General features: G+C 45.9%; 38 protein-coding genes (1 of these 38 only partly in view). 16 read left to right on the top strand and 22 right to left on the bottom strand.

What is annotated here, in order from left to right; translation table 11 throughout:
* The 5 genes from QUB14_RS09290 to QUB14_RS09270 form a co-directional block, all read right to left on the bottom strand.
* Nucleotides 1-174 carry the beginning of a class II aldolase/adducin family protein gene (locus tag QUB14_RS09290; RefSeq protein WP_333216318.1) on the bottom strand. 600 nt of this gene lie to the left of the window's left edge, so only the first 174 of its 774 coding nucleotides appear in the window; its start codon is at nucleotides 172-174; its stop codon lies beyond the left edge, outside the window.
* Between the two features lie 132 nt (nucleotides 175-306).
* Nucleotides 307-1,041: a hypothetical protein gene (locus tag QUB14_RS09285; RefSeq protein ID WP_333216316.1), complete on the bottom strand. Its 735-nt coding sequence runs from the start codon at nucleotides 1,039-1,041 to the stop codon at nucleotides 307-309.
* 61 nt (nucleotides 1,042-1,102) lie between these two features.
* Nucleotides 1,103-2,350: an NAD(P)/FAD-dependent oxidoreductase gene (locus tag QUB14_RS09280; RefSeq protein ID WP_445251827.1), complete on the bottom strand. Its 1,248-nt coding sequence runs from the start codon at nucleotides 2,348-2,350 to the stop codon at nucleotides 1,103-1,105.
* Nucleotides 2,351-2,374: 24 nt separating this feature from the next.
* Nucleotides 2,375-2,533 carry a rubredoxin gene (rd, locus tag QUB14_RS09275; RefSeq protein WP_333106888.1) on the bottom strand — a complete coding sequence of 53 codons (159 nt, stop codon included), beginning with the start codon at nucleotides 2,531-2,533 and terminating at the stop codon, nucleotides 2,375-2,377.
* Between the two features lie 259 nt (nucleotides 2,534-2,792).
* The gene (locus tag QUB14_RS09270; RefSeq protein ID WP_190739058.1) at nucleotides 2,793-3,560 is read right to left on the bottom strand and encodes a ChaB family protein; all 768 of its coding nucleotides are present in this window, start codon (nucleotides 3,558-3,560) and stop codon (nucleotides 2,793-2,795) included.
* A gap of 592 nt (nucleotides 3,561-4,152) precedes the next feature.
* Here QUB14_RS09270 and QUB14_RS09265 point away from each other — a divergent pair.
* From QUB14_RS09265 to QUB14_RS09250, 4 genes are all read left to right on the top strand, one after another.
* Nucleotides 4,153-4,842, top strand: a complete 690-nt coding sequence (locus QUB14_RS09265; RefSeq protein WP_333216311.1) for a polysaccharide deacetylase family protein — start codon at nucleotides 4,153-4,155, stop codon at nucleotides 4,840-4,842.
* A gap of 4 nt (nucleotides 4,843-4,846) precedes the next feature.
* Nucleotides 4,847-5,833, top strand: a complete 987-nt coding sequence (locus QUB14_RS09260) for a hypothetical protein (RefSeq protein ID WP_333216309.1) — start codon at nucleotides 4,847-4,849, stop codon at nucleotides 5,831-5,833.
* Nucleotides 5,834-5,995: 162 nt separating this feature from the next.
* Nucleotides 5,996-7,477 (top strand): S-layer homology domain-containing protein, encoded by a 1,482-nt coding sequence (locus QUB14_RS09255; RefSeq protein WP_333216307.1) that lies wholly within the window; start codon nucleotides 5,996-5,998, stop codon nucleotides 7,475-7,477.
* A 629-nt stretch (nucleotides 7,478-8,106) separates the two neighbouring features.
* Complete coding sequence (locus tag QUB14_RS09250; protein WP_333216305.1) at nucleotides 8,107-8,781, top strand: acetoacetate decarboxylase family protein; 675 nt, start codon at nucleotides 8,107-8,109, stop codon at nucleotides 8,779-8,781.
* Nucleotides 8,782-9,006: 225 nt separating this feature from the next.
* On the opposite strand, the gene QUB14_RS09245 is transcribed toward QUB14_RS09250, so the two are convergent.
* Nucleotides 9,007-9,486 (bottom strand): orange carotenoid protein N-terminal domain-containing protein, encoded by a 480-nt coding sequence (locus QUB14_RS09245; protein ID WP_190663533.1) that lies wholly within the window; start codon nucleotides 9,484-9,486, stop codon nucleotides 9,007-9,009.
* A 285-nt stretch (nucleotides 9,487-9,771) separates the two neighbouring features.
* On the opposite strand from QUB14_RS09245, the gene QUB14_RS09240 reads away from it, so the two are divergent.
* Nucleotides 9,772-10,359, top strand: coding sequence for a Uma2 family endonuclease (locus QUB14_RS09240; protein WP_333216302.1), 588 nt, complete (start codon nucleotides 9,772-9,774; stop codon nucleotides 10,357-10,359).
* Nucleotides 10,360-10,445: 86 nt separating this feature from the next.
* Here the strand turns inward: QUB14_RS09240 and QUB14_RS09235 are convergent, their stop codons facing one another.
* Both QUB14_RS09235 and QUB14_RS09230 read right to left on the bottom strand, forming a co-directional pair.
* Complete coding sequence (locus QUB14_RS09235) at nucleotides 10,446-13,577, bottom strand: MFS transporter (protein ID WP_333216301.1); 3,132 nt, start codon at nucleotides 13,575-13,577, stop codon at nucleotides 10,446-10,448.
* 512 nt (nucleotides 13,578-14,089) lie between these two features.
* Complete coding sequence (locus QUB14_RS09230; protein WP_333216299.1) at nucleotides 14,090-14,395, bottom strand: hypothetical protein; 306 nt, start codon at nucleotides 14,393-14,395, stop codon at nucleotides 14,090-14,092.
* 85 nt (nucleotides 14,396-14,480) lie between these two features.
* Here QUB14_RS09230 and proS point away from each other — a divergent pair, with 85 nt between their 5' ends.
* The 3 genes from proS to QUB14_RS09215 all read left to right on the top strand — a co-directional run bounded on the left by proS (nucleotide 14,481) and on the right by QUB14_RS09215 (nucleotide 21,757).
* Nucleotides 14,481-16,286 (top strand): proline--tRNA ligase, encoded by a 1,806-nt coding sequence (gene proS, locus QUB14_RS09225; protein ID WP_333216297.1) that lies wholly within the window; start codon nucleotides 14,481-14,483, stop codon nucleotides 16,284-16,286.
* Nucleotides 16,287-16,610: 324 nt separating this feature from the next.
* The gene (locus QUB14_RS09220) at nucleotides 16,611-19,583 is read left to right on the top strand and encodes an adenylate/guanylate cyclase domain-containing protein (protein WP_333216295.1); all 2,973 of its coding nucleotides are present in this window, start codon (nucleotides 16,611-16,613) and stop codon (nucleotides 19,581-19,583) included.
* A 113-nt stretch (nucleotides 19,584-19,696) separates the two neighbouring features.
* Entirely contained in the window at nucleotides 19,697-21,757 is a 2,061-nt protein-coding gene (locus QUB14_RS09215; RefSeq protein WP_333216293.1) for an adenylate/guanylate cyclase domain-containing protein, read from the top strand.
* Nucleotides 21,758-21,841: 84 nt separating this feature from the next.
* On the opposite strand, the gene rpmB is transcribed toward QUB14_RS09215, so the two are convergent.
* From rpmB to rppA, 5 genes are all read right to left on the bottom strand, one after another.
* Nucleotides 21,842-22,078 (bottom strand): 50S ribosomal protein L28, encoded by a 237-nt coding sequence (rpmB, locus tag QUB14_RS09210; protein WP_015177569.1) that lies wholly within the window; start codon nucleotides 22,076-22,078, stop codon nucleotides 21,842-21,844.
* A 171-nt stretch (nucleotides 22,079-22,249) separates the two neighbouring features.
* Nucleotides 22,250-24,238, bottom strand: a complete 1,989-nt coding sequence (gene htpG, locus QUB14_RS09205) for a molecular chaperone HtpG (RefSeq protein ID WP_333216291.1) — start codon at nucleotides 24,236-24,238, stop codon at nucleotides 22,250-22,252.
* Between the two features lie 266 nt (nucleotides 24,239-24,504).
* Nucleotides 24,505-25,836: a two-component system sensor histidine kinase RppB gene (gene rppB, locus QUB14_RS09200; RefSeq protein WP_333216289.1), complete on the bottom strand. Its 1,332-nt coding sequence runs from the start codon at nucleotides 25,834-25,836 to the stop codon at nucleotides 24,505-24,507.
* Between the two features lie 195 nt (nucleotides 25,837-26,031).
* The gene (locus QUB14_RS09195; RefSeq protein ID WP_333216287.1) at nucleotides 26,032-26,256 is read right to left on the bottom strand and encodes a hypothetical protein; all 225 of its coding nucleotides are present in this window, start codon (nucleotides 26,254-26,256) and stop codon (nucleotides 26,032-26,034) included.
* A 147-nt stretch (nucleotides 26,257-26,403) separates the two neighbouring features.
* Entirely contained in the window at nucleotides 26,404-27,093 is a 690-nt protein-coding gene (gene rppA, locus QUB14_RS09190; RefSeq protein WP_333216285.1) for a two-component system response regulator RppA, read from the bottom strand.
* Between the two features lie 206 nt (nucleotides 27,094-27,299).
* Between rppA and QUB14_RS09185 the strand changes: the two genes are divergently transcribed.
* From QUB14_RS09185 to QUB14_RS09175, 3 genes are all read left to right on the top strand, one after another.
* Entirely contained in the window at nucleotides 27,300-28,304 is a 1,005-nt protein-coding gene (locus QUB14_RS09185) for a multicopper oxidase domain-containing protein (protein WP_333216283.1), read from the top strand.
* A 160-nt stretch (nucleotides 28,305-28,464) separates the two neighbouring features.
* A complete protein-coding gene (locus QUB14_RS09180) occupies nucleotides 28,465-29,493 on the top strand; it encodes a helix-hairpin-helix domain-containing protein (RefSeq protein ID WP_333216281.1) in 1,029 nt (342 codons plus the stop codon).
* A 77-nt stretch (nucleotides 29,494-29,570) separates the two neighbouring features.
* The gene (locus tag QUB14_RS09175; protein WP_333216279.1) at nucleotides 29,571-30,515 is read left to right on the top strand and encodes an FTR1 family protein; all 945 of its coding nucleotides are present in this window, start codon (nucleotides 29,571-29,573) and stop codon (nucleotides 30,513-30,515) included.
* Between the two features lie 329 nt (nucleotides 30,516-30,844).
* Here the strand turns inward: QUB14_RS09175 and QUB14_RS09170 are convergent, their stop codons facing one another.
* From QUB14_RS09170 to QUB14_RS09145, 6 genes are all read right to left on the bottom strand, one after another.
* Nucleotides 30,845-38,377, bottom strand: coding sequence for an amino acid adenylation domain-containing protein (locus tag QUB14_RS09170; protein ID WP_333216277.1), 7,533 nt, complete (start codon nucleotides 38,375-38,377; stop codon nucleotides 30,845-30,847).
* 421 nt (nucleotides 38,378-38,798) lie between these two features.
* On the bottom strand, nucleotides 38,799-39,278 hold the full coding sequence (locus QUB14_RS09165; RefSeq protein ID WP_333216275.1) for a hypothetical protein: 480 nt from the start codon (nucleotides 39,276-39,278) through the stop codon (nucleotides 38,799-38,801).
* A 39-nt stretch (nucleotides 39,279-39,317) separates the two neighbouring features.
* Entirely contained in the window at nucleotides 39,318-42,431 is a 3,114-nt protein-coding gene (locus QUB14_RS09160; protein ID WP_333216273.1) for an efflux RND transporter permease subunit, read from the bottom strand.
* Nucleotides 42,432-42,521: 90 nt separating this feature from the next.
* Nucleotides 42,522-44,477 carry an efflux RND transporter periplasmic adaptor subunit gene (locus tag QUB14_RS09155; protein WP_445251825.1) on the bottom strand — a complete coding sequence of 652 codons (1,956 nt, stop codon included), beginning with the start codon at nucleotides 44,475-44,477 and terminating at the stop codon, nucleotides 42,522-42,524.
* Between the two features lie 193 nt (nucleotides 44,478-44,670).
* Nucleotides 44,671-44,868 (bottom strand): hypothetical protein, encoded by a 198-nt coding sequence (locus QUB14_RS09150; RefSeq protein WP_333216271.1) that lies wholly within the window; start codon nucleotides 44,866-44,868, stop codon nucleotides 44,671-44,673.
* 348 nt (nucleotides 44,869-45,216) lie between these two features.
* Nucleotides 45,217-45,939, bottom strand: a complete 723-nt coding sequence (locus QUB14_RS09145) for a DUF305 domain-containing protein (RefSeq protein ID WP_333216269.1) — start codon at nucleotides 45,937-45,939, stop codon at nucleotides 45,217-45,219.
* A gap of 322 nt (nucleotides 45,940-46,261) precedes the next feature.
* On the opposite strand from QUB14_RS09145, the gene QUB14_RS09140 reads away from it, so the two are divergent.
* From QUB14_RS09140 to gloA, 4 genes are all read left to right on the top strand, one after another.
* A complete protein-coding gene (locus tag QUB14_RS09140) occupies nucleotides 46,262-46,456 on the top strand; it encodes a heavy-metal-associated domain-containing protein (protein ID WP_333216267.1) in 195 nt (64 codons plus the stop codon).
* A gap of 36 nt (nucleotides 46,457-46,492) precedes the next feature.
* Nucleotides 46,493-48,748, top strand: a complete 2,256-nt coding sequence (locus QUB14_RS09135; RefSeq protein ID WP_333216265.1) for a heavy metal translocating P-type ATPase — start codon at nucleotides 46,493-46,495, stop codon at nucleotides 48,746-48,748.
* A gap of 19 nt (nucleotides 48,749-48,767) precedes the next feature.
* On the top strand, nucleotides 48,768-49,280 hold the full coding sequence (locus QUB14_RS09130) for a cupredoxin domain-containing protein (protein ID WP_333216263.1): 513 nt from the start codon (nucleotides 48,768-48,770) through the stop codon (nucleotides 49,278-49,280).
* A 110-nt stretch (nucleotides 49,281-49,390) separates the two neighbouring features.
* A complete protein-coding gene (gene gloA, locus QUB14_RS09125) occupies nucleotides 49,391-49,819 on the top strand; it encodes a lactoylglutathione lyase (protein ID WP_333216261.1) in 429 nt (142 codons plus the stop codon).
* Between the two features lie 115 nt (nucleotides 49,820-49,934).
* On the opposite strand, the gene QUB14_RS09120 is transcribed toward gloA, so the two are convergent.
* The 3 genes from QUB14_RS09120 to QUB14_RS09110 all read right to left on the bottom strand — a co-directional run bounded on the left by QUB14_RS09120 (nucleotide 49,935) and on the right by QUB14_RS09110 (nucleotide 54,379).
* Nucleotides 49,935-51,710, bottom strand: a complete 1,776-nt coding sequence (locus QUB14_RS09120; protein WP_333216259.1) for a hypothetical protein — start codon at nucleotides 51,708-51,710, stop codon at nucleotides 49,935-49,937.
* A gap of 276 nt (nucleotides 51,711-51,986) precedes the next feature.
* Nucleotides 51,987-52,958: a DUF459 domain-containing protein gene (locus QUB14_RS09115; protein ID WP_333216257.1), complete on the bottom strand. Its 972-nt coding sequence runs from the start codon at nucleotides 52,956-52,958 to the stop codon at nucleotides 51,987-51,989.
* 5 nt (nucleotides 52,959-52,963) lie between these two features.
* A complete protein-coding gene (locus QUB14_RS09110) occupies nucleotides 52,964-54,379 on the bottom strand; it encodes an MBOAT family O-acyltransferase (RefSeq protein WP_333297158.1) in 1,416 nt (471 codons plus the stop codon).
* A 275-nt stretch (nucleotides 54,380-54,654) separates the two neighbouring features.
* Between QUB14_RS09110 and QUB14_RS09105 the strand changes: the two genes are divergently transcribed.
* The gene (locus QUB14_RS09105; RefSeq protein ID WP_333216253.1) at nucleotides 54,655-57,573 is read left to right on the top strand and encodes an AAA family ATPase; all 2,919 of its coding nucleotides are present in this window, start codon (nucleotides 54,655-54,657) and stop codon (nucleotides 57,571-57,573) included.
* Nucleotides 57,574-57,671 lie beyond the last annotated feature (98 nt).

Raw genomic sequence — 57,671 nt, 5'->3', positions numbered from 1 at the left:
GAGGTGTTCGGGGTCGCGGACGGTGATATGTCCGGCCACTCCTTCGCTGAATCCGAAGCGGGCAAATAATCGGAATGCGGCGGCTAAACGCTGTTTGCGGTGGCGGCGTTCTTCTTCAACTGAGTTGAATGTTGGGGGTTGAAAAGTGACTTTTGGGATTTTTAGGGCAACCATATATTTTATTAGTGAAAAGACAGGAGGCAGAGCCTCCGAATCGGCATTCCCAGTCAGAGACTGGGAACGAGATAAATTTTGAATTGGGAAATTTGAATTGGGAACTGTGGGGCCGGGATATTGCCTGCCGTACTAACCTGGGATTTCACTGAGGCGCAAACCTGCGATGTTTTTGCAGTCAAAGGTGGCGTTGTTGCCGGGGCGACGTTCTATTAATTCGATGATTTGTCCGGCGGGGTTTTCCAGAAACCACTGGGTTAATGAGCCGGAGTCTAAAGGACGCTCTGATAGCGGTTTAAAGTTTTTGTTTTGCCATATTTTAGCAGCATTCTGCACGTTTTCGACTCGAATCGCGACGTGGTGAACTGCTTCTAATCCTCTTTCTTGCTGGAAGCGGTCTGTTTGGTCGCCGGCTGCGTGGGGCGCATCTAATACTACTAAGCCGCCTGCTGGCATTAATAAGGTCATTAAATGCAGCCACAAGTCGGAGGGAACATTAATGTTTTCCGCACAAAAGTTGAGCGGGAACAAGTCGGGGCCTTCAACTGTTTTGGCGCCGAAAGGGCGGAAAGATGCGGCGTAGTTTTCGAGTTCGGTTCGGGTGGGAAATGTGATGACAAAGTGGTCGATTGAAACTGTTTCGCCGTACAGGTTTGTCTCAAAAATCCAGTTGGTTAAAAATTCAGGATTTGTAAATTTTGGGTTAAGTTTCACCAAGCCATTTTTTTTTATCAAAGGTGAGTCAATATAGCTGTCAGTGTGGTTCGGGAATTTTAGGGTTTTCAGCTTAAAGTTTTTCATGTGTTGGACCCCGATGTGGAAGGAGGCAAAACTGCGAATTTCTTCTACAGGCTCAACAGCAATCACATTTTGTGCCTCTTAATTAAAAAATAACACAAAATTTAATAATTGCCCGTCTAAATCGAGTTTATTTGCCGATCGCCAAACCGGCCAACCACGCCGTAGTCCAAGCACTTTGGAAGTTGAAACCGCCCGTCACGCCGTCGATATCCAAGATTTCGCCAGCAAAGAAAAGTCCGGGACAGCGGCGGCTTTCCATTGTCTTGAAATCGACTTCTTTGAGGTTGACACCGCCGCAGGTGACGAACTCTTCTTTAAATGCCCCTTTTCCTGCAACCTGATATTCGCCTTGAACGAGTTCTTGCAGGAGGCGATCGAGGGTTTTGTTAGATAAGTCGGCCCAGCGTTTTTGCTCATCAATGCCGATCGAACTTGTCAAGCGTTCCCAGAGGCGGCGCGGCACCGGAAACGGACAGCTAGAAACAATCAATCGGTGCGACAACTGCGACTTAACTGCTAGCAGTTGCTGCCGCAAAACTTCCGCATTGTACTGGGGAAGCCAATTAATCAGCACAGGTGTTTTATAATGGCGATCGTGCAAAAATCTCGCACCCCAAGCCGAAAGTTTGAGGACAGCAGGCCCGCTCACACCCCAGTGAGTAATTAGCAAAGGCCCGCTTTGTTCTAATTTAGCTCCCGGCAATTTCACCTTAGCATTAGGAACAGAAATTCCGGCTAAATCTTTGATTCTGCTGTCGGAAATATTAAAAGTAAATAGAGAAGGAACAGGCTGTTCTACAGTATTACCTAACTCTTTTGCCCACTTATAACCCAACGGATTGCTGCCTGTAGCGAGAAGAATGCGATCGCACTTCAATTTCTCCCCGGATTTCAACTCAATTTCAAAACTAGGGGCGGTATCCCCTTGTTCGCCCTCTGGGGTGTTGCCCGTTAATTTCTTTACTGAAACGACTGCATCGCCGGTGCGAATTTTTACGCCTGCATCCTCAGCCGCCCGGATCAAACAGTTAACAATAGTCCCCGAATCGTCTGTGATCGGAAACATTCGCCCGTCTTCTTCTGTTTTCAACTTCACGCCGTGACCTGCAAACCATTCAACAGTATCGCGGGGTTGAAATCGAGTAAAAGCACCGCGCAGAGCTTTCCCACCTCTGGGGTAATTCTGCACTAAAATACCAGGGTCAAAACAAGCGTGAGTGACGTTGCAGCGCCCGCCGCCAGAGATGCGAACTTTGGCCAGGAGTTGCCGGCCAGCTTCTAGTAAAGTGACGCGGGCTTGCGGGTAGGTTTTGGCACAGGTAATTGCACTAAAAAAACCAGCAGCACCGCCGCCAATGACTGTAATTTTGAGGATTCGATCGGACAAATTTTTTCTCGCTTATTCTGGTTCAAAATCGGATTTTGCCGCCCCGCAAGTGGGACAAACCCAATCGTCGGGGATATCTTCAAAGGCCGTACCGGGATCTATGCCTCCGTCGGGGTCGCCTACTTCGGGATCGTAGACGTAATTGCAAACTGTACAAACGTATTTTTGCATTTGCTTAACTCAAATTTATATTGTAAGCTTATAGATTGTACTTGACAACGCAACCTAGTGCAATACCAATTTCCCAACGTAATGCCACTTTCGGCCATTCCTAAATTATTAAAAATTAAATCTTGCACAATTATAAAATCTAAAATCTCATTAAGTCTTGCACAATTATAAAATCTAAAATCTAAAATCGTCAAAGCCTCCAGAACAGCCGTTCTAGAGGCTTGATTGTATTTTTTATTAGTTTACTGCGATTGCAAGACTAGACTTTCGCTAAAGGCTTAGTCCAAACGCCATTTTCATCTTCTTCGTACTGCTGGTGAATGGCGTCCCAAGCGGTGTGTTCGGCTTGTATCGAGTCGTTGCTTTCATCAAATGCGGCGTTGTATGATTCCATAAAGGTTTTTTGAGCTGCTTCCGACAGGTGCGATCGCACTTCTGGAGACAAATCTGCCGGACTATTGCAGCGACCTTTAACTGCGCGCGGCAGGGTCATCTCGCTAACTGAAACTTCTTCGCCACCTGCACTTTCTAGCAAGAGTTGAAATTCGCCCGATTTATCTGCGGGAACTTCTGCCATCACGAGAAATTCGCCTGCTTCAACGCGGGTTTGATAGATAGTTGCTTTGTCTTCGGGCATTCCCAAAGTGACTAAAGCGGAAACTAGACCAGCACCGGCCGAACCTGCGATCGCCCCGCTAGCTGCACCCAACAGTGCAGCACCCAGCGGGCCCGCCGAGACTACTGTACCGACAAAGGGAATAACCAGCAGGCCGACGCCAGTTAGCAAAGCCAAAAAAGAACCGAATAAGGAACCAAAAATCGCCCCGCTTCGCAGACCGCCTAAAATCACATCTTTTTTAGTAAGAAAGCCGGCAATTCTAGTTTTAGACTGAAAGTTTTTTCCCATTACTGAGATGTGGTCGCGGGAAACTCCGCGATCGAGCAACCGCCGAATTACACCGTCTAATTGTTCTTCTTCCTTAAATACGGCTGAAACTGTTCGTTCGGCTAAATATTCCTCGGTCATTGTTCCTCCTTGATGATTGGTCGCTTAGTTTTGATAGTGTTCAGTATAGGAAGACACGGTAGGGCAAGCGCATCGACCGCGAGATAGAGGTCGATTTATCGGATATAGTTTGAGGATCTATCAAAAGAGTTAAAGATTTTTTGAAGTGCGATTGCTCATCTATTAAATACAGTTATTCAGATATAATATAACCTTTTAACTCTTGCTTATTTATTATATTTTAACGGCGAGAATTTATCGTACATTCCGATTACAAGCGCTTTTTATCAGCGTTTTCTGCTGCTATATCTGCGTCAATTTTGTCTGGCTTCGCCTAATATTAGGCTAGTACACCATAAATTTTCGATCGAGTCAAATGCGGTTTTTAATCAATAATTTTTTATGGAGTCAGCCCAGCATTAAAATCAATAGCAATATTTTTTACGCTAATTCGGGTTTTGGCGATGGGGGGCGGCAGTCGCCAGTTCCCGGCGTGCTGACAATTAGCGTTCCAATCTCAACCGTAGTTGTCATATTTACCTAGATTGAGTTAACTTTATTCTATTGTAACGCAGCTTCATTTCTACCCGATCGCATTTATCAAGGTTAATCAATGCCACTAGCACCCCTGTTTCCTGTCGTTCATCCCATCCTTAAATCTGCTTTTCCCAGATGTCTGTGGACGGGAGATATCAACAGCCGAGAAATTGCCCTCACATTTGACGACGGGCCGCACCGTCAGCACACACCTCAACTGTTAAAAATTTTAGATAAATACGACATCAAAGCTAGTTTTTTCTGGCTAGGTTTTTGCGTGGACAGGCATCCAGAAACGGCTAAAGAAGTGTACGATCGCGGACACTGGGTCGGCCTCCACGGCTATCAGCATATATCGTTTCCCAAACTCAAAACCCACGAACTCAAACAAAGTTTAGAAGACACCCAAAAAGCAATTGCCAAAGCTTGCGATTTAGACCCAAAATTAATCCTGGACGTGCGACCGCCCAACGGCATTTTTACGCCGCGAACATTAGAGTTATTGCAACAGTGGGAATATCGCCCTGTAATGTGGAGTGTCGTCCCCGAAGATTGGGTGAGACCGGGGGTTAAGAAAGTTATTAGTCGCATCGTGCAGCAAACTGAAAACGGATCTATTATTGTACTGCACGACGGCTATTGCGGCGGCGAAGATGTTGCAGATTCGGCGGATAAAATAATTCCCTTGCTTTTGTATAAAGGTTACAAATTCGTGACAGTCGATCGACTGTGGGAACAGGCTAACATTCAGATAACAGGAAATTAAGTTAATGAAAAAAACACTGTTTATTACATCTCTTTGTTTGGCGAGCGCCGGATGGGCGATCGAGCTTTCTCCTGCTTCTCTAAGTGCAGAAACTCCCCTTGTAGTGCAGCAGCCAGCCCCTGGCGTATCCGCGCCTGTTCCCAACTCGAAAACCCCGCAAGTGGAACTGCTAAATCCGGGAGTGGAACCCCGACAGCAACTGCGTTTAAAACCCGCTATCAATGTCAAAGAAACAACTGTGATGACCGTAAAAATGGATATGGACATATCCGCATCCGGTCAGTCTTCGGCTGCGGCTAAAATTCCAGTATCGGTGATGACTTTCGAGACCAAAGTCACTAAAATCGCTCCCAACGGCGATATTTACTACGAGTTTGCTTACACTAATGCAGATATCGTCGGTGATACTGGAAATACCCAGCCCGCCGCCCTAAATGCCATGCGTTCCGCACTCAAAAACATGGTCGGAGTGAAAGGCTCTTTCATCATGGACAATCGCGGTTTTAATAAAGGAGGCGACATTATTTTGCCCGAAGGAGCTGACAATAACGTCAAACAAATGGTTCGACAAATGTCTAACTCTATAGAGCAACTTGCCTCGCCGCTGCCTGCCGAAGCCGTCGGAAAAGGAGCCAAATGGCGCGTTTCTTCTTCCTCTGATTTCAGTGGTATTAATGTGAAGGACATTGCTACCTATGAATTGGCTAGCTGGCAAGATGGAGTTGCCTCTATGAATGTAAGTATAGAGCAGCAAGCAAACCCCCAAAATATTACCTCTCCCCAACTGCCTGCTGGAACTACCTTAACCCTAAAATCTTTTGCTTCTCAGGGTCGGGGAGCAGCCACAATGCGCTTGGATAGATTAATTCCTTTTCGCTCTACTGTGTCTATTAGTTCAAATAGCGAAATGAGTGCTAAAACTGCTGGCAGTTCCCAAGAATCAACAATCAAAACAAAAATGGCGATGGAGATGACTTTAGAGTCGAAGTAAGCTTTATTATAGGAACTCTAAAAATTAGGGACACGGCAGTGCCGTGTCCTTAGTCACAGGTAAAATTTTAATAAATGGTATTAAATCCGGTTAATATACCTGATAGTATATAAATTTTCCGAAAGTTTCGATCGCCAATTTGTAAGTAGAGGAGTCTGTTCTATGATTCGATCGCACAGATGGCAAGCTATCATCGCTTTAGTGGTAGCGCTGGGGATAATCATCGGAAATTTAATGTTTCCGGGCCGAAATGTAGCGCCGGCATTTGCTCAAGCCAAATTTAAGGATGTTAACGAACATTGGGCGCAAGCTTGCATAGAGGAGTTAGCGCAGAAAAAAATCATCAGTGGCTACTACGAAGACGGCACTTTTCGCCCGAATCGCCCTGTTAGCCGCGCTGAGTTTGCGGCGATGGTTCGCATGGCTTTTCCCGATGCCAAAACCGTCCGCGCTCCGATCGACTTTGCAGATATTCCTACCAATTACTGGGGTTTTAAAGCAATTCGAGAAGCTTATCAGACGGGTTTTATGTCTGGATACAGTGGCAGTATCTTTAACCCGACTTTGAATATTACCCGCTGGCAGGCTTTGGTAGCTTTAACCAGCGGCTTGAAATATACACCTACGGGATCGGCGGCTGAGGTTTTGGAGGCGACTTTTGAGGATGCGCCGCAAATTCCCGAACTGGCAAGAAATGCGATCGCCGCCGCCACCGAAAAACAACTTGTGGTCAATTATCCGGCTGTTAAACAGCTAGAACCTACTCGGAATGTTACTCGCGCAGAAGTCGCAACTTTTTTCTGTCAGGCGCTCGCCAAACCCGGCCAAACAGCCTTAGTTCCTGCCGAATATATCGCCCAAGTTCCGGCGAATATCGGCCCGCCGAGAACAACAGAAATCTCGGAAGCGGGGAAAGTTAGGGCGGAAGTTTCTTTCGTAAAAGAAGCAGAAAATGCTAAAAATCTCCGCATCAGAATTATCCGCGACGGTAAAAGTTTATTAGAAGAACCAGTGCTGATTCCGACTCGTTCTCTAGTAGATAATCCCGACACAAGAGCCAGGGAAGAAATATCAGAAGGACGTTTTTTATCGCTGCGAATCCGTGATTTGGACGGCGACAAGGAACCGGAAGTGCTGGCAGATTTAGTGTCAATCAAAAGCGGCGTCCGCTGCTGCAATTATTCGTTTATTTACCGCTACGACTCGGCAGCTAACAAATACACTCATGTCAAGCATTTCTGGGGCAATGTGAGTTACGAAATAGTCGATTTTGGCAAAAATGAGATCCCAGAGTTTAAGAGTCAGGACGGCAGATTTTCCGAGGCTTTTACAAATTACGCTGATTCTCGCTTTCCGCTGCAAATTTGGCAGTACCGCCAAGGTAAAATGCAAGATGTTAGCAAAGAGTATCCGGTGGAAGTATACACGAATTCTGCTGAGCTTTGGCTGGAATCTAACAAGCGTTTGAGTGATAATGGAGATGTGAAGGGGGTTTTGGCGGCCTTCATGGCGAACAAGTATGTCATGGGCCAGGATGCGGAAGGTTGGCAGTTGTTGGAGAGGGTTTATCAAGGACGCGATCGCACTGAATTCTTTGGGAAATTGCGGGAGTTTTTGGTAAGTACGGGTTATGCTAGTAAGTAGATTTGCAGGTCTTTAAGCGCAGATGAACGCGGATTAACGCGGATAGTGTCTGTAGGGCGGGTTTTACGAATAATATCTAATTTTAACTAACAATATTACTAAACCCGCCCCCACACAACAGATAACCCACGTCAATTTTTACTTCGATACTCATCCAAAAAATGTACAGGATGATTTACCGCTTTGTGGGGGCGGGTTTATTTAAATCTTTAGTTACAGCTACGTATTGTGGGTAAAACCTGCTCTTACAGATAGCAGGAAAGTTGACATTTCGATTAAAATCGCCGAGTTATATATAAAAATAATTCCCCACCAGAGTTTAGTATTAAGCTAATCCGCCTTGAAATTCCCTGGTAAAATAAATTCTAACTCTTGTGGGGGGGCAGGAGATCCTGCCCTCAACATACAATTTAAATGCACAACAGCTTATACGTCCCGATAGTGCCGTAAAATACATACTTTTTAGCAGCTAAATTCCCTATTCAAATATTCATCAAATTTATGCCCACATATTAATTTGTTTAAATAAACTAAATTTACTAACAAGGTGTGAAAAAATGCAAAGGGCTGTCGCTTTTTAGACCCTAAGCTAAAATAAAGAGAAAATCTCAAATATTTAATCACTGAAAATGGTATATCCACCTGCACCTTGGAATCTGCAAGGTTATGCTGTTCAGACTTTACAATTGGTCGATGTGGCACGAGTGCGCCCCTTGGTTCCCTCTGAGTTAGAAATTGTCTCTTTATTGCCAGGAAAAACCCTAGGTGGCATTTATATATCCTCCTACGGGTTGGGTTCGGTGATGGAGTACAATGAGTTAATTGTAGTTAGCGCGATCGCCAATTATGCAGGAAAATGGGGCGCTTGGATTTCCCATATCTACGTAGACAACCCTAACTCGGTAGCCGGCGGACGGGAAATTTGGGGACTTCCTAAAGAATTAGCTCAATTTAGTTGGGAAGGCAGCGATTCGGTAAAGGCCGCACCCCTAGGCTACCGCGTCACAGTTAGCCAAGAAAACCGCCAACTGTGCAGCCTCAATTACAGCAAGCAAACTTTAGCCTTACCCCTGCCTTTTAGCGGAAATGTTTTCAGCGCTGACCGCAGCAATTTGCTGTTGTTTAAGGGAGGATTACAGTCTCGCAGCGGTTTGATTAAAGGCGAATTAGAAGTGGCAGAAGAAAGTCCTTTTGCCAGTTTAAACTTAGGTCAGCCCTTGCTAACAGTTGCCTGCGAAGATTTGCGTTTAACAGTCGGTGCGCCGGAAGTTGTGGGAAACAGATCCCTTGAATTCAGTTATTAGCTGTAAAGTGCGGAGCTTCGCCGTCAACCTAAAAAAACAGAACAGCCAGAAACCCGGTTTCTTGAAGAAGCCGGGTTTCTGGCGCGGCCTATTAGTTTGAGCTACTTACTAATCTTTTTGAGGACTTACGCCTCAAACGGCTAAAAACCGGGTTTCTTCCTAAATGCGTCGTTGCCACACCCAATATTCTCCGAGAAACCGGGTTTTTTTTCGTAAGTCCTATTTTTAAATGCCAGCGCCCGGAGCGGCTTCAGCACCCATTACTAAAACTGTACCGCGAAGGAAATCAATTTGTTGCTGAAAGTCCATCGCCTGAACCTTTCCTAATAAAGCTTTGCCTGCTTCGGGAAGTTCATAGTCGGGAGGCATGGGTATAATAGTTCCTTCGTCCATTCCTACTGCTAAGAAATACCAAAAAGCCAGCTTAGTTTCAGGGCTCATCGAGCCGTACATCCGGCTGATTTCAGTATTGGCTTTTGAGGCAATGTCGCGCATTACTTGTAGTTGTTCTTCGTGCGGCAGCGGTTTGACTTGATCGAACAAACCTTGAGCGATTTCGGAACCGGAAGCACCGGGAGCCGCTGGTGTTATTGACTTGCCCATTTCCGTGTAAACAAACCACAGCAAACCTAATTGGTCGTCTACACTCAAGCTCTGAATATCTGCTTTTCCTTGGTCGTAAGCACCGGAAGTAGTAAATGTCATTCAAGCCTCCAAAATAATATGTATTGCTCAGCTTTCTTATTTAGAAAACTTTTTTTTTGCTACTTAGTTAAAGTACCTAATAAATAGTGAGGCTAGAATCTTGCTTAAGGCAGATATGATCCCGGACATAAGTTCGTCGAGTAAACTCACCAAAATTTGGGAAATGTGCAACCAAAGGATGACGCAAATTTGACAAGATTGTTGTGAGCGGTGCTCCTGATTAGCATTGTTTAGCCGATCGACGATCGCCTATAATCGCAACAGACCTGTATAGAGGTGGCTGTTATGTCGATCGCAACTGCAAAACGCTTCACCATAGCGGAATATCACCGCCTGACAGAACTGGGGTTCTTTGGTGAGGACGATCGAGTTGAGTTAATTAATGGAGAACTTGTGAAAATGGCCGCTAAAGGTACCGCTCACGAAACCTGTCTGAGAAGATTATTGCGGGAATTAAGCGCCATAGTAGCAGAGCAGGCAACTTTACAGTGTCAATCTCCCATCGTTTTACCGACAAACAGCGAACCTGAACCTGATTTTTCGCTCGTACAAAATCGCCCTGACGACTATCTATCCTCTCACCCCTGTCCAGGGGATATACTGTTGCTGATTGAGATTGCAGATTCTTCTTTGAGTTACGACAAACAGGTTAAGCTCCCCCTTTATGCTGAAGCCGGAATCTCTAACTATTGGATATTTAATTTATCACAAACTTGCTTGGAATGTTACAGCGAGCCGTATCAGAATGCCCCTGGCCAATTTGGTTATCGCAGGACGCTGATTTTTCTGCCCAACGAGTCTGTTAATCTGCCTTATTTTCACGATTTGGCGCTCGATTTATCGAGAGTGTTTCCGCCAACTATAGAATCCTGAAGGACTCTGATATTATTCCAAAGAAAATAGGCCGGCAAACAGCCGGCCTAGAATCAGGAGAACTTTATTTCAAACTCGTTGAAAATCTAGCTAAACAAACCCGAAATCCCGCCGACTGCTATTGCTCCAGCCAAAGCCGAAACCACCACAGAAGTCAGAGCCGTACCGAACAGCCACCAAGCAGCAGTTGCTGCGGCTTCGCGCGCATCTTCTGCTTGCTGCTTGGTCTTTTTCTTGAGCTGTTTAATGCGTTTTTTGGCTTCATTTTGCAGGCGCTCCGATCGCAATAAAACGCTGTCCCGGGCTCCTTCCATTTGGTCAACAATTCGGTGAGCGTCTGTCTCGGAAATATCGGAACGAGAACTCAGCAGGGCAACTAAAGTACCGCGATCGAACTCACCTAAACGCTCTTTAATCGCGTCAAATCCGGCCTGCGGGTCGTCAAACACTTTGCGGAAGTCCCGCTTGATGCCTTCGTAGTTGAGCTCTGGTCGATCGAGCGAATTGAGGTAATCCCGGATTTTCCCGAAGATACCATCCATTGCTGACTGAAACTTGTCCTGAACCATTTGAACTTGTTCGACAATTTGGTTGCGGACAGATTCAATTTGGTCGGCAATTCTGTTAGCTTCCTCTTCCGAGATGTCTTCCCGCTGCGACAGCAATGCTACCAGAGTCGATCGATCGAAGTGCTTCACGCGATCGCCCAAACTTTGCATCCCCATTCCTGGCTCGCTAAACAGCAACTGCAAATCGCGTTTGATGCTTTCTGGATTGAGTTCTTCCTTGTCCGTATTCCGCAAGTAATTTTCCAAACTACCTTGGAAATCTCGTACAGTTTTTTGAGCGCGAGATGCCAAGCGGCGGGGCGATTTCACGATGCTGCGAATCGAATCTTGCACGCGATCGATCGTCCGATTGATCTGTTCTTCGCTCAAATTTTCCCGCTGCGACAGCAACTTGACTAAAGTTTCGCGATCGACCTGAGAAAGTCTATCCCGAAGTGCCAAAGCACCCTCTTTGGGATTTTCAAACAATTTGGTCAAATCCCGAGTGATACCTTCTGGATCGAGTTCTTCCAGGTTTGTATTCCGCAGGTACTCGCCAATTTTTGCAGTAACTTCCTCGTACTGTTGCTTAGCTCTATCTGCCACAATTTGCGGCGCGTGGATAATGTTATCGCGCACAGATTCAATCCGGTCGATCGCCTGATTTATCTGTTCTTCGCTGAGGTCTTGGCGCTGTGACAGCAACTGCACCAGCGTATCGCGGTCGAATTGAGACAAGCGTTCTTTCAGCGATTTAAATCCGGCTTCCGGGTCGCTTAACAGGGTTTGAAACTCGCGCTCGATAGCTTCAGGATTGAGTTCTTCCTTATTAGTATTGCGGAGATACTCTTCTACCTTTTGCCGCAATTCTTGCGCTTTCGATTGCGCTTGCTCTTGCAATTCTTGCGCTCTAGAAATCACGCGATCGCGCGAACTTTCGAGCCGCCCGATTAACTGATCGGCTTCCTCTGGACTGAAATCTTCTCGCTGACCCAGCAACTGCACCAAAGTATCGCGGTTAAATTGGGAAAGGCGATCGCGCAAAGCCTCAAAACCAGCATCCCGGTCTTCCAAAAGCGCTTGGAAATCGCGCTCTATACCTTCAGGATTCAGCTCATCTTTGCCAGTCGATCGCAAATAATTCTCAATCCGGCTCCGCAAATCTTGAGACTGTTCTTCACCAGCAGCAGCTTGCACAATTTCCAACACTTCTTGTCGGACACCTTCAAGCTGTTCGGCAATTTCCGTCACCTGTTCGGGAGCAAACCCCTCGCGGCGGCTCAGAATCCCTACAAAATAATCGGGATTAAACAGCTCTAACTGGCGCAAAACAGCCCCAGGAGAGGCTTCCGGGTCGTAAATCACATCCCTAAATTCTTGCTTGATTGTCTCCCGGTTGAGATGCCACGGTTGGGCATTCATCAAGTAGTTTTCCACATCAGCCTTAGCTGTATTGAAAGGCAGCGCAGGCACTTTGTCGCCCACCTTAGAAGCCAAAGATTTAGCTTGTTCCGTCCCTTTGGCTGTCAGTTGCTGCAACTGACCAGTGATTTTTTCAACATCCAAATCAGACAAATCCGTCCGCGACAAAACAGTGTTCACAAGAGAACCCACACCCAACTGCATTGCTCGCTTCATGCCGCGGCTGGATTCCGATTTGTTTTCCCTACTTTCGAGAATTTGAGACAGCTTGGCGTTGAGTTCGTCAGACTTCAGCAAATCGGGAGCCGCAAACTTGAGAAAATCAACCAACTCTAAATTTGGGTCTTTCTGCTCTTGCTGCTTGCCGAAAGTTTGCTTCCAAACGCCTTCGAGTTGGTCAGAAATTTGATTTATTTCCTCTGCCGAAAAGTCTGTGCGACTCTTAACTAAATCCACAAAAGTCTGGCGGTTAACATTCTTCAGAAGGTCGCTTCCCGCAAGAGATTTGATATCTGCATCGCCCAGCAACTTTTCAAATTGACCGCGAATTTCCTTAACATCTAGTTTCGGTAACTGCAAAGAACCCACATAATCTTGCAGTGTTTCGCGAATGCTATCCGGGTCTACCGCCGAACTCAATTCGCGGCGGACAGCGGCAACAGATGCCTCTACAGTATTGACCATTTGGTCGTTGGCCATCTTGCCGCCGATCGCAGCACCTGCAGTACCCATGACACCTTGAACCCCTGAAAAAGCAGTTTTTATCAAGGAACCGATCATGGAACCGACGGCGCTAGAACCGAGCCACACCAGCGTTAAAAAGTACGCCGACCAAATGACTACACCAATAATTGCCGCTCCGTCTACCGAGGCAATTGAAGTTAGTTTGACCGCCAGAAAACAAGCCAAAAATAAAGCCAGGTTAACGGTGACTAAAATCCAACCCCCGACTAAACCTTCGATTTTCCGAACTTTAGTGCCTAAACTTTCGGACTCATCATCATCGTCACCGTCGGGTAAAGCCTCGTCCCAATTTGAGATTTTGGCGGCGATCGAGAAATTTGTTAACAGGAATTGGAAGCCGAAAGCCATAATGACTCCGGCGATTAATGCCACGAAAAACTGAGGGCTTAAAAACATCAGCCCTCCGATATCGGGGTGGTCAAATGGCACATCTATTTCTACTGGCATTTGGGAAATACTGAGTTTTGGACTGTACAGCGACATTAATAACTCGCTTTCTAACATAAATTACCTCCTACACTTTTATGCCTAGTTAGGCATAGCAAAACTTTACCCCAACTTTCTTTATAGGGGATTTTGTAATCTTTAGATGATGGTTTGTTTTGGTCAGGCTTAATCTTACGGAAGCCCTTATTAGTGAAATTGGGATGAGCCGTAAATCACTTCTCTAGTGATCTCATCCTTACTGCTTATTATGCCTGCGGAAGGGAAAAAATAAATCCGTCTAAAGTCAGAAATTAGTTTTTATGCGACTGGTAGCAGCAGAGTTCGCATAAGAGGGGCAAGTTTGAGGCGGGGGGCGATCGCCACCCATTATCAATAGTAGTAAAGTGATCTTCGGTGCACCCAGATATCGTATAGTGCGTTACCGATTTAGGATTCAGTTTGATTTTTAGGCTCAAAACGAGCTAATAATTCCGAGCGCTCGATCTGCATAATCAGTCGGTTGCGAGCGAGGGTTTCTAAATCTAATTACAGGCAATTCAACAAACATGATATCGGGTGCGCCGCCTAGGCTACGAATTTTTGCCGCAGCATTTACCCTCACAGTTCCGAATGCTGCGAATACAGCCGTACTCCTCGAAACGTTGACTGTGTTTGCGAACAGTAGGATAGGCAAGTAAATTGAAAGGAATTCCGGTTAGTTTGTAAAGCAATCGACCAGCAGCATGAACAATATCCCAAATTTCGCTTAAATTAGGTTCTCGAACAAATTCTCCTATTTCATCTTTTAAGGCAAGCCACTGAGATTGCACCGTAGGAGAGTGACAATTATCAAATACTGCCATACCTTTTTCGTAGTTTGCCCAAATTTTATTCATATATTTAATCAAATCCGGCTCACGTCTGATAATATCAGAAGTTAATCTAAGATTACAATCATCCGGTATTTTAAGGAAATCAGCCATGCGACTCTCTCAAATGCTTTTTGTTACCCTGCGTGAAGACCCGGCAGAAGCAGAAATTCCCAGCCACAAACTATTACTCCGTGCCGGATACATCCGGCGCATCGGTAGCGGAATTTACGCTTATCTCCCATTAATGTGGCGAGTTCTCAAAAAAGTCTCTCAAATTGTGCGCGAAGAAATGGACGCTACCGGCGCTCAAGAATGCCTCCTCCCGCAATTGCAACCAGCCGATTTGTGGCGGGAATCCGGCCGCTGGGATACCTATACTCAAGCTGAAGGTATTATGTTTGCAATGACAGACAGGCAGCAGCGAGAATTGGGACTGGGCCCAACGCACGAAGAAGTAATTACTACAATTGCTAAAGATATGATTCGTTCCTATCGGCAATTGCCTGTACATCTATATCAAATTCAAACTAAGTTTCGCGATGAAATTCGCCCGCGTTTCGGGTTGATGCGCGGTCGCGAATTCATTATGAAAGATGGCTATTCTTTCCACACTAACGAAGAAAGCCTGAAAAAAACTTATCAGGATATGGCTCAAGCTTATAGCAATATGCTGCGCCGCTCTGGCTTGCAATTCCGAGCCGTAGATGCTGATTCGGGAGCAATTGGCGGTTCTGGTTCCCAAGAGTTTATGGTGCTGGCTGAAGCGGGCGAGGATGAAGTTCTTTATACTGAAGACGGTCAGTATGCAGCTAATGTGGAAAAGGCTGTATCGATGCCTGCTGATGCCGAACCGTCGCCATTTGCAACTTTTGAAAAGCGGGAAACGCCGGGAACTGAAACAATTGATAAACTTTGCAAGTTTTTGAAATGTTCTCCGACGCAAGTTGTCAAAAATGTGCTTTACCAGGCTGTTTACGATAATGGCATTACAGTCTTGGTATTGGTAAGCATTCGCGGCGACCAAGAGGTGAATCAGGTAAAGTTGCTGAATGAATTGACGAAGTTAGCGGGCAATTATCAAGCTAAAACAGTTTTATTTTTGACTGTTCCGGATGCGGAAGCTCAGCGGAAATGGGCTGCTAAATCTTTACCTCTGGGTTATATGGCTCCCGATGTTGCTGATGATTATATCGCTGGAAGCAAGGACGTAAACTCTAAGTTTTTGCGTTTAGTCGATCGCACTGCAGTGGACCTGACAAACTTTGTCACTGGTTCAAACGAATCAGGATACCACGTTGTCGGGGCCAATTGGAACAAAGAATTTCCCCTGCCAGCAACGGTTGTGGGTGTCAGAACAGCCAAAAAGGGCGATCGGGCCGTGCACAACCCCGAACAAACCTTGCAAAGCGCCAGAGGCATCGAAGTCGGCCACATCTTCCAATTAGGCACAAAATACTCCCAAGCAATGGGCGCCACCTACACCAGCGAACAAGGCGAAGAAATGCCCTTTGTGATGGGCTGCTACGGCGTCGGCGTGTCGCGGCTAGCTCAATCGGCCGTAGAACAATCCTACGACAAAGACGGGATAATTTGGCCAGTGGCGATCGCCCCGTATCACGCCATCATTAGCATCCCCAATATTTCCGACGCCCAACAAGTAGAAGTCGCCGAAAAACTCTACGCAGAACTCAACCAATCTGGCATTGAAACCTTGCTAGATGACCGCGACGAACGAGCCGGAGTTAAATTCAAAGATGCCGATCTAATCGGCATTCCCTATCGCATTGTTCCGGGTCGTTCGCTGAAAGCAGGTAAAGTTGAAGTCGTGGAAAGAGCAACTCACAAATCCCAGGAAATTCTCATTGATGAAGTAAATTCTACTTTAAAACAGTGGATTGAAGCCGCCATCAGCTAAGACTTTTTAACCAGTAAGGTGCGCGCTGCACCTATATTTAGGATCGCAATCTGCGCGGTGTACACCCTACATTAGCTCCCCTTTTGGGAGCATCTCAATGAAAGCACTCCAGCTAGAAATTGGAGTTTGGAGGCAAGAGACAGGAGGCAGGAGGCAGAAGAAGTGTTTTTACAAATATGAGATGCTCCCCCCTCTTTCCTCTTCCTTCTTCCGACTTCCATCGGACTGACATCCATTACATCCGTTACATCCGTTACATCCGTCGAGCGAATCCGTTGCCGAACTTCCTTCTGATGTGAAATTATCTAAAACTTAAAACTCGATATGAATCTGAACCTAAATCAGTTTCTTCGATTCCCTCAATCCCGAATTGGGCGGTACTTAGTTCAAGTAACTGTCGTTGCTGTCGCTTACGCCGTGGGGGCGAGGCTAGCAATGTCAATTCAAGGTGTTAGTCCCTTCGCTTCCTCGGTGTGGCCGCCCGCAGGAATTGCACAAGCTGGACTTTTATTGTTTGGAAGAAAAGTCTGGCCTGCCATAATTTTGGGTACATTTCTGCTAAATTTTGTTAACCCAAATGAACAGATATTCGCGGTTTGGCTGGGAGGAAACGCCGGGGCCATTCTGCAAGCTGTTTTTGCAGTAACTGCCCTGGGCTGGATGGGGTTTCGTCCATCCCTCGATCGCTTGAAAGATGTAGTTAATTTAATCTTGTTTGGCGGTATAATTTGTACTCAAATCAGTTGCACTATTGGCGCCTTTTCCCTATATTTAGCGGGCAAAGTAGATTGGGCAGAATATTGGTCGGTTCGATGGGATTGGTGGTTGGGAGACACAATGGGAGTTTTAATTTTAACTCCCTTAATCCTAATATTTTTTCGCCCTAAAGTAACCGCCGCTCGTTTAAAAAGAAAAACAGACCGCCAGCAAAGATATCTAATTTGGCGGGCAGTATGGTTAATATTATTAATAGGGATGAGCTGGCTGGTCTTTGTCTCGAAAAATGAAGCTTCTATTTCTCGTTATCCCCTGGAATATTTGCCGTTTCCTTTGATAATTTGGTCAGCCCTCCAATTCGGTCAACGAGCCGCTGTCCTAGCATCGTTCATTGTCTCAAGCATCGCAATTATGGGCAGTTCTCAGGGAGGGGGACCGTTCATAGCCAAAGCCGACAATATCACTCAGGCTATCTTATTTTTGCAAGCTTTTATGGCTGTAGTTACAATTACCTCGCTGTTATTGGCAGCGACAGTAGCTGAACGCGCCGAGGCAGAAAATTCCCTGCGAGAAAGCGAAATTAAATATCGAGAATTGGTGGAAAATGCTAGCAGCATTATTCTGAAATTGGATGCTAACGGCAATATTACTTTTTTTAACGAATTTGCGGAAATATTCTTTGGCTACACTCAGGAAGAAATCATTGGTAAAAATGCACTGGGAACAATTATTCCACAGACAGACCTCGAAGGGAAGAACTTAGAGTTGGTTTATAATGAAATTTTACAAAATCCCGATCGCTTTACCAGCTATGAAAATGAAAATATCCGGCGCAGTGGCGATCGCGTTTGGGTATCTTGGGCAAATAAACCGCTGGTTGGTTCAGCGGGAGAAATCCTGGGAATCCTCTGCATCGGCACAGATATCACCGAGCGCCGAAAAGCTCAAATAGCGCTGCAAAAGCTGAATGAAAAGCTGGAAATCCGAGTAGAAGAGCGGACAAATGCCCTGAAACAAAGCGAACTTCAGCTACAGAAACAGAAATCGGCATTAATTGATTTAGCCAAAAATAAAGCGCTGAATCAAGGCGACTTAACAAAAGCGCTTCAACAAATAAATGAAACTGCTAGCCGTACTCTGGAAGTTGCCCGATCGAGCGTCTGGCTGTACGATCGCACTAAATCCAAGATGGAGTGCCTGGATTTGTTCGATCGCGCTGTCAACCAGCACTCACACGGTTTGGAATTAGCAGCAGCAGACTATCCTGTCTATTTTCAAGCACTGCGAGAAGAACGCGCAATTGCTGCCTTTGACGCGCAAAACGATTTTAGAACTAGAGAATTTCGGAAATCTTACCTAATTCCGTTGGGCATCACTTCCATGCTAGATACGCCGATTCAAATAGGTGGAGAAACAGCAGGAGTCCTCTGTTTAGAACACGTAGGAATGCCCCGCCCTTGGACGATTGAAGAACAAAGTTTCGCTGTTTCTCTAGCAGACTCTGTAACTTTCGCAGTGGAAGCGCGAGAACGCCAGCGCGCTGAAGAAGCGCTGCGGCAAGCTGAGGCAAAATACCGCAGCATTTTTGAAAATGCGATCGTCGGCATCTTTCAAACTACTCCAGAGGGGGAATATCTCAGCGTCAACCCTGCTTTAATTCGTATTTACGGTTACAGTTCCTGTGAAGAGTTGAAGGAGAATTTAACTAATATTAACCGCCAGCTATATGTATGCCCCAAGCGCCGCGCCGAAGTCATTAATTTAATGCAAAAACACGGCAAAGTATCAGATTTTGAATCTCAAGTTTACCGCCAAGATGGCAGTATAATTTGGATTGCGGAGAATGCTTATACTGTCTGCGACAGACATGGAAATTTGCTTTACTACGAAGGTACTGTTCAAGATATCACAACTCGCAAACAAGCTGAGGCAGCTTTGCACTTAGAACAAGAAAAATCCGACCGTCTCCTGCTCAACGTTTTACCGCAAGCGATCGCCGACAGATTAAAACAAGACCAAAGCATCATCGCCGATACTTTTGCCGAAGTAACAGTATTGTTTGCAGATATAGTCGGTTTTACCAAAATTAGTTCCCAAATTTCTCCGCCGGAATTAGTTTCCTTGCTTAACGACATTTTTTCCACATTCGATCGCCTAGCAGAAAAGCACGGATTGGAAAAAATTAAGACGATTGGCGACGCTTACATGGTAGTAGGAGGATTGCCAATGCCCCGCAGCGATCATGCAGAGGCGATCGCCCAAATGGCCCTGGATATGCAGCAGGCAATTACTGACTTCAGCGATACCCACAAGCAAGATTTTAGCATCAGAATCGGCATCAACAGCGGCCCGGTTGTCGCCGGAGTCATCGGCATTAAAAAATTTATTTACGATTTGTGGGGAGACACCGTTAACACCGCTTCCCGCATGGAATCCCACGGCTTGCCGGGGTGCATTCACGTAACAGAGACAACTTATCAGCAATTGCGAGAAAAGTATGTATTTGAAAACCGCGGCGCGATCGAAGTCAAAGGCAAAGGCGAGATGAACACTTATTTTCTTACAGGTATCAAGTTATAGCTTAAGGAAGAATGAAGAAAGAATAAGCAATATAATAAGTCAGGTTTAAGAATTAATAATTTCTCGATCTTCGGGCGCGGTTGCTATAGTTATTTAAACATATAACACTCAGTATGAACCCCAAAAGACATCAGTTTCTGCGATTTCATCAATCTAGAAATTGGCAATACTTAGCAAAAGTAGCTGTCCTGGCTTTTGCTTACGCTTTGACAGCAAAAATAGCAGTTTCAATCCCCGGCGTAAATAAATTAGCTACCTGCGTCTGGCCGCCCGCAGGAATTGCACAAGCGGCAATTTTATTATTGGGTCGCCGCGTTTGGCCGGGAATAGCTTTAGGCGTATTTTTTTACGAAACTATTAACCTTAAGGTGTCTTTAACACTTGCAACGATTAGTGCCTTTTGCGCTTGTTTACAAGCTTTATGTGCCTTTACTTTGCTGCAACAGCTAAAGTTTCGCCCCTCACTCGATCGGCTGATCGATGTAGTCAATTTAATTTTCTGCGGGGCTGTAGTTGCCACTCAAATCAACTCCACTCTCGGCACCTTTCGCCTCTGTGTAACTGGTTTAGTGGACTGGAGCGAATATTGGCACATTCGATGGAATTGGTATCTCGGAGATACATTAGGAGTTTTAATTTTTACTCCCCTGCTGTTGATTATATACAACCGCCAACAAGCGCCAACCCCTTCACCAATTACAGGTTCTCAAACCATTCTAAATCGCATCGGTGCCGGAATATGCCTGCTGTTATTAGTAACAGTGAGTTGGCTAGTATATAACTCAAAAAGTGAAGGTAGTCTCTCCGGTTATCCCCTCGAATACTTGCCCTTTCCCTTAGTAATTTGGGCAACCATTCAATTCGGCCAGGGGGGGGCTGTTTTAGCATCTTTCATTGTATCCACTATCGCCATTTGGGGCGGTTCTCAAGGAGGCGGCCCCTTTATTTCAAAAGCCGAAAATATCAATCAGGCAATCTTATTTTTGCAGGCTTTTATGAGCGTAATTGTAGTTACATCGCTGCTGTTGGCCACCACTGTAGCCGAACGCGCATCAGCAGAGGATTCGCTGCGGCAAAGCGAAATTAAGTATCGGGAATTAGTCGAGAATGCTAACAGCATTATTTTAAAACTAGATACGGAAGGAAATATTACTTTTTTTAACGAATTTGCACAGATTTTTTTTGGTTACGATGAAAAAGAGATAATTGGCAAAAACGCAGTGGGAACCATCATTCCCCAGAGAGATACAAGAGGAAATGACTTGGCAGCAAAGTTGAGAGATATTTTGCAAAACCCAGAACAATACACGGGAAATGAAAATGAAAGTATCCGGCGCAGCGGCGATCGCGTTTGGGTATCGTGGGCAAATAAACCGCTGTTTGACGCGGCAGGAAAGTTCGCGGGAATGCTGGCAATCGGTACGGATATCACAGACCGCAGGCGGGCTGAAATGCAGCTTGTAAAGCTGAATGACGAGTTAGAGTTTAGAGTAGAAGAACGGACTAATGCTCTTAATGATACTTTAAAAGCACTGCGATATCAGCAGGAACAATCCGATCGCTTGCTGTTGAATATTTTGCCTGAAGAAATAGCAAATCGGTTGAAGCGGGGAGACAGTACGATAGCAGACACTTTTGCTGATGTTACTGTGTTATTTGCAGACATAGTAGGCTTTACTCAACTCAGTTCGCGAGTTTCTCCAACGCAATTAGTTGCCTTGCTGAATGACATCTTTTCGACATTTGACAACCTAGCAGAAAGGCACGGATTGGAAAAAATTAAGACGATTGGCGACGCTTACATGGTAGTTGGAGGCCTCCCCATTCCTCGCCCGGATCACGCAGAAGCGATCGCAGAAATGGCTTTGGATATGCAGCAAGCAATTATTGACTTCAGCAATACCCACAGCCAAGCTTTCAGCATCAGAATTGGCATCAACACTGGCCCTGTTGTTGCCGGAGTTATTGGTATTAAAAAATTTATTTACGATTTGTGGGGAGACACCGTTAACACCGCTTCCCGCATGGAATCTCACGGCTTGCCGGGGTGTATTCAGGTAACAGAGACAACTTATCAGCAGTTGCGAGAAAAGTATTCCTTTGAAAACCGCGGCGCGATCGAAGTTAAAGGCAAAGGCCAGATGACTACTTATTTACTGAAATGCCGAAAATAGCTTTAGTAAAGGTTTTTCTCTAAAAGTAAGGGCGATCGCACTTCCAAGTGTGCGATCGCCCTCATTTTAATTTAGCCAAGTTTTTTAAAGCTTGTACAGGTTAATTCCAGCTTCCTTCGCCATGATTTCCAAACCCTTGTTTTGCAAGGTTTTAATCGCTTTTGTAGAAAGGTGCAATCTTACCCAGCGCTTCTCCTGCGGCCACCAAACCCGCTTCCACTGCAAATTGGCGTCTTGCAATTTGTGAGTGCGGTGGTGCGAGTGAGAAACTGCAAAACCGTTATTCGCCTTCTTTCCCGTTAGCTGACATTTCCGTGACATATTGCGCTCCAGATTACCGTTTTTTGCGTGCAGCCTTTTATTATATAGCAACAGCGCAGAACCCCCCTAGCCCCCCTTGTTAAAGGGGGGACAAAAAACACCCGATCGCCCGCTCAGCAATAGAAATAAACTCTTGCTCCCCCCCTTAGCAAGGGGGGGTTGGGGGGGTAATTACATTGCACGTTCAGTCAATTTTGTCAAGACTTGATTCGATCGCTCGACAAAATCCTTCATCCCTTCAGCATCGAAACCCTTCTGGGCCATCAAAGCCAAGTCGTAAACGTGGTGACAAATCATACTCGCCAACTGACTTGACGGAGACTCCCCGCCGCCTTGAATAATCGCACCCTGACTCAAACTCGCCAGATTTTGAATCAGCGGGTGAGAGGTATTCACCAGCAAAACGTGTTCTTCGGGGAATTCGGCGGCTTGCTGCTGCAAAAGCGCCGTCATGTCGCGCATCCGGCGCAAAGCTTCCGGCAAAAGTACGATCGCAGGTGGCGTCGCCTCCGCAGAGTCAGACTTCAAAGCTTCTGTGCGAATGTTCACTTTCGGCTTATTGAGAGCTTTTTGGAACATTTCTTTAACTTGTTCGCTGCGAGTCTTATTCGTCGCCGGATCGACAATTTCCGCTTCTTTCTCTTTGTCAATTAGCGTTTCGTCGATGTCGGAATCAACCCGGGAGAATTTAACATCTGAGTATTCTCTTTCCAAGAAGCTGATAAAGTGCGTGTCGATGAAAGAATCCATAAACAGCACTTCTAAACCTTGGCTTTTGTGCATAGCAACGTAAGTTGCTTGAGACGCCGGATCTGTACAATAAAACACGCGATTTTCGTGGCGTTTTTGATTTCGTTCCAAATACTCTTTCAGCGTCGTGTAAGGCTGGGTGGAAGTAGAAGTTTCAGACTTCGGAGTGACATCTTGCCACAAATCTCCTTCCTCACTTTGCACCTGAACTTCGGGCGTTACAGTTTCTGGCTTCTCGGCTGTTGGTTCGTAGGTGCTGCGGTAGATTAAGATATCTTCGACTTGCTTTTTGAACTTGTCATCGTTGAGAGTTCCGAACTTGACAAAAGTGCCGATATCTTGCCAGCAGCGGATGTATTCGTCACGGTCGTCGCGGTAGAGTTCTTTCAGGCGATCGCCCACTTTTTTCGCAATATAATCAGCGATTCTCCGCACAGTGCGATTGCTTTGCAGCGAACTGCGAGAAACGTTCAGCGGAATGTCGGTACTGTCAATGACTCCCCGCAGCGGCATCAAGAATTTCGGGATAATTTCTTCGCAGTGGTCGCTGACAAAAACCTGATTGCAGAATAGCTTAATATTGCCTTGGGTAACATCGACATCCGGCCGCAGTTTCGGAAAGAAAAGAATTCCGTTAACAATGAAAGGATAATCTGTATTCAGGTGTACCCACAGCAGAGGCTCGTCTTGGAACGGGTAAAGGTAGCGGTACAGTTCTAAATAATCTTCCTTCTGCAAGTTGCTGGCTGAGTCCCGCCAAATTGCCTTGTGCTTGTTGAGTTCCTCACCCTCAAATTTGATGGGAACCGGCATGAAATCGCAGTAAGTTTTGATTAACTGCTTGATGCGAGTGGGTTCTAAATATTCTTCTTCTTCGTCTTGGAGGGTAAGAGTAATAGTAGTGCCGCGTTCCGTGCGGGAAGATTCTGATAGTTCAAAAGCGGGAGAACCGTCGCAAGACCAGTGTACTGCTTGGGAGCCTTCTTGGTAAGAAAGAGTATCAATCTGTACTTTCTTCGCCACCATGAAAGAAGAGTAGAAACCTAGGCCGAAGTGACCAATGATTGCGTCGTCGCCGCTGCCTTGGTATTTTTGAATAAATTCTTCTGCGCTGGAGAAAGCGACTTGGTTGATGTATTTTTTTACCTCATCGGCGGTCATGCCGATGCCGTTATCGGAAATTGAGAGGGTTTTGTTTTCTTTGTCGATCGCTATGTTGATTTGCGGTTCGCCCATGTCGCCGCCGTATTCGCCGGAACGGGAAACCATTTTGAGTTTGGCAATGGCATCGACGCCGTTAGAAATTAGTTCCCGCAAGAAGACTTCGTGGTCAGTGTATAGCGACTTCTTGATAATCGGGAAAATATTTTCGGTATGGATTGAGATTGTTCCCTGTTCTAAAACTGTCATAATTTTTCTCTCTGATGACTGCTAATTGCTTAGAAATAGCTATTTAATGATTTTCGGCGATCGTGTTCTCTTCTGCAAAAGGGATTACCACAAATAGATGATTCGGTTTTCCCCACATCTTGGACAATTCTCAATAAGCCTTTCACGGGCTGGCTAGAAAATCCCAACTCCTACTCCCCACAAGATAATTCACTTTTTGTGGAACAGGCCAGAAAGACCTGTTAAGCGAAGATCGTGCAAGATGTCAGTTTCCCTCACATAGTAGCTCACAAAGGCAACTGCAGGAGAAAGGTGCTGCCGGAACCCAATTCGCTGCGGGCGCTGAGGCTGCCGCGGTGGGCGCGGGCTATGGTTTGGGCGATCGCCAATCCCAGTCCCGAACCGCCGGTATGGCGCGATCGATCGCTGTTGACTCGGTAAAATCGATCGAATATTCGCTCTAAATCTGCCGCCGCCATCCCAATACCGGTATCTTGAACCTGAACGATCGCCTCTTGGTGGCTGCAATCTAAAATAACTGTTACTTTCCCGCCCGCCGGAGTGTATTGAATGGCATTAACAATTAAATTAGCAACTAACCTATAAAGTTGGTCGGAATTGCCGACAACATTTAATTGCTGCTGCACTCGCACTTCGGATGTTAACGCTACCTTAGAAGCGATCGCCATTGCTGCCAATTCCTCGACTAAATCGCTAACCAAGTCATTCAAACAACACAATTGAGGGCGATCGCGTATCGCCTGATTATCCATGCGAGCCAGCAGCAGCAAATCAGCAACTAACTGAGTCAATCGTCGGTTTTGGCGATCGATCGTCCGCAAAATTTCCCGCGCTTCTTTTTCATCTAATTGAGGCGTCAACAGCGCCGATTCTACAGTCGCCTGCGAAGCCGCTAAAGGCGTCCGCAATTCGTGGGCGGCATCCGCTGTAAACTGTTGGATTTGTCGGTAGGAAGAATAAATCGGTTTCATGGCCAATCCTGCCAACAACCAACTAGCAAAGCCTATCAAAATCAATGCTGTAGGCAATCCTAATTTCAAAACCCATTTCACTGTACTGAGATAATCATTGAAGTCTTGCAGGCTGCGCCCAACTTGAAAATATCCCCAATCTTGCTGTGTTTTGGTGTGTAGCGCTACAGAAATTTGGTGGTAAACATTGCCTTTGTTGTCAGTTATTGTTTGCCAGTATTGGGAGTTAAATTGTGGTGGTAATTCTTCGGGATAAGCGCCTGCTGTAGCAATTAATTTCCCGGAATAATCAAATAAACGAATATAGTAATAGCCTTGGTTGATCGCGCTTAAAATATGGCGGCTTGGCAACTGTTCTTTAATGCCTTTAACTCCAATTAGGCGGAGGTTGGGCAAAAGTTCGTTTACTATTGGCTCCAAGCGTCCGGGCTGCTGCAATTTGAGTTCTAGGCTGTCGTGTAGCGTCCCCGCTACCGATTCTAATTCTCGGTCTATGGCTACCCAGTGAGCGTGGGCGATCGCCTTGTATACGCCAAATCCCAACAAGCTTAAAATCAAACCCATTACAGCCGCATAGGAAATGGCTAATTGCCAGCGAGTTCGGTTAAATAGTTTATTTTGATTCATTTAAACTTAGATTTTATATAATTGTTAAGAACAGGCAAGATGCCTGTTCCACAAAGTTAAATTTTACTCCTGATTTTACTCGTTCCCAGGCTCTGCCTGGTAACTCATATCCAGATGCTCTGCCTCCAATTTTCATGGAATCTCTTCGAGGCAGAGCCTCGGTAAATCGGTTTCCAGGCAGAGCCGGGAAACCAGTTAATTTTCATGTTTTAGGAGTTCTGCATATTCGCTTATTCCGAGTTCCGCAAGTTGTCGGTCTTCTTCGGCAAATTCGCCGTAGAGTGCAGCTAAGTTAGTTTCATCGATTGCTGCAATAGTAGCTAATCTGGCACGGAATTTTAGGAATGCAATAAATTCAAATACTTGTTTTAGTTGTTCTAGATCGAGATTTTCTAACTCTTGTTGGATTAAATCTTTCATAGCAGTCATTTTTACGATCGAGTTTTCTATATTCTACGGATTCCCAGATTCGGGCTGGGAAGCCCTAGAATGCTTAAGAACAGGCAAGAGGCCTGTCCCACAAAAATTAAATTTTATTGTGGGGGCAACCGGAGAACCCCCCCTACTTTAATTTCTCATGCGGTATCCGACGCCGTGAACGGTTTCAATTAAATTCGCGCCGCCAACCGACTCAAGTTTGCGCCGCAGCAAGCGCACTTGAGCTGCTACCACATTGCTAAAGGTATCTGCACTCGCCTCCCATAGCTGATTCCGAATTTGGTCAGTGGTGATAATTTGGTTGGGATGTTTCATCAAGTATTCTAGCAGTTGAAACTCTTTGTTTGTTAAAGCAATTATCTGGCTGTTGCCACTTCGATCGAGATGCCACACAGTTCGATTCCCGCAGTCCAAAACCAGATTTCCTACTTGTAGCTGTTGCGGTTGAATTTGGGGCGATCGCCTTTGCAAAGCCCGCAATCTTGCTAACAGTTCCGCCATCCCAAACGGTTTAACTAAATAATCGTCAGCCCCTGCATCTAGTCCCGCAACTTTATCTTCCATTCGGTCTTTGGCTGTTAGCATCAAGACGGGCAGAGCGCTATTTTTAGCACGCAATCTCCGCAGCAGTTCCAACCCTGACAATCCTGGTAGCAACCAGTCAAAAATAGCCAGGTTATATTGCGTCCAGTGACTGTCTAAATATTCCCAAGCTTCATTGCCATCTAGGGCCCAATCAACTATATATTTTTCCTGCTTTAAAGTGCGGTCGATCGCTTTCCCTAAATCTGGTTCGTCTTCAACTAGCAAAACTCTCATAACTCTAATTTATAGCGCTAAATCCTTATACATTGTTAGCGATGGGCAGCATCTACCCCAACATTTAAGCTCACATACTGAGATGAAATCAGCATGAAATATTCTGAATTCGCAGAAAAAGAGAACTGTTGACAATGATTGACAACAAGCTGGTAATGTCTTATAATCAAGTACCAGTGAATTTTTGAGAAATATTTTCAATAAGTATGACAGATTTATCCGATCGTCCCGCCATTAAAAAGGCTGGGCGCTGGAGTCGCCGCCAACTGCTACAGCTAGGAATAGCTGGGGCTGGGGTAGCGGGCGGCGCGATCGCACTTCAAAATTTGACTCGCAAACCGACATCAGCCGCGAGAATACCGCCCATCCCCGCAGATGCACTCACCGTCAGCAATATCAACCCGATGCAAATTGCGCGGGATTTTGATTACGGCACAGTGACGCGCGAAAACGGGCGCACGGTACGCGAATTTCGGCTGGAAGCTAATACTTCGATCGTCCAACTTAACAGCGCCGTCACTTTCAACACCTGGAACGTCAACAATCGCGTGCCGGGGCCGACATTAAGGGCAACAGAGGGCGATCGTATCCGCGTCATTTTTTATAACAAAGCCGGAGATTCTCATTCGCTGCACTTTCACGGCGTTCATACCAGCGAAATGGATGGCGTTAAACCAGTGAAACACGGTTCGGTATTTATTTATGAATTCGATGCCAATCCCTACGGAGTGCATCTATATCACTGCCATATTGAGCCCGTAACTCGCCATATAGGTAAAGGACTCTATGGAATGTTCATCATCGATCCGCCAAAACCTCGTCCTCCCGCCGATGAAATCCTGTTAATCATGGGGGGATATGACGTAAACGACGACAAAAAAAACGAACTTTACGCTTTTAACGGGTTGCCCAATTATTACATGAACAACCCGATACCTATTTACCGAAATCAGCTAATCCGGCTGTACGTTCTTAACCTGATTGAGTACGAAGCGGCAGTGACTTTTCACCTGCACGCCAACTTTTTTGACGTATATCGCACGGGAATGACTTTAACTCCCAGTGAAAGAACCGATGTCATCACAATGGGAGTAGCTGAACGGCATATTTTAGAATTTACCTACGGCTACGCTGGAAAATTTATGTTTCATCCCCATCAAGATGCGATCGCCGAAGCAGGCTGCATGGGTGTATTTGAAGTCATCACTTAAACCACATCCTGCTACCAGGGTGCACCGATTCAAATAAAGTATGAAATTATTTGACAAGCTCGATCGCAAATAGGTAGAATGAATAGCTCGCAAATAATTGAGAATTATTCTTAATAACTTGCGAAACCAAATGCACATAACGTAAAAATTAGCAACTGCCATGTTATCCACATTTCGTTTATTACCTACAGTCACTGCTACAGCCATCCTCGTTGCTCTTGCTGGTTGCGCTTCCCCCACAACCAGCAACACCGACAGCACACCCTCACCCGCTGCCACAGCCAGTCCCGCATCCACAAGCGGTCACAGCGGGCATCACGGCGGCAAAGGCGGCATCAACATCAATACTGCCATTCTTTCAGAGTTAGATAAACTCGAAGCCAAGTTAGGAGTGCCGGCACTTTCTAACAAAATTCAAGCCAGCCGCCCTTACGGAAAAGTCGAAGAATTGGTTTCAAAAAATGTCATTACTCAAGCGCAATTCGACCAAATCAAAGACTTGGTAACTATTGAAAATGTGGTGCTGACAGGCGAACCCAAAGATGTAGATTACATGACTAAACTTGGCTTGATGAAAGGGCATCTTTTCGTAGCCCAAGAACTCTTGGATCAAGGCAAACCCGACCAGGCAGAACCGCACATCGGGCATCCAGTCGAAGAAATTTATGCCGATGTGGAAGATCAGCTAAACGAGCGTAAAATTCCTGAATTTAAGGCTACTTTAATTAAATTGCAGGATTTAGTTAAAGCGGGTGCAAAAGATCCGGCTCAAGTGAAGGCGGAATTTGACACATCTATGCAAGCAGTTGATGGAGCAATTGCCGCCCTTCCCGAAACGCAGCGAAAAGATCCGAAATTCGTGCTGCAAGTGATTAACGGCTTGCTGGATACAGCTAATTCCGAATACGGAGCGGCAGTTGCTAACGGCAAAATTTCCGCAATTATTGAATACCAAGATTCGCGGGGTTTTGTCATGTACGCGGAAAGCCTGTACAAAGATATTGCCGAGCAAGTGGCTAAAACTAGCCCCGAAACCGACAAAGCAATTGTTGCCAACATGACTGAACTGAAGGCAAATTGGCCAACTGCGATCGCGCCAGCAGCCCCCGTAAAAACCACGGAACAAGTCAACCAGCTAGTTAAAGCGATCGAGAACGACAGCCAAAAAGTTCTCAAACCAGCCTCTTAAAAAAGTTAACTGAAACCGCCAACGGTAATTGGTAAAAAAAATACCAATTACCTCCCGATATTACCTAAACTAAAAAGATGAATTTTAGCGAAGCATTGCCCACATTTGTAATTACTCTCCGCGAAGGAGTCGAAGCCGCCTTAGTTGTCGGAATCGTTCTCGCTTGCCTCAAAAAGTCGGGACAAAGCTATTTAAGCCCTTGGGTTTTTGGGGGTGTTGGGGTTGGACTTATTGCCAGCGCTTTGATAGGTGTACTGTTGGTCTGGACGATGCAAATTTTGTCCGCATCCAATCAGCCTTTTGCACCGATTATGGAATTGCTGCTAGAAGCAATCTTTGGGCTGATAGCGATCGCAATGCTGAGCTGGATGCTGATTTGGATGACCAAGCAAGCGCGATTTATGAAAGCCGAAGTTGAAGGCGCTGTGAGTGCCGCCTTAACGCAAAACTCTCATGCCGGTTGGGGCGTATTTAGTTTAGTTTTTATTGCTGTTTTGCGCGAAGGGTTTGAAACTGTTTTGTTTGTCGTCGCCAAGTTTCAACAAGGCATTATTCCAGCCCTCGGCGCTTTGGGCGGCATTCTCTCAGCCACCGGACTTGGTGTCCTGCTGTTTAAATGGGGAGTCAAAATTAATATCCGCCTGTTTTTCAAATATATGGGCATTTTATTGCTCTTCATTGTAGCAGGCTTAGTGGTATCTACTTTGGGACTTTTTGACAGCGGGATGAATATTTTATCGCAAACAAATCGCGAATCAGCAGCACTGTGTTTCTATTACGAAAGATTTACTAAAATCCACTCTTGCATTCTCGGGCCGATGGTCTGGAATACCTCGCAACTGCTTCCCGAAGACAAGTTTCCCGGTTTGTTGTTGAGTGCGCTGTTTGGCTACACGGATAAGCTATATGTCGTGCAGGCCTTGGCTTATTTCGTATTTTTAATTACCGTCGGCGGGATTTATTTTCAAAGTTTGGCGGGTCGAGTCTTTTTTCCCTTCAAAAAAACTCATGTAATGAAGTAGGAAATTAAGTGCGATCGAAATACGATCGGCTTTTTAGTCTGAACTTCCCCCTGGAAATATACTTACACAAACTCAAAAGCCTTTCATAACAAAGGTTTTAATTGTTGATAAATAAAATATGTACCCATGTAGATGATTGATATCTGTTTGTAATCGGCAATTATATTGAATCTACAACAATTGAGCGCGATCGCCTGCATCAGCTATTGCTGATAAATGGGTACAAATTGTCAGCTCAACAGTTGCATCCTTTGTTGAGTAAGAGTTTTAGGAATGTTAGTACATTTTTATGGGGGAAGTCCAGTCTATTGGTGGCCGGAGGCAAAAGTTTAATCATCGTTAATCGGCCCGACATGATAGAAATCATCCGCCTGCACACGATCTATGCACTCCCTCAATTTTTCAGCCAGCACCTGTACGTGGGGTTCTTGTAGCATACTAAAGGTATCGCCAGGAACATCATGGATATCCAATCCTCCCGGAGCCAGTTCGCTCCATCCCAAATCAGGGTCTAAGAAGCCCATGTTATCGATAGGCCGGAAGAGAGTCACTTGCTCCGGGTAAACCTGCATTGGTGCGAACGCCCACTCCGTATTTCCCTCCTCTTTTTTCTTTCGATAAGTGAAGCTTTGGAAAGCTGGAGGCAAAGGACGCCCCATACGCTCGTAAAACTCGCAGTAAATACTCATTAGCCGATTCTTGGCTTCCTCTACCCTCCTCTGCCTTAACAAGTAGGCGGGGCCAATTCGTAAAAAGTTATTCCAGTGCGCCAACACCCGCTCTTCGACTGGCATTATTTTGATGGCTTTATCATCTTTTAAAGTATCTAATAAGGCTAGCAGAGCTACCTTTTGACCTTGCGTGTGGAGCTGCTGGGCCACCTCATAGGCTATTCGCCCCCCGCAATATATACCTGCTAGAAAATAAGGACCTTCAGGTTGGATGATTCGCATTTCTTTGAGGTAGTGAGCCACAAGGTCCTCAATCTTATTCAAAGAAACTTCCTCCATAATCCCTACTGCTAGCCCATAAATGGGTTGTTCAGGATCTAGATGACCGGCCAAAGGGCGACAAAACTTTAGACCCTCGCCAAGTACATGGAAAAAGAACAAAGGCGGTTTAGAACCTCCGGGTTTAATTGTCACCACCGTTTGCCAAGAAGGTGCTGACCATCCTTTCTGGCGGAGAATGTTGGTCAGTTGCTCAATGGTTGGTGATTGGAAGAGGGTAGCCAGGGGGAGATTTTTCCCGAAGGCTTTCTCGATTTGTGCCAATAGGCGCACGGCTAGTAGAGAGTGTCCTCCCACGTCAAAGAAATTGTCCTTCACACTGATGGGCTTTTTGGGTAAAACGTTTTCCCAAATTTTTGTTAGTTGGATTTCTAAATCATCGCTGGGAGGCACAAAGGTACTTGCTGGATCTTGCCTGAGCTGGCTGGGTGCGGGCAGGAGGCGCTGGTCTATTTTCCCGTTGGGTGTTAGGGGTAGGGTGTCTAAGAAAACGAAGGCTGATGGCACCATATAGTCAGGGAGCTTTTGCTTGAGGAAGCATCGTAGTTCGTCGGTAGTGGGTTTCTGCTGTTGCTTGGAAACAATGTAGGCAACTAAACGTTTGTCGCTTTCATAGTCAACCCTTGCTGTTACTACACACTGCTGCACAGTAGGATATTGGGATAGAGTTGACTCAACCTCCCCCACTTCGATGCGGAAACCACGAATTTTGACTTGATTATCTATGCGACCGAGAAACTCAATGTTGCCGTCGGGTAGATAACGAGCTAGATCCCCACTTTTATAAAGGCGTGTCCCTGGTTCATTGCTAAAGGGGTTGGGAATAAATTTATCTTTGGTCAAATCGGGGCGGTTGAGGTAGCCTCTGGCGATGCCTGCACCACCAATGTGGATCTCGCCCGGTACACCAATGGGAACAGGATTCAAATATTTATCCAGCAGATAGATCTGCATATTGGCAATAGGGCGACCAATCGGAACCTGTGTTCTGAGTGCCGAAGACTGACAATGATATACAGTGCTCCAGACCGTTCCTTCGGTTGGACCGTATTCGTTGAACAAAGATGTCTGAGCCAGCAGCTTAGTATGGCGTTCAACCAACTCTCTGGAACACGGTTCGCCTGCCACAATAACACTACGAAGACAAGTGATCTGTTGTGGTTCCGCTTGCTCCCAAATCAGGTTATAGAGAGATGGAAGACTCAATAAATGCGATACATGATGTTGAGCAATTAACCTTGTAAGGTGTAACAGCTCTTGTTGGAAGTTTGCTGGTGGTAGTACAAGTATGCCTCCCTGGCACAATGTCCAAAAGATGCCTGCGATCGAACTGTCAAAACCAAACGACGAAAGTAAGAAGAAACTGGTGACGGGTTCGCTGTAATAAGAAATACGAGCACTGGTGGAGTGGACTAGGTTTTGATGGGTTACCAGCACTCCTTTGGGTTTCCCTGTAGAACCCGATGTGTAGATTGTGTAAGCCAGGTTATCGGCCGTCACGCGGATGACGGGTTTTTCCTCGCTCTCTTGGGCGATTACTTCCCAGTCGGTGTCCAAGCAGAAACGCTGTGCTTTGTACTCGGAAAAACCTGCAACTAGCTTCTGTTGGGTTAATAGCACCGCCACCTGGGCATCTTCGAGCATGAAGGCTAGACGATCCTGGGGATACGATGGGTCTAACGGCAAATAAGCCCCACCAGCCTTGAGAATGCCTAGGAGTCCTACGATCATCTCTAGCGATCGCTCTACACAAATTCCGACCAGCATTTCTGGTTCCACACCCAATTTTTGCAGGTGGTGTGCTAGTTGATTCGCTCGTTGATTCAACTGGAGGTAGGTTAGCTGTTCCTCTTCAAAGACCACCGCGACGGCATCGGGTGTACGCTCTACTTGGGCTTCAAATAACTGATGGATACAGGCTTGATTGGGGTAATCTGTCTGGGTATTATTCCACTCCACTAACAGTTGATGCTGTTGGGCTCCACTCAAGAGGGGCAGATTCCAGAGGCGCTGTTCTGGGTTGGCGACGATGCCTTCGAGCAAGGTCTGAAAATGGTTCGTCATCCGTGTGATAGTGAGGGGGTCGAACAAGTCTGTGTTGTATTCAAACCAGCCCCTGATGCCCTCGGCACTCTCTTCTAGTTCAAGGGTTAAATCAAACTTTGCTGTGCCGTTATGGACTTCCAGAGGGGTTAGACTTAGACCCCGAAACTCTAAAGCCGATATCGGGGCATTCTGGAGAACAAACATCACCTGAAACAGGGGGTTACGGCTCAAATCCCGTTCTAGTTGCAGTTCCTCTACCAACTTCTCGAAAGGCAAATCCTGGTGAGCATAGGCTCCCAAAGCCACTTCACGCACCCGACCTAGCAATTCCCGGAAACTTGGATCGCCTGAAAGCTCAGTTCGCAGCACCAAAGTATTGACAAAAAATCCAATCAACCCTTCGATTTCAACGCGGTTGCGATTAGCAATGGGAGAACCAACAATAACGTCTTCCTGACCTGTATATCGGTAGAGTAGTATCTGGAAGACCGCCAGTAAGGTCATAAACAAAGTAACGCCTTCCTGCTGTGAGAGCGCTTTGAGGGCATCGGAACTTTTCTTAGGCAGTTCCAGAGATTGCCTTGCACCTCGATAAGTTTGAACTGGTGGTCGGGGGCGATCGGTGGGCAACTCCAGCACGGGCAACTGACCACCTAGATGGCGCTTCCAGTAGTTAAGTTGAACCTCCAACACCTCACCGACGAGCCACTCGTTCTGCCAGGCAGCAAAGTCAGCATATTGGATAGGTAGTTCAGGCAATGACGAGGACTTCTCAGTGGAAAAAGCTTCATAAAGCGCCGTCAATTCCCGCATAAACACACCAAGAGACCAGCCGTCGGAGACGATGTGGTGCATGGTCAACAGCAGCAAATATTCCTCTTCTCTCAGGTGCAAGAGTTTGACGCGAAACAATTGTTCATTAACCAAGTCAAAGGGGCGCTGAGCTTCCTCAGTAGCTAACCGTTGAGCTTCCACCTCCCGTTGAGTCTCAGGAAGTTCCCGGAGGTCTACTATTGGCAACAGCAAGGTAACAGCCGGATGAATGACCTGAATTGGCTGCCCATTCACAGCACTAAAGGTAGTCCGTAGAGCTTCGTGACGCCTCACAATTTCACTTAAGCTCTGCTCTAGTGCCGTCACGTTGAGCGAACCTTTCAAGCGAATAGCGTTAGGGATGTTATACAGGGGCGTCCCAGATATCAATTGGTCGAGGAACCACAGCCGCTGCTGAGCAAAGGACAGAGGCAGGTCTCGCTCGCGTGAGATGGGACTAATGGGCAGAGCCTGTAGACTGCCTTTTTCGGCTCGGCTGGCTGTCTCGACGCTATAAGCCAAGCCAGCTAGGGTAGGCTCCTCAAAGAGAGTATGCAGGGGGAGTTCTACTCCGAAAGCTTCGCGCACGCGAGAAATGACTTGAGTTGCTAGTAAGGAATGTCCCCCCAACTCAAAGAAGTTGTCGTGAATGCCCACCCACTCAAGCCTGAGAACTTCGCTCCAGATGCCCGCGAGCACTTCCTCAAAAGGCGTAAGATGCGGCACAAAAGTTTCTTCGAGATTTGATCTTGTCCCGTCAGGCACTGGCAGAGCGCGGCGATCCACCTTACCGTTGGGCGTCAGGGGCACCGCTTCGAGCTGCACAAATGCAGAAGGTATCATGTGATCGGGCAGTTTCTGCTTTAGGTCGCGACGCAGTTCACTGATGGAGAGGACTTGCTCCTGGCTGGCAACCACATAGGCCACGAGGCGCTTGTCATTAAGGTCGTAGTCCTGGTCTATAACTACGGCATCCTGAACAGCCCGGTTTTGCATCAGCACTGCCTCAATCTCGCCCAGCTCGATGCGGAAGCCACGAATTTTCACCTGATTATCGATACGACCGAGAAACTCGATGTTGCCGTCCGGTAAATAGCGGGCTAAGTCTCCAGTTTTGTACAGACGTGCTCCGGGTTCGTCACTAAAGGGGTTGGGGATAAACTTCTGGGTCGTCAACTCTGTCCGGTTGAGATAGCCCCGAGCTAAACCGTCGCCACCGATGTGCAGTTCACCCGTGACTCCGATGGGGACGGGTTGGAGAGACCGATCCAATATATAAAGCTGAGTATTGGCAATAGGACGACCAATTGGAACCAAACCTGATAGGGTGGTCTGAGCCGGAACCTCATAGACACAGCATCCAACAACCGTTTCTGTTGGACCGTATTCGTTGATTAGTCTAGTTTCAGGTGCGTGAGTCTGCCAGAATGAAATGCTCTTTTTCGAGAGAGCCTCGCCACCGATAATTAAGGCTCTTGTCTGACCCGCCACCTGCTTACTGGGTAATAACTCACTGAGTAGTGCCAGATGGGCCGGGGTGATTTTGACGAGGCTAAAATTACTTTGAGAACACAAGACGGCACTAAGAGCCTCTATCTCCTGCTTCTCTGGGAGGAAGACTACCCTCTGTCCTACCAATAGGGGAGAGAATAAGCTGGTAATGGTCGCGTCGAACCCGATCGAAGAATGAACCGGAGAACCAACCCCATCGGCTACTGCATACGCTTTTATGCACCAGCTAAGATAATTGACCAATCCTTGGTGGACAATCATCGTTCCCTTTGGTTTCCCGGTTGACCCAGATGTGTAAATTATATAAGCCAAGTTGGCGGCATTAACCCCGCTGTTGAGATTCTCCTCACTCTCCTGAGAAATTAACCCCCAACCTGTATCCAAGCAGATCGCTAACGCACCTTGTTCAGGCAATCCAGTTAGCAACTTCTCTTGGGTCAATAGCACCGACACCTGTGAGTCTGACAGCATGAACGCTAGACGTTCTTTCGGATACGCAGGATCTAGAGGCACGTAGGCTCCACCCGCTTTGAGAATACCGAGAAGCCCCACCATCATCTCAAGCGATCGCTCTACGAAAATCCCCACTAAAACCTCTGGTCCTACCCCCAGTTTTTGCAGGTAGTGCGCTAGCTGATTGGCTCTTGCATTCAGTTCCCGATAGGTCAACTGTTTGTCTTCATAAACTACCGCCACCGCATCAGGTGTCTGCTCCACCTGAGCCTCAAATAACTGATGGATACACTTATCCTTGGGGTAATCTGCCTGAGTATCATTCCACTCCACCAGAATTTTGTGACAATCCTGCTCAGATAGCAGGGGAATTCCGGCAACGCGCCCTTTGGGGTCAGTTACGATACCTTGCAAAAAAGTAGCAAACTGATCCAACATCCTGGCAATGCTGTCACCATCCAATGCTTCGGTGTTATAAAGCCAACAGCATTCTTTCCCCTCTGACGGAATCACTAGGGTCAACTCATTACCAGACCCAGCTTGGTGGTCGTCTAGTTTTTCTACCCGTTCTACGACCACCGGAAAAATCGGCTCACGACTCAGATCAGGCAATGAACGAAGAGCCGGATACCTAGCTACGACATCACGCGCATAAGTCTTGTGAAGTTTGGTCAACTCCACCTGCTCCTCAAATGCTTTAAAAACTTCCTCAAAACTTTGCTCGTAGTCTATATGTACGCGACAAGAAACAATTGAGGCAAAAAAGCCTTCCAGTCCTATCAACTCCCGTTGCAGCTCAACATCTCTAAATCCGATATCAAAACATCCAGTTCCTCCAACACGGGCCACATAAGTAGCAAAAGCAGCAAACAGGAAGTCACTCTGATTCCAAGCAGGATAGCCCTCCTCCAGAAAGGTTGTGACCTCATGCGGTATGGACATCTTTACACTCGTGTACTGCTTTTGATTCAAGTGCGAGGCCGTTCTATCGGCATAGGGAACCGTGATGGGCTGTAACGTCGCCAGCTTCTCTACCCAGAAAGACTCGTGCTGAGCAATTAACCCATCAAACCTCTCAATACGCCTCGCCCTATCTGGCTCGATGTCCTTAAACTGATACCCAACTTGCAGTCCAAATCTCTCGACCAAATCAGGAATCGATAGCGCTTGACCATCGATGGTCAGCACTTGGCGCAGCGCTACCTCGTAACTTGCTGTAGAAACCGTCAAGAAGTTGGGTTCAATCGCCGTGATTGTTCCTGGAGACGACTTAGACAGGTCATCCTTAACTTCGAGTTTGGGGATAACGATCAAGTCGCTCCCTATAGCCAACTTCGCCACACCAAGGGGATTGGGGTAGGAACCAAAATCCAATGCCCTAATGTCGGCATCCATATCATAGGCACAACGATTGAACGAGAGTACACCTCCAGCAAAAAGTCTTTTTGAGTGTCCCAAATAGGTTCGCTCATCCAGATTTTGCTTGAAAGCTAACGCTTGACCACTTGAGCTCTCATCAACTAACTCTTCAAACGCACGAATTGCCGCTTCATGACATTTCCCCGTGAGAGAAAATGCTGTATCGTCATCAGCAATATCGATAGCAACCTGCTTCAGGATATCGCCGCCCTCAACCGAATCGCTCATCACATACCAGGTCACCCCATGAGTCTTCTCCCGGTGCATCAAAGCCCAAGAGGTAGCATTGAGTCCCGCATACTTCGGCAGTGGGGCGTCATGGTAGTCGATCGCTAACTGGCGCGGCAACTCCAAAATTTCTTTGGGTAATAGCGACCTGTTGACAATATTGAATAGGTAATCAAAAGGCTGTCGTCTTAAAAATGCTATGAGATTATCTGTTGGCTGGATGTGAGGTATGTCCTTTGCCTTCGCCCAGCTACTTATCGATGCATCAGGGGAGATGACACCGAAAATCTGATGACCTCGCTCTAAAAGAAGTTCAGCACATTGAATAAGTAAAGTTCCTTCTCCAATAATAAAGCAACTAAATTGATTCTGAATATACATCTTTGTATTGCTTATAGTTTGAGCCACTTAATTTACCAGTGTTTTCTACGGGGTCTTTCCACGGCGAAAGCAAATCCCTTCATTCCGTTGATAATCATTCGCTGTTTGAGGAATAAAAGAGTTCGTCGCACGCTCTAGACGCCTGGTTAGCTAATTTTATATTCTTTTAAGTAGCTAAGTTGACATCATCACTCCTAATTCCCGATCTAACGCCAGTCCATCAGCTTTGCCGGCAAAGCCTCGCCTAGCGATTCCTTCGATCCCTGTGCTCCCAGTCACAAGCGATCGCTGCCTAGCTCTGTCAAGGTGCGATCAAACTCCAGCCCAGTCCGCGATGGTTACTGACGGGCAATTGTCAGCAGTTGTTTGTTGCTAATAACTAATGCGCCCATCAGTTAGAGCGCATTAGGAAATCAGCTATCTATTGATTGAAGGTAAAACGACCGTCAACTTTTTCTCCGTTAATATCCGCAGTCACTTTCACGGGATAACTTCCTGCATCTTTGCCGGGAAACACCACAGCGTAATGTTTGCCCTCAGCATCATACTTGAGAGCTAGGGTTTGCTGCTTTCCATTCGGCAACTGCACTTGAGCCGTCATTTTGGCGTTAGGAACTGGTTCCTTTTTCTCCCCTTTTTGCAAAAACACATCTAAATGAGTTCCGGTAGCTTCTTTTTCCGGTACAAACTCTAAATAGTAAGCTCCAGACTTTACAACTTGCCCCCCTTTAGTTGCTGTTGCAGGAGCAGTGGCGGGACTAGAAGACGCAGGTTGAGAGGCGACAGGAGGGGATGCTGCAGTGGTATTTGGATCGCTTGCTTGGTCGCCTTTACTGCAAGCTCCCAAAAACAGCAATCCGACACTACCTAGAATAACTAAGCTAGACTTGAGCGATTTCATTGGTTTGACTCCTTGTTGACGGACAATAATTAGAAAATATCACACATTAACTCTCTTCCCGTCTTCAATAAATGGCTGAGGTTTTTGAGATCGTAAAAATGTCCCAAATTGAGCATACAAAGCTGGCAAAACTAACAGAGTTAAGGCTGTAGAAGTAAATAACCCTCCTAAAACTACGACTGACAGCGGTTGCAAAATTTCCTTGCCCGCCCCACCTTCAAAGACTAAAGGTGCTAAACCCAAAGCTGAAGTTAAAGCCGTCATCAGGATGGCGTTGAGCCGTTCCATCGAGCCTTTAATAATTGCTTCCTTAAAAGGCATTCCCTCGGCAAATTTAGTGTTGTAGTTGTCTACTAATAACAAGCCGTTGCGGGTGGCAACGCCAAATAAAGTGACAAAGCCAACTAGGGAAGCTACAGAGATGATGCCACCAGTCAAAGCTACCGCAATTACTCCTCCCACTAAGCCGATCGGCAGATTAATCATAATCATAGCAGTTGAAGGAATTGACTTGACGGACAAGTACATCAATACTGTAATTACCAAAAAGGCGATCGCACTAAATATCATAATATTTTGCGAAGCTCTTTGTTCTGCTTCAAATTGACCGCCGTACTGGATAAAATAGCCAAAAGGCAACTCTACCTCTCGTTTGACTTTAGCTTGAATTTCATTCACAACCGATCGCAAATCCCTACCTTTAGCATTAGCCGCCGCCACAATCAACCGAGAAACATTCTCGCGGTTAATCGTATTTGGGCCAGTACCGTATTTGACAGTCGCAACTTGGGCGAGGGGAATCTTGTTGCCGCTTGGAGTATCAACCAACAAATTCTGAATAGTTTCTAGGTTTTTTCTGGCTTCAGGCTGCAACCAAACAACTAAGTCAAAAGTTTGTTGCACTTCCAAAACTTGAGAAACCACTTTGCCGTTTAAAGCTGTCTCAATTATTTCAGAAAGCTCTCCAATTTTCAAACCGTATCTACCCGCAGCTTGGCGGTTAAACTTAATTTGAATTTGTTGCACTGGCACCTGCGGTTCGAGTTGCAAATCCACAATTCCCTCAACTGTTTTCATTTGCTCTTCAACTTGGGCACCGATGCTGCGAAGTTGCTCCAAATCCGGGCCAAAGATTTTGACAGCAATCTGACTTCTGACACCAGATAAAACCTCATCCATCCGGTGAGAAATAAAACCGCCGATATTTGGTGCAACTCCCGGCAATTTAGCAAATTCCTGCCGCAGCGACTCCAAAGTTTTCGGTCTGTTTTTCATCCCTACCTCGCTCAAACCGATATCAATGTGAGCTAAATTGACTCCCGCAGCATCCGCATCTCCTGGAGCTCTGCCCGATCGCACTTGCACGTATTCAAACCTGGTATCATCCTTAAGTGCATCTTCAATAGCAAAAGCCGCGCTATCTGTTGTCTCCAAAGACACCCCCGGATAAAGCATAATAGTATTCACCAAAGTTTGCTCCTGAAACTCCGGCAAAAACACCCGTCCAAAGGATGGCAAAATAATTAATGCAGCCACCATGCTAGCAGCAGCTAAAGCTAAAATAATCCCCGAATAGCGCATTGACAATTTTATAAAAAAATGATATGTTTTCTTGCAAAATCTCGGCAACCAAGGTTCCTCAGAACTCATGCGTTTGGTAGGCAACAAGATAGCGCAAAGGGCCGGAGATATTAACAGCGATTCCAGGCTAGAAATCACCACAACTACCAAATAAGTAATCCCCATAGGCGTAAAAATCCGACCTTCTACACCGGGCAAAGTAAAAATAGGAGAAAACACAACAATCCCAATAACAGTCGCTCCAATTAACGAATCGCGCACCTCCTGACTGCCGTCAAAAATCACATCCATTACCGGGCGCGGATGCAGAGAAGACGTATTTTCTCTCAAATTGCGGTAGGTATTTTCGGCATAAACGATCGCATCGTCGATCGCAGTGCCGATCGCCACCGACAAACCCCCCAAAGTCATCGTATTCAGCCCCAGCCCCAGCCAATACATCGCTAGCAGCGCCAACAGCCAAGTTAGGAAAAAATCTAGCAAAACAACCGCCAGAGTGCGCCAATTCATCAAAAACGGGATGAGAATAAGGGTGACGATAATACTGCCTTCAACTAAAGCCGATCGCACATTTTCCACCGAGGAATTAATATATTCTTCCTGTCGAAAAGTCACAGTAACTTTAATATCTTTTGGCAGAGCTTGCTGCACCTCAGCCATTGCTGCCTCAACCGCTTTAGTTACCGTCGGAGTATCAGCAACTGGCTGTCTGTTTACCATCACAATCACAGCTTTTTTGCCGTTAAAACTGCCATCGCCCCGCTTGATTGCAGCACCAATCTTGACATCAGCCACATCACCAATTCTGACGGGTGTTCCGTGACGAGAGTCGATCGCCGATTGCTGCAAATCTTCCACAGACTCAATCCGCCCCACCCCCCGGATTAAAGTTTCTCGATCCGGCGTAATTAAATACCCCCCGGGCGCGTTAACATTCGCAGCCGCTGCCGCTTCAGCTACTTGCTGCAACGACACATTAAAAGCTTTCAATTTTGCAGGTTCTACTAATACTTGATACTGCCTTTCTTTGCCTCCGTAAGCCACGACTTGAGCAACCCCAGTCACTGCCAAAAGCCGATTTGTGACTTGCCAGTCAACCAGACGGCGCACTTCCATCAAAGGAGTAGTTTCTGATGTAAAAGCATAGGTAATAACAGTGCCCACAGGAGAAGTTGTGGGAGAAATTTGCGGTGTTTCTACTCCGGCGGGGAGTTTGCTTTGCGCTTGCTGCAACCGTTCTGTTATCAACTGGCGCGCTTGATAAATTTCAGTTCCCCAATCAAAGATTACCTTAACCGCAGAAAGGCCCACAGCGGAAGACGATCGCACTGCTGTTACCCCAGGAGTTCCGTTAATTGCACTTTCGATCGGCAGTGTTACCAAAGACTCGATTTCTTCCGGTGCCAGACCCGGTGCTTCCGTCTGAATTTCGACTTGCGGGGGTGCAAAAGGAGGGAAGACATCAAGGGACATTTGGGGGATGATAGAAAATGTCCACAGACTAACAATAATGGTGGCGACAACGACTAGCCAGCGGCGGTTAATTACCCATCTGAGAATAGTGCTGAACATTTAATAATTTGGGAATTGGGAATTGGGAATTGGGCATTGGGCCTTGATAAAAACAGCTATCCGTGTATCCGTGACTTCCGTGTCGTGCTGTTACTTTAAACTCTTGACTTCTGCCTCCTGACTTTTAACGCGATGGTTGTCATCCCGCAGTGACAATTCATCTACTGTACTCGCGTTTAATGTCGGTGCAGAGACAGAAAAATTATTGTTTCCAGAATCCGCTGCTAATGCTGGCAATTTGCGCCGATTTCCCCACAACACGCCGGCTGTGAAAGTTAGAAATGCGATCGCAACTCCTCCCCCTATTCCCGCCCACCATAAAGACACGGGTAAATTATTAAAATTAACCTCTGTTGCCTTTGGAGTTGCCTCTTTCTTTTCCTCGTCTTTTGAGGCCTTGCTGCCGCCCCGCAAAGATTGTGCGTAAAGTTGAGGTGCTCGCTGCGTTACTATCAAATCTCCCTCGAATAAACCCCTCTTCACTTCAACTAAATCTCCGGCCGTTTGACCGATTTCAATTTCAACCGCTTGATAAGCATTGCCATTTTGGACGTAAACAGTTTTTTTACCGCTAACATCCACTACCGCGGCACTCGGAATTGCTAAAATATTTGTGGCAGTTTTGTCTGTTAAAATCTCCAACTCAGCAAACAGTCCGGGCTTTAATTCGCCGTTAATATTATCTAGTTCTGCTTTCACCGGCACAACCCGCGTTTCTCCTTCCACGGATGACCCAATTAAGGCGATTTTTCCCTTGAAAGTGCGATCGGGTAAATTAGCGACTTTTACCCTGACTTCCTGACCCTGTTTTACTTTATTCAAGTCTTTTTCGTAAATATTGGCTGTGGCAAAAACGCGGCTGTCATTTAACAGACTCATCAACGGTTTTTCAGCGTTTACTGACTCGCCTGGGGTGATTTCGCGATCGGCTACCGTCCCGGAAATCGGAGCAACTACGGTAACGAGTCCTCGATCGTTGGCAACAGTTCCTAATTGTTGGAGCCGCGCTTGATAGGCTGCGTCAGCCAAGCGAATGCGCGACTGAGCGACTTCGACGGCAGTTTTGCCGCGTTTGACTTGGTTCTCGGCTTCTAGGACTTCCCGGCGGCTCTGAGCTCTGGTAAGTTGAGCTTTTGCTTCTGCTACTCTGCCTTGAGAATCGCGCAATTCCCGCATTGGGAGGTCTACTTCGGCTTGTTTAATTTCGGTTTGGGCTTTGATAACTTCAGGACGGCTTTTCGCCTTAGCAACAGTGGCTTTTGCTTCGGCGAAGTGGGCTTGCGATTCCAGCATTGTGCGCCGCGCGATCGCTCCTGATGCCGCTAATTCTTTGTCGCGATCGAACTGTTCTTTAGCAATAGTTAATTCTGTTTCTGCCCGCGCTATTTCGGCTTGCGCTATTTCAACTTGACGTTGATAGTTTTCTTGAGCGGCTTGCACAACGGAACGCTTGTTTACTAATTCTTGTTCTCGCTGGTACTGCTTAGTTAGCGCTGTCAATTGGGTTTGGGCTTGGGCGATTTCTGCTGCGGATATTTGAAGTTGGCGATCGTAATTTTCTCGTGCTAGTTTGAGATCGCCTTCCGCTTGCTGCAAATCTGCCTCAGCTTCGGCACGTTTCGACAGAGATTCAACCCGCAACTGTCCTAATTCTGAACTCGATAACACCGCCACGGGTTGACCTTTTGATACTTTGTCCCCAGGCTTAACCAGCAACTCTACTAATTTCCCAGCAACCGGAGCCGTAACTTCTACTTTTTCGTTGGGTAAAGTTTCAATTTGTCCTGTGGTTTTGACGCCGATATCTAGTCTCTTGCGGGCGGCAGGGGAGACTTTAATACCTAATCGTTTTGCTGTTTCGGCATCAACAGAAATAGCAGTAGGAGTTTGAGTTGTTTCGCCGCTATGGTGAAATTCATTTCCGTGGCCAGCGTGGGCAAAAACAGCGGCAGGAGAACTTAGCAAAATTAGGCTCAACAAACTTCCCGAAAAGCTGCTAATAATTGCCGGAGATAGAGCATATTTGTGAAATATCATCGTTGGCATTGTCCTTGAAATCAGGTTGAGTGCCACAGGTTTAGCAGTTGGTATTTTGCCAAGGTAAGTAAGTGATACCCATGAAGTAAAGTTACTTATTAGCATTTTCCAAGAAGCGACCGCTAAGCAATGACCAAGAGCTAGAAATGCTCTACTCAACCTAGTATTTCACGGTCAAATGAAATTAGGATGAAATTTCGCATCAGCAGCCCAGATGCCCACCAGATTCTAAAATACGAAGATAAGTTTCGCCTAATGACAAGCGATTGTGCTGTAGATTTTTTTCCGGTTTTTTTATCTCTGCGGGCGCTGCAATTTCTTTTGTCAATGCGCTCAGTAGCTCATCTACGGCTGCATTTGATTTATAAGTGCTGTTTAATTCCAAGGTATTCAATATCATAAACTACCCTCTCTATGTATATAGCTTTTTGCTGACCTATCTACTACTTTAGAGGTAGGGGAGTGCAATTGTCTACAGTATTCTTACGTAACTTTCTACTACTTTAGATGTAGGGCGGCTCAATTATCTACAGTAGGTATAGGTACTCTCAGGGAACTGAGGTGGAGTCAGACAAATGCTGACAGCCACAGTCGAGCAACATTACTTTGTCTACCAAGGTTGTCGCCACTTTTTCATTTGCTCAATTTCTTGCTTTGGTGAAGCAAGTATTTTCGGAACTCTTGAGCTACTGGGATTAATGTCACTCATTTTCAGGATTTGGTTCACGTTTGGTTGAGGTGAGCTAAATTACTGTTTGTACCAAGCTTGCCGCCACTGTTTCATTTGCTCAATTTCTTGCTTTTGCGAAGTCATAATTTCTTGAGACAATTTCTTCATTTCCGGGCGTTTTGACTTCTTCAAAGCATCTTCAGCCATCACTAAAGCTCCTTCGTGGTGAGGAATCATCGCATTGATAAATCGCAAGTCAAATTGGTCGTCAGCGGCGCCTAAATCCATGCTCATCATCATGCTTTGCATTTGTTCGGGAGTCATTGCCATCATGTGACCCATTTGAGCGTGATAAGCCATCGGGGTACTGCTGGCTTTGGGATACCAAGTTTTTCGCCACTCTTTCATTTGATTGATTTCGCGGTTTTGAGCAGCAATTATATTAGTGGCAAGTTTTTTCATTTCCGGGCGTTTTGATTTGTTAAGCACCTCTTTTGCCATGTTTACAGCACCTTGATGGTGTACTGTCATGCCATCAATAAATCGCAAATCGTAGTCGGCATCCGCAGGGCCTAAATCCATTGACATATCGTGATTCGTGCCATGATTCATGCCATGATTCATGCCACCGCCTTGTGCCAGGTTTTGCTTGTTGTTTGCTTCGGTTGCAGCCGTAACATTTGGGGCTGGAGTTTCGCTGGAAGGGGCTTTTGAACAAGCTGCAAGCACTCCGCTGGTTAAAGCGGCTGCGGCGGTCAATATCAGGGCTACAAAGCCTGTTTTTAATGAAATTGGTTTCATCGATTTTATATCCTTAAAACGGCCATTTATCTTCAGCTTTTCACATATAAATGAAATTAGGATGAAATTTTTGCCTCGGAATTGTAAAGAATTATTGCTGTGCCGTCGATCGCACTCAAATTTAAGATTTACAGAACTCACTTGAATCTAATTATGTAGAGTGCACAGTGCGTGCCTTACCCCTAGGGGTAGCGTGTCAAACCAGTTTTTTCATAATTCCTGATTTATTTTGCAATTCCCCTTGACTCTCCAGTCAACTGGAGACTTTACAATGGAGTTAATTCATTGATTGAGCGGAGTAGTTTCTGCTGAGGTTCAAATTATGACTTTACAGCTAAAAGTTCCTAAGATGGCTTGTTCTGCTTGTGCGACTACAATCACAAAAGCAGTCCAAGCCATTGACTCAGCCTCAACGGTTGAGGCGGATCTCAAGACAAAAGTGGTTACGATTCAAACCGCTAAGTCAGAAAGTGAAGTTAGGAAAGCGATCGCATCGGCGGGCTATCCAACTATTTAAAGATAAAGGGTAAATGTCTCATGGAGGATGGCATATATGGACAATCTCACACTTAAATTGCGGGGCATGAGTTGTGCTTCTTGTGCTTCCTCTATCGAACAAGCAATTCAATCTGTTCCCGGCGTAATTGAGTGTCATGTCAATTTTGGGATGGAACAAGCAACCATCCAATACGACTCCAAGCAAACCAACTTAGAAACAATTCAATCGGCGGTTGATGATGCGGGATACCAAGCTTTGCCACTTCAAGAAATGGCGGCGACAGAGGATGATTCCGAACAAGCCGATCGCAAATCTGAATCTCAAACCTTGCAGCGGAAACTCTGGACAGCAGGTATCATAAGCATCCTGCTGGTTGTGGGCGCTATTCCAGCGATGACCGGCTTGCACCTGCCATTTATTCCCGCATGGCTGCACAATTTTTGGCTGCAATTAGTGCTGACATCACCCGTACAATTTTGGTGCGGCAAATCGTTTTATGTAGGAGCTTGGAAATCCCTAAAACGGCGGGTGGCCACAATGGACACCTTGATTGCCTTGGGAACCAGTGCTGCTTACTTTTATTCTGTATTTGTGACCTTTTTTCCCGGTTTCTTGACGGCCCAAGGTTTGACTCCTAGCGTTTACTACGAAGTAGCCGCCAGCGTTATCGCCTTAATTTTGTTGGGGAAAACCCTAGAAAATCGGGCGAAGGGAGAGACTTCGGAGGCCATTCGCAAACTCATGGGTTTGCAAGCAAAAACTGCTCGGATAATTCGCAACGGGGAAGAGTTGGAAGTGCCGATCGCCCAAGTGGAAATTGGCGATGTCGTGCAGGTGCGGCCGGGAGAGCAAATCCCCGTAGACGGAGAGGTAATTGAGGGTGCTTCGACAGTAGACGAAGCAATGGTTACGGGAGAAAGTTTGCCTGTCAAAAAGCAGCTTGGCGACGAAGTTATCGGAGCCACAATTAACAAAACTGGCAGTTTCAAGTTTCGGGCGACAAGAGTTGGCAAAGATACATTTTTAGCTCAAATTGTCAAGATGGTGCAGGACGCACAGGGTTCAAAAGCACCGATTCAAAAGTTAGCAGACCAAGTGACTGGTTGGTTTGTACCCGCAGTAATTGCCGTCGCTTTAGCTACTTTTATTATCTGGTTTAACGCGACTGGAAACATCACTCTAGCCACAGTAACAATGGTGGAAGTGCTGATTATTGCCTGTCCGTGCGCTTTGGGTTTGGCGACTCCGACTGCTGTGATGGTGGGAACTGGTAAAGGTGCAGAAAATGGAATTTTAATTAAAGGAGCCGAGAGTTTAGAATTGGCTCACAAAATCCAAATTATCGTGTTAGATAAAACTGGGACTCTCACCGAAGGCAAGCCGACTGTAACTGATTTTGTGACAATTAGGGGAACGGCGAACAGCAATGAGTTAAAGTTGCTGCAATTGGCTGCGTCTGTAGAGCGAAATTCGGAGCATCCTTTGGGGGAAGCTGTTGTGAGGTACGCTCAATCTCAAGAGGTTAATTTGACGGATGTTAAGGACTTTGAGGCGATCGCGGGGAGTGGTGTTCGCGGGGTTGTAGGCGGAAAGTCGATCGCCCTGGGAACGCTGAGGTGGATGCAGGAACTAGGCTGCGATACTGAATATCTGGAACTGCGCGGGAGAGCTTTGGAAGCTGCGAGCAAAACGGTTGTTTGGATGGCTGTAGAGGGCAAAATAGAGGCAATTCTGGGGATTGCGGATGCCCTCAAACCGTCGTCAGCGCAGGCGGTGAAAGCGCTTCAAAAGCTCGGTTTGGAGGTGGCGATGCTGACGGGAGATAATCGCGCGACTGCGGAGTCGATCGCCCAATCCGTGGGCATTACTCGGGTTTTTGCCGAAGTTAGACCCGACCAAAAAGCAGCTCAAATTCAAGCCCTGCAAAGGGAAGGAAACATTGTGGCGATGGTGGGAGACGGGATTAACGACGCGCCGGCTTTGGCCTTAGCAGACGTGGGAATTGCGATCGGCACCGGCACAGATGTGGCGATCGCAGCCAGCGACATTACCTTAATTTCAGGAGATTTGCAAGGCATAGTTACAGCAATTAAACTTTCCCGCGCCACCATGCGGAACATCCGCGAAAATCTGTTTTTTGCGTTTATTTATAACATCGCTGGAATACCGATTGCCGCTGGCATTTTGTTCCCCATTTTTGGCTGGCTGCTCAATCCAATTATCGCCGGTGCAGCAATGGCTTTCAGTTCAGTCTCTGTACTTACTAATGCTTTGCGCTTGCGGAATTTTCAAGCCAAATCTAGTGCATAAATTTGGAGGAATGAGAAAAATGTTACACCATCGTCAAATTTGGGGAAGTCTCGCGAGTTTAGGACTTGTGATGGGAATGGCATCGGGAGTTCAAGCTTCCGAAATGTCCGTCCAGCATTCTACTTCAACGACTCAATTCCGCAGCATTGAACAGCCACTAGGTTTAAAAGTTGGCGTAACAATAGGTGGTTTGACATTAATAGGTTTGGAATTGTGGTGGTTTTTGTTCAGTAAAGCTAAAGGGCAGAAAGCTGAATATATTCAGGGGATACAAGAGTTGACTATTACTGTAGACGGGGGTTATGAGCCGGCCACTGTAGTTGTGAAAGCGGGTCAATTAGTCCGGCTCAATTTCTTGAGGCGCGACCCCAATAGTTGTCTTGAAAAAGTGTTGTTACCAGATTTCCACATTGTGCGAGAATTACCTCTAAATCAGGTAACTGCCGTTGAATTCACCCCTCAAAAACCTGGACGATACCTATTTACTTGCGGCATGAATATGTTTAGGGGTGTGGTGGAAGTACAAAGCTAAATCAAATAGACAGTTATCAACCTGCGGCAATGGCGACGGTTGAGGCGCGAGTTTTTTCAGCAAGAAATCGCTAAAATAGATGAAAGCTTAAAAAATTTGGAGTGAGCTAAATGCAACTACTACACACGATGCTCCGAGTCGGCAACCTGGAAGAGTCTCTCAAATTTTACACCGAGGTTCTGGGTATGAAATTGCTGCGAAAAAAGGACTATCCAGACGGTAAATTTACTCTGGCTTTTGTTGGCTACGGCGAGGAATCAGACACTACAGTTTTGGAATTAACATACAACTGGGGCGTCACAGAGTACAATTTGGGTGATGCTTACGGTCATATTGCGATCGGCGTTGACGACATTTACGGTACTTGCGAAGAAATTAAAGCCCGCGGCGGTAAAGTTAGTCGCGAACCGGGCCCGATGAAGCACGGTTCAACAGTCATCGCTTTTGTGCAAGATCCAGATGGATATAAAGTTGAATTAATTCAACTGGAAAATCAAGGTAGCAACACCCATAAAGTAGCAGCAACAACCGCATCCTAACTTTCTTAAGAGGGGGAAGGGGAAGGAAAAACTATCTTCCCTCTTCCGTTTTCCTTTGGACAACAGTCGTACCCACAACTGTCAACTGTCAACTGTCAACTGTCAACTGAAACTTTTAATTCGATCGCACCGACGGGACAAACTGCTGCAAATAAATTTTTTGCCACAATATAGAAAAACTGCTCCCTATTTGGCTTAAGCTATCAAATTTTGGAATTAATTTAGATTCTCGGCGCTGGTCTAAAGCAGCTATCCCAGAAAAAAATACAGATAATACTAACAAAAATACTACTATCACACTAAATAAAATAGTCCAATAAACTAGAAATTCGCTTGTGTAGCTGACCCCGAATATCCAGTTAATCACTAAATCCGATAAATACAAAAACAGCCCTACTGAAAACCCCACCCTGAATAATAGCCACGTCCACTTAAACATATCTGTTGCAGTCTTGCTATTTTTGGACGCAGAAAGTTCTAACTCTCTAATTTGGCTGTTAATATTTGAGGTGATTTCATACAAAGTATACTGCAAAGCATCTCTGATATAATTGAGTTCATTGTCCAGGTTTATGCACTGCTCGGATGTACTTTTATCCAAGCTCAGGTTTTGGATTTGTTTGCGGTGCGCCGCCAGTTTATTGTCTAGAGTGTAATCCCATTTTTCCAGCCGATCTACAGTCAAATATAAAAGTTCCTTATTAGCATCTAACAAGCTCTGGCAATTTATGATTGACTTAACTAACTTGCTGAGATTGTTGATATACTCCTCTAGAGTATTTTGGGATTCCCTTTGTTTAGCTGACAATAAACTTGCGAGTTCGACATCCCGATCGCCACACAGCGACAAAGCCTCACCATACAAGTCGTCAATTTCCATTTTACCGAAATACAGAGACGCTTTGTACTCTTCTATTTCGGGAAGAGTCAGACATTCTAAGGGCTGATATTTTACATTAAATTTATATACAAGCGCTGTCATAATCTGCGCCGATTTTCGGTCTAGGTTATCTTTGTAAGGTTCTAAAATAATTGTAGCTAGATTTTTGACTTTCGCTTCCGGGTGGTGCAGGAACTCAAAAATTTTGGCAAGTATTTTAGAGAATTCCCAGTCATTAAAATTATTTTCTGCAACTTCCAAAAAGTTTGTTACCGCTGCATCGTTTTCAGCATTCAATTTGTACGGGCCCGTAAGTGCGATCGCAGCAAATACTCGATCGATCCAAAACAGATATTCTTCGCAATCCATTGGCAGAATGGGCAGCAGCCAGCTAGGGCCGTACACCCAAAAATCGAGACAATTCTCATATTCCTTGTGGCTGTCATGTCTGCTGCTGTCACCTAAAGCAAATTTGTTGCTTGCTAATAGTTGAATTTGCTCTTCTACAACCCGTCGCTCAATTTCCTCTGCATTGATTGTGGAATTGACAGCACCTTCCTTGCCTTGCCCTTGCCCTGCTTCATCCAACCAAATTGACTTAATACTAACAGCCCCAGACCACCGAATTAAAGGAGTCACTCCCCCTCGCGCTTCCTGTTCTAACGCCGCCAGCAGATTTTTGCTAAAATCACTTGCTCTAGCTTCTCTCTCACTTGATATCAGCCCCTCTCGTACCTTCCCCAATGCCTGAATTGCCAAAGCGCGAAACAGCAAATTCGGATGCGGTTTTCTGACGGCTTGCGGTATATTTTCTCTGAATATTCCGCTGTTGGGTACGCCCAAAACTTCAGCAAAAGGCTCGATGCCGCACTGTTGCAGGAATTTTTCAACTAGGTTTATTCTTTGCCAAGGTTGAGTATATTTAGTGAGAAGGAAGATTAGTGCTGTGCCGCTGCACCCCCTTGACTCAGGGATGTTAGTGCGATCGAGTTTCCACACATTGCTCGTCATAATTTGTCGCGATGACAATTACTATATCTTGACGCTGTTGTTTGATGCTCACTTCAATTTTACATCTACTGCTGCTTTTTGTCAATATTCTTCCTGGACGCATAGGGAATTTGAAACCCGGTTTCACGAGGAAGTTTATTATAACTCAAGCCTAGATTTTCCCTATAAAGCTAGTTAATAAAAGCCAATATGAACCCCGAACTAAATATATTATTTAGCAATAATTGGTCAAATGTCCAAAGTATAGGTTGGGCAACGAAACCCAACCTAATATAGTTATTTTTTGGTTGGGGCTTTTAATATTTTGTCGCTTACCATTTGATCAACGATTAAGTCGCTGATAATTTGAGCTCCGTGGGAGGTAAAGTGCAAGCCGTCATTATTTTTAACATAGCCTCGCTTACCCGATTTATTAGCAACTACTGGAACAAATTTTCCTGCTTGTGCAAATGTCTCCCAAGTAGAAATAAAGTCGATTTTGGATGAAGATTTGCTGGCATTTTTATAAATATCGTTCATGATGGGAAAAGCTTTTAGATACGAAGATTTGTTAGGGATCGATTGACCGACCCAATACACTTTTCTGACGGATGACGAATCCAGTAACTTGGCATATCTTTCAACTCTTTCTTGATAAGCTTTTTGCCATTCCTTGGTCAGGACAGCGCGGCCTTTTCCTTGAGAATCAATAATATTTTGACGGTCATTTGCTCCGAACAAAACTATCACTACATCCGGCTGGTAATTATTAAAAATTTGGCTAGTTCTGGCATACCAATCATAATAATCTATCCGATTTAATCCAGTCGAGACCTTATAGTCTATTTTGGTATCGGCGATATTGTATTTTTTCTTAAGAGTGTACTGGAGTTGAATTCCTAAGTCGAACATTACGGAATCTCCAATAAATAAAAATTTGCGATAAGGTATGGTCAGTTTGGGTTTAGCTGGAGTTGGTTTTTTAGCAGTAGCAGGCTTTGGGGGTTGAACGGCCGTTTTTGTTTCGGTTTTGACAGGAGGAAGTTCTGATTCTTTGGGGATGGTATCGAAGTTAATATCTTTAATTTTGCTCCAAAAATCTTGTTCGGATTTTCGGAAACCGTCTATTTCAATCTGGCGCGCGGCTTGTTTAATTTCTGGACTGGCGAAAGGAGTGGAAGCGAAGCTTTTCAGAAATAATGATAAATTGGAAAATATTAAAGTGAGAATGACAGAAGTAACAATTAGCAAAAATTCCCGGTCTTTCATATTTCTTAAAAATTAAAGTAAATAAAAGGCGGAACGGTACTTGGCCCCAACATCAAGATAGTATACACGAGCAGCGAAACTAAGACAACCCGAAAGAAAATGTTTTTTAATGACAATAGGGTTTGCAATAGTTGGGAGATGCGATCGCCCCACAAGTTGATCGCGCCAATGACTGCAATTACTAAATACAATTGCCAAAAGTTAAATTGAAAAGTTGCGACGGCAGGGTGGACAATTCCTTGAAAAAAAATCACCGCAGTTTCCCAGTTGGGAGTGCCGAAAAATACCCAGCTACAAGTAACAAAAGTAAATGTTAGCAGCCAACTGCAAAATTTAGCAAATCGGGGAAAGGCATAGTCTAATTTAAAGTGGATAGCTTGGGGGATATCTTTACATAAATGGTTGATAATTAATCCTAAACCGTGAATTGCTCCCCAGAAAACAAAGTTTAAACCTGCGCCGTGCCACAATCCACCGATCGCCATTGTCATCAGTAAATTTACGTACTTCCTCAACTTGCCATATTTGTTGCCGCCAAAGGGAAAGTAAACGTAATCCCTCAGCCACTCGGAAAGACTGATGTGCCACCTTTTCCAAAATTCTTGCAGGCTGAGCGATCGGTATGGCATATTAAAGTTAGCAATGGGTTTAAAACCCAGCAAACACGAGATGCCGTTGGCTAAATCCGAGTAGCCGCTGAAATCTACGTAAATTAGACAGGAATAGGAAATTGCCGCCAGGATTAAATCAATGCTGCTGTACTGCTGGGGGACTTTGAATGGCAAGTCAGTGAAGTTAAACAAAAAGCTGGCTAAAGTATATTTTTTGAAGAGTCCAGACAAAATCAAAACTATAACTTCTTCAATTTTATAGTCGTATTTTTCCTGTGAATTTAGCTGCCAGTAAAATTCGCGAGCTCGCGAGATTGGCCCGGAGGCAATTTGCGGAAAGTAGGTAATGTAGGCGGCATAGTCTACAAATTTCGGGCAAGGGATTTTTTGCTGGTAGCAGTCGATTAAATGAGAAATCATTCTAAAAGTGTAGAACGACACGCCGACGGGGGCGATTATTTGCAAAACTGGAAAGTTGGCTGGAATTTGTAGCTGGTTCAGTACCTCAAATAAAGAAGTTACAAAGAAGTTGCAATATTTAAAGATGCCGAGATAGCCAATGTTGAAAATTAGACCGGAGATTAAAGCAATTTTTTTATACTTACTCTTGCAGAGAACCCGGAGAATGATATAATTGTAGACTGTAGAGAAAATGAGGAGCAAGAGAAAGTCAAAACTCCAAAACGAATAAAATAATAAACTCGCAACTAACAAGACAATTTTATACAAATCGACTTGGGGTTTCACAGAGACGATCAGGCTAAAAATAATTAGGAAAAAAACTAGAAATTGGTAAGTGGGAAATAGCATAAGTCTCAGCCGATAAAAAATCTTGTTTCTGGCAATATTTTTATAAGTACGGCTAGCGAACCTATCCCCAAGGGTATCGCCAGAGTCGGTCTGAACGCACCAAATTTCGGGGTGGATTGCGGAGTGTAAGCTTTTGCAACAGGTCAATTAGGTCACAACTTCCGCCTTAGTTAACCGCACTCATAAATTCATAATCCTGTTTAAAGATTATGATGGTTGTGAGACGATGTATTAACGGATAACAACAGGAATCCCCTTGATTGCGAGGAACCAACGTGCAGCCAACAGACCCTAGCAAATTTACAGATCAAGCCTGGGAAGCCATTGTCAAATCCCAGGATGTAGCCCGCCGCTTTGCCAATCAGCAGCTAGAGGTTGAACATTTAGCCATCGCCCTTCTCGAACAGCAAGGCCAGGCCAACAGCATTCTCAGCAAAGCTGGAGTCGATGCCCCCCGCTTGGCCCAGCAGTTAGATGCTTTTGCCAAACGACAGCCCAGAGTTGCCAACGCTGACCAACTATACCTCGGTCGCGGCTTAGAAGTGATGTTAGATGTTGCCGAGGCCACCAGGGCGACTTGGCAAGATAATTTTATCGCCGTTGAACATTTATTAATTGGCTTAGTAGAAGACGAACGAGTCGGTCGCAGGTTGCTGACAAAAGGCGACGGGCCGCCGGGCCGCCCCGGTTACGATCGCAAACCCCCAGCCGGTACACTCGATCGACCAAAACTCGAAGAAGCAATCAAATCTTTCCGCGCCACTGCTAAAGCCCAAGAAAAAAATTCCGAAACGAAAGGCAGCCGCAGCAACGCTAAAGCCCAAGATCAAGATGGCGAAGCTAACTCCGACGCCCTCAGCAAGTACGGCCGCGATTTGACAGAAGCCGCCAAAGCCGGCAAACTCGACCCAGTAATCGGCCGCGACGAGGAAATCCGCCGCGTGGTACAAGTTCTTTCCCGTCGTCAAAAAAACAATCCAGTGTTAATTGGCGATCCCGGAGTCGGAAAAACTGCGATCGCCGAAGGTTTAGCCCAGCGAATTGTCAACGGTGACGTACCGGAATCTTTGAAAAATCGCCAGCTATTTAGCCTCGACATGGGCAGTTTAATTGCTGGGGCAAAATTCCGGGGCGAATTTGAAGAACGATTGCGGTCTGTCCTGCGGGAAGTCATCGATTCCGACGGGCAAATTGTCCTATTTATTGACGAATTGCACACGGTTGTCGGCACCGGCGGCGGTGGCAGTTCCGGTTCGGGAATGGATGCGGGAAATTTGTTAAAACCAATGTTGGCGAGAGGCGAATTGCGCTGCATCGGCGCTACAACTCTCGACGAATTCCGCAAGAATATTGAAAAAGATCCTGCACTAGAACGCCGATTTCAACAAGTATTTGTCGGCGAACCCAGCGTTGAGGATACTGTTTCGATTTTGCGCGGATTGAAAGACCGTTACGAACGCCACCACGGGGTAAAAATTACTGATTCGGCCCTGGTAGCTGCTGCAACTTTGTCTTTCCGCTATATTTCCGATCGCTTTTTGCCGGACAAGGCGATCGACCTCGTAGATGAAGCGGCCGCCCACTTGAAAATGGAGATTACCTCTAAACCTGTGGAATTGGAAGGCATTGACCGCCGCGTGATGCAGTTGGAAATGGAAAAATTGTCGATCGAAGGCGAAGGAAAAGGTGCTCTCGCCCCTGGGCTCGGCTTCCGCGTCGAACGCATCACATCTGAGATTGACATTTTAAAAGTCAAGCAGGAAAAATTGTCCTCTCAGTGGTTGGGCGAAAAGCAGTTGTTGGATGCAATCAATAAATTGAAAGCAGAAGAAGACCAATTGCGAGTGCAAATCGAACAAGCAGAAAGGGCTTACGATTTGAATAAAGCCGCCCAGTTAAAGTACGGCAAGCTGGAAACTGCCGTGCGCGATCGCGAAGCGAAAGAAGCGGAACTGTTGAAACAGCAAGCTCAAGGTTCTTCCCTGCTGCGCGAAAAAGTTACTGAGGGCGATATTGCGGAAATTGTCGCTAAATGGACAGGGATTCCGGTTAACCGGTTGTTAGAATCGGAACGCCAAAAATTGCTGCAATTGGAAAAACACTTGCACCAAAAAGTCATCGGTCAAGAGGAAGCTGTAACAGCCGTGGCGGCGGCAATTCGGCGCGCTAGGGCGGGCATGAAAGACCCCGGAAGACCGATCGGCTCTTTCTTGTTTATGGGCCCCACAGGCGTCGGCAAAACTGAGTTAGCGCGGGCGTTGGCGGAGTTTTTGTTTGACAGCGATGATGCGATCGTCCGCATCGATATGTCGGAATACATGGAGAAGCACAGCGTTTCCCGGTTGGTAGGAGCTCCTCCGGGATACGTCGGTTACGATGAAGGGGGACAACTTTCCGAAGCAGTGCGGAGACATCCTTATTCGGTAGTGCTGTTTGACGAAGTGGAAAAAGCGCACCCCGACGTATTTAACATTTTGCTGCAAGTGTTGGATGACGGCAGAATTACCGATTCTCAAGGTCGAGTGGTTGACTTTAGAAATACCGTAATTGTGATGACTAGCAATATCGGCAGCGACCACATTTTAGACGTGTTTACTAAGAAGGAAAAAACCGTCAAAAAACCTGCTACTCGCAAGCAGGAAACGAAAGATTTGTCAAGCCAAAAGACAGATTATAAAGTGGCTGCCGACGGTACTGTTGAGGTGTCGGCCCACCGAGTCGATACTGCCGAGAAGAGTGAAAATGAAAATTTATTGACTCAAGAACGGGAGACAGACCAAGAGTACGAACAGATGTTAAAACGGGTGATGACAGCCCTGCGATCGCACTTCCGGCCCGAATTTCTCAATCGGGTGGACGAGATAATTTTGTTCCACACTTTGAGCAAGACGGAACTGCGGCAAATAGTCAGCATTCAAGTGAAGCGGATCGAGCGTTTGTTGGCCGAGCAAAAAATTACTTTGGAACTGTCAGATGCGGCGAAAAACCATATCACAGATGTCGGTTACGACCCGGTTTACGGCGCTCGTCCCTTGAAACGCGCCATCCAGCGGGAGCTGGAAAACCCGCTGGCAAACAAGATTCTGGAAAATGCGTTTGTGGAGGGCGATACAATTGCGATCGACTGTGAAAATAACACTTTGCAATTTCGCAAAAAAGATTCTCGCCCAGCGCTGACAGGTAACAGTTTGTAGTTGCCGAACAGCTAGGAACAGGCAAGATGCCTGTTCCACAAACAATCAATTCTCTTGTGGAACAGGCATCTTGCCTGTTATTGAAAATTAGGAACAGG

Origin of the sequence: Microcoleus sp. B3-D2 (genome assembly GCF_036705345.1) — a bacterium.
Lineage (GTDB): Bacteria > Cyanobacteriota > Cyanobacteriia > Cyanobacteriales > Microcoleaceae > Microcoleus.
This window is presented reverse-complemented; position numbering and strand designations above follow the sequence as displayed.

Bases quoted from the DNA above. Each gene is read 5' to 3' on its own strand.
- rd (WP_333106888.1), bottom strand. From the start codon at position 2,533: ATGCAAAAATACGTTTGTACAGTTTGCAATTACGTCTACGATCCCGAA.
- QUB14_RS09270 (WP_190739058.1), bottom strand. From the start codon at position 3,560: ATGACCGAGGAATATTTAGCCGAACGAACAGTTTCAGCCGTATTTAAG.
- QUB14_RS09265 (WP_333216311.1), top strand. From the start codon at position 4,153: ATGCCACTAGCACCCCTGTTTCCTGTCGTTCATCCCATCCTTAAATCT.
- QUB14_RS09260 (WP_333216309.1), top strand. From the start codon at position 4,847: ATGAAAAAAACACTGTTTATTACATCTCTTTGTTTGGCGAGCGCCGGA.
- QUB14_RS09255 (WP_333216307.1), top strand. From the start codon at position 5,996: ATGATTCGATCGCACAGATGGCAAGCTATCATCGCTTTAGTGGTAGCG.
- QUB14_RS09250 (WP_333216305.1), top strand. From the start codon at position 8,107: ATGGTATATCCACCTGCACCTTGGAATCTGCAAGGTTATGCTGTTCAG.
- QUB14_RS09245 (WP_190663533.1), bottom strand. From the start codon at position 9,486: ATGACATTTACTACTTCCGGTGCTTACGACCAAGGAAAAGCAGATATT.
- QUB14_RS09240 (WP_333216302.1), top strand. From the start codon at position 9,772: ATGTCGATCGCAACTGCAAAACGCTTCACCATAGCGGAATATCACCGC.
- QUB14_RS09235 (WP_333216301.1), bottom strand. From the start codon at position 13,577: ATGTTAGAAAGCGAGTTATTAATGTCGCTGTACAGTCCAAAACTCAGT.
- QUB14_RS09230 (WP_333216299.1), bottom strand. From the start codon at position 14,395: ATGAATAAAATTTGGGCAAACTACGAAAAAGGTATGGCAGTATTTGAT.
- proS (WP_333216297.1), top strand. From the start codon at position 14,481: ATGCGACTCTCTCAAATGCTTTTTGTTACCCTGCGTGAAGACCCGGCA.
- QUB14_RS09220 (WP_333216295.1), top strand. From the start codon at position 16,611: ATGAATCTGAACCTAAATCAGTTTCTTCGATTCCCTCAATCCCGAATT.
- QUB14_RS09215 (WP_333216293.1), top strand. From the start codon at position 19,697: ATGAACCCCAAAAGACATCAGTTTCTGCGATTTCATCAATCTAGAAAT.
- rpmB (WP_015177569.1), bottom strand. From the start codon at position 22,078: ATGTCACGGAAATGTCAGCTAACGGGAAAGAAGGCGAATAACGGTTTT.
- htpG (WP_333216291.1), bottom strand. From the start codon at position 24,238: ATGACAGTTTTAGAACAGGGAACAATCTCAATCCATACCGAAAATATT.
- rppB (WP_333216289.1), bottom strand. From the start codon at position 25,836: ATGAATCAAAATAAACTATTTAACCGAACTCGCTGGCAATTAGCCATT.
- QUB14_RS09195 (WP_333216287.1), bottom strand. From the start codon at position 26,256: ATGAAAGATTTAATCCAACAAGAGTTAGAAAATCTCGATCTAGAACAA.
- rppA (WP_333216285.1), bottom strand. From the start codon at position 27,093: ATGAGAGTTTTGCTAGTTGAAGACGAACCAGATTTAGGGAAAGCGATC.
- QUB14_RS09185 (WP_333216283.1), top strand. From the start codon at position 27,300: ATGACAGATTTATCCGATCGTCCCGCCATTAAAAAGGCTGGGCGCTGG.
- QUB14_RS09180 (WP_333216281.1), top strand. From the start codon at position 28,465: ATGTTATCCACATTTCGTTTATTACCTACAGTCACTGCTACAGCCATC.
- QUB14_RS09175 (WP_333216279.1), top strand. From the start codon at position 29,571: ATGAATTTTAGCGAAGCATTGCCCACATTTGTAATTACTCTCCGCGAA.
- QUB14_RS09170 (WP_333216277.1), bottom strand. From the start codon at position 38,377: ATGTATATTCAGAATCAATTTAGTTGCTTTATTATTGGAGAAGGAACT.
- QUB14_RS09165 (WP_333216275.1), bottom strand. From the start codon at position 39,278: ATGAAATCGCTCAAGTCTAGCTTAGTTATTCTAGGTAGTGTCGGATTG.
- QUB14_RS09160 (WP_333216273.1), bottom strand. From the start codon at position 42,431: ATGTTCAGCACTATTCTCAGATGGGTAATTAACCGCCGCTGGCTAGTC.
- QUB14_RS09155 (WP_445251825.1), bottom strand. From the start codon at position 44,477: ATGCCAACGATGATATTTCACAAATATGCTCTATCTCCGGCAATTATT.
- QUB14_RS09150 (WP_333216271.1), bottom strand. From the start codon at position 44,868: ATGATATTGAATACCTTGGAATTAAACAGCACTTATAAATCAAATGCA.
- QUB14_RS09145 (WP_333216269.1), bottom strand. From the start codon at position 45,939: ATGAAACCAATTTCATTAAAAACAGGCTTTGTAGCCCTGATATTGACC.
- QUB14_RS09140 (WP_333216267.1), top strand. From the start codon at position 46,262: ATGACTTTACAGCTAAAAGTTCCTAAGATGGCTTGTTCTGCTTGTGCG.
- QUB14_RS09135 (WP_333216265.1), top strand. From the start codon at position 46,493: ATGGACAATCTCACACTTAAATTGCGGGGCATGAGTTGTGCTTCTTGT.
- QUB14_RS09130 (WP_333216263.1), top strand. From the start codon at position 48,768: ATGTTACACCATCGTCAAATTTGGGGAAGTCTCGCGAGTTTAGGACTT.
- gloA (WP_333216261.1), top strand. From the start codon at position 49,391: ATGCAACTACTACACACGATGCTCCGAGTCGGCAACCTGGAAGAGTCT.
- QUB14_RS09120 (WP_333216259.1), bottom strand. From the start codon at position 51,710: ATGACGAGCAATGTGTGGAAACTCGATCGCACTAACATCCCTGAGTCA.
- QUB14_RS09115 (WP_333216257.1), bottom strand. From the start codon at position 52,958: ATGAAAGACCGGGAATTTTTGCTAATTGTTACTTCTGTCATTCTCACT.
- QUB14_RS09110 (WP_333297158.1), bottom strand. From the start codon at position 54,379: ATGCTATTTCCCACTTACCAATTTCTAGTTTTTTTCCTAATTATTTTT.